Source organism: Xenorhabdus sp. NBAII XenSa04 (assembly GCF_963866145.1).
Taxonomy (GTDB): Bacteria; Pseudomonadota; Gammaproteobacteria; order Enterobacterales; family Enterobacteriaceae; genus Xenorhabdus; species Xenorhabdus indica.
Map to the genome: position 1 here is coordinate 1 of NZ_CAWMEB010000201.1, position 42,374 is coordinate 42,374.

Here is a 42,374-nt window from a genome sequence, read left to right on the forward strand (position 1 = left end):
TTCCAGGTTTCCAGCAACAAGGTACGTTCAGCCTCAGATAACCCATTAAACTTTCCCGCAAATATGTCATCACTCATCTTTCCTGACGACACATTCACTAACCCCGCTTCAAGGGTATTTCCCATGTTGGTAATACTGTCTTTCATCTACTTACTACCTCAACGAATCTATTGGATATTTGAAAATTGTTATTCCCAGAAACCATCAAAAATGTTTTTCTTTTATTCTTAGGAGAAATAACAACGGGCACGCCAAGCATCGAAAGATGCTCAGGCAATATTTTTCTCAGGTGTTGGATGTCATATTCCGGTTAATAACCGAACAACAAAAAATTATGTGACAATCATTTTCCAGACAGCGGAATAAATGGTTAATTTGATGAACGGGAAGAAGATATTCCATTTTTTTCTTTTTTTTCCTTTTTTAGATAAGCGTCTTTGATCTAACGCAATTTTTTATTAATTGACGCTGAATTCCACAACTAAATAAAAATGGATATTGAATATATCTACTGGCATGAACGCTAAGTCCTTGCTGTATTTTTTCCATTTAGTATTAATTTCTAATTGAAATTATTTCAGATAAAATCTGGAGATGATAAATATTAATAGCATCTAACAATCAAGGAATAAGGTAATTCGAATAAAAATATCATTTATCATTATGTTGTAATAAGTTCATGTATACTTTCCCATATAAAAAATAAACTAACTTCACTACATATTATTTTATAATAATCAAATTTCACAACTAATGTAAATGTAAACATTAATTATATTTAATGCCAAAATGAAAATATTTCAAATAAACACTAATAATAGGAAAATATTATGAATGTGAAAATTCATTTAATTAAATACCTATGACAAAAAATATTAAAATAAAAAATAATATAACTAATTATTTGCTGTATATATCTCTTATTTCCATTAATGGCAAAATGAGTGACATGATCTAATTAGCCTTGATGATTGCTCTGGATGGGATGATTGAGAATTTGGCATTATTCCGACATCTCGTTTTGAATATGCTCAAACCAAGTGATTGGGGGCCAGACAAAGAAATAAGCTCAAAAAAGCAGGCTGGAGGGATAATTATCGTGCAAAAATAAGGGGTGGCTTAGGAACGACAAAATAAGATTTTCTTTCTAAGAAATCGAGGATTTATTGTTGAACAATCATGTCCATATCAAGACCCGGATGGTTTGGATTTAGAGAAAATTACTGAAACTCTTCAATAATCTTCCGGCTAATTAAAATGGCCGAAACGACTTGATGTCCGTTCCGACCTTGGCACTGCCTATGCGACAGAATCACCCGCTAGGTTTACATGCTTCCTGCCTAGCGGGTGACAGTGTAACTTGGTAATCACATTAATACAGATAAAATTACGTACAGATAAAAGTACATTTAGCAGCTCATTCTATTCCTCACTAAATCTATCCTTCACTAAATAAAGTGCCCCCCAGTTCTTTTATGCTCTAAAGATCTTCCATAGGAAAATTTAATGAGTTTTCGAGACTTTTTTTGAGTTTTTCCGTTGGCACAAAGCGTAAAGACAAATCTCTTTTTAAACGATGAAAAATACGATCCTCTTGCTCAGTTTCACTCAGCATTCTTGATGTATTAACTAACATTTCAGCCCTTGGAATACGAATTTGTTCGTATCGACGCAAAGCAGAAATTGGGTCTGACTGCTGCCTGAATACATGCCCTAAAACAGCAGCGTCTTCGATAGCCATACCCGCACCTTGACCAAGGCTTGTCAACATAGGATGAGCCGCATCTCCTAAAAGCGTAATTCTGCCTTTTCCCCAGAGGGGTGAGAAAGGCCTATCTTGTGCAGAGACAGAAATGATATTTTCGGCTGGAGTCTGTGAGATAATATCAGAAACAATAGACGGCCATCCTTCATAATATGTCAGGATGTCTTGATTATTACCTTGCCATTTGCGGGCCTGCTCAGTATGCATGTTTGCAGTTCCCCACCAGTATACTTCACCTCCATCTATATCAATCAAACCTATTCGTTTTCCTGCTCCCCAATAATGACCAACGTAACCAGGTGTTATCTGCGGATGTTGATAACGAGTAATAGCCAACCAACAGATATAATCGGCTGAACGAACCGGCTTATTCCCTTGGATATAGTCGCGAACAAAAGAGTAGATCCCATCAGCACCAATGAGCAAATCTCCATGTGCTTCTCTGCCATCAGCAAAACGGACAGAAATACCATCATCGCTCTCGGAAATTTCGGTGGCCTTAGCGCCGACATGGATAATATGTTTATCAAGTTGCTGTAGCAGAGCTTCCTGCAATGCTTTACGTGATATACAAACACTATCGAATCCATTAGAAGACGAGATTTCAGGTATTGGTAATTTGCGTATCAGACGATCTCGGACGTTCCTAATTTCAAAACACTTAATGGGAGCACCAAAGTGCTCCAATTTCAGATTAATACCGATAGAGGATAAAGCAGCAACAGCATTAGACATCACAGACAAACCCGAACCTGCTGTACGTAAAGTTGGAGCCTGTTCATAAACTTCAACAACACAGCCAATTCGCTGTAACACTATAGCAGCCGTTAACCCACCAATTCCTGCTCCAATGACAATCACTTTTAATTGACGATTCATACTTCCTCCGAAACCAATAAGGCTTGTTTTGTGGGTGAGAACGCCCCCATTTTTCGAAGGATTGTTTTTGCAACTTCCTCCACATAAGGCTCTTCCATAATTTCCAAATGATCACCTGACACATCAATAACATTGATACGGCCCGTTGTCTTACTCTCCCAGCCATTTTTAGGATCGCGATACTCACTTCTTACCGTATCATGCATAGAACGTAATACTTCAGGTAATGGACTCGTTGCATGTAATAACGTCATATTGATATCTGCCTTACAAGCGGCATAATCTGTAGCCGCTTTCCAATTGGTCTGATACACATCAAATAATCTTTGTACGACGGCCCGAGAACTGCCTTGTGGAATGACTCCTGTGGCAATTGCATGCTCTGTGATGTATTCGAATCGTTCCTGTAAAGAAGTGATATGCTCCGGTACAATCTGCTCAGGGAGAGTCGCTCCTTCATTAATCCATAATAATTCCCAGAAAAACCATCGCAACAGTGCTTCCTCATTCACTTTTTCCTGAGACTCCACGTTAAGAGCAACCGTATCTAAGACGAAAAGATTTGCGACTTCTTCTCCGTGCTCTTTCAACTGACGCGCCATCTCGAATGCGACAAATCCGCCATAAGACCAGCCACCGATTGAATATGGGCCATGTGGCTGGATTTGACGTATGGCCTCCAGATAATTTGTCGCTTGTTCTTGTATACTGGTCAATGGCTTAGATCCTGCGTCCACGCCGTAAGCCTGCAACGCATAGAAAGGCTGATCTTCGGGAAAATACTTCACTAACCGTAAGTAAGACAATACATTGCCCCCCATTGGGTGGACAAAAAACAATGGACGTTTATGACCCGCAGTACGCATGGGAACAAGAGGACTGAATTTTGGATAACCTCCTTTTTCCCTGACATGCACAGCTAATTGTGCGACAGTTGGGTTACTAATAAAAAGGGACAAAGGAATGCTGACACCGAAATGTTTATCTACCAAAACGACCATTCTCATGGCTGTCAATGACGTACCACCATTATCAAACAAATTTTGATGGATAGATAAACTGGGTATTTTCAATAAATCCGCAGCCAGATCACACAATACTTGTTCATAGTTGTCTCGAGGTGCAATATCTTCTACATCATTATGCCCATGGATGATCCGCATATTACGTAATGCCGTATCATCACGTTTTCCACCGGGAGTCTTAGGCAGTGATTCTAACCACTCTATTTGGGAAGGGAGCATGTGCTTAGGAAGCATGTCAGATAAATGCTGTTGTACCCGCACTGTAAATGCTTCGTTTTTATCTCCAACCAAGAATGCGACCAGAAAACCATCATTTTCACCGTGCTGTTGAACGACAACAGCAACGTCTTTTAGTACTTCATTAGCATCAGGTGTACTCAATACCGCTAATTCTATTTCCGCCAGCTCAACACGATAGCCACGAACTTTAATCTGAGTATCCTTGCGGCCTAAATAAAGAATATTGCCATCCTTAAGCTTCACACCCAGATCACCAGTACGATACAGTGGCTCATCACCGTCTTTGAGCATAATAAAGCGTTCTGCGGTTAGTTCTGGCTGACGGTAATAACCTAGTGCGACCGGTAAACCACGAGCGTAAATTTCACCTTGCTCACCAGATGCGACTTCTTCTAATTGACTGTTAAGGAGTACAACATCTGAATTGGTAATACTTTTACCAATAGGGGGAAGCGCAGGGAAGGACTGTGGAACTCCCTCCATCGTAAATGCAGTGATGACATGCGTTTCCGTTGGACCATATTGGTTCTCAAGAATACCGTTATTTATTTGACCAATAAACAGACGGATATCTTCTGTGACCCGAAGTTGTTCACCGGATGAAATAACCACTTTCAGGTTTTTTGGGTAAGTATCCAATGCGACTGCTGTTTCAGCCAATTGTTGCAGTGCAACGTAAGGCAAGTAAATTCTTTCTGTCTGGTAGTTATTGATAATATGCAGTAACTGCAAAGGATCACGCCGTTCATCTTCACTAATCAGGTGTAATTCGCCGCCAGAAGTCAGTGTAGAGAAGATTTCCTGAAATGAAACATCAAAACTCAACGGTGCATACTGTAAGGTAGAACGAATATTCTTACCCGTATGCGTTTCATTCTGCCAGACAATCAAATTCGACAGGCTACGATGCGGCATTGTCACCCCTTTGGGTTTGCCCGTTGAACCTGAGGTAAACAGTAAATAAGCCGGCTGCTCAGGGACTATTTCTCTATCCGGTATATGTTTATTTATATTACCGTTTGTCAACATGTCTGCCCTTATGGTCGGGACTGTCACCATGTTGAGTAATGTATCGGATTTATCATTAACAATTGCTAATACCGGCTGAGCCTGTTCCACCATTGCTTCAATACGCTGAGTTGGATAACTCAGATCTAATGGTAAGCAGATTCCGCCTGCTCTCATTACACCAATCAGTGATGCAACGAGTGTCGGAGAACGTTCAAGAACAATAGCAACCGGTGTATTTTGAACAACTCCCTTAGAAATCAGTTCAGAAGCAATTTTACCGGATTCTGACCAGAGTTTTTCATAACTCCATTGCACACCATGATAACGAATCGCGATTGCATTAGGTTGCTCCCGTACGTTCTTCGCAATCATGTCCAACGTTGATATGAATTTTGAGGATGGTATTTCCTTTCTTCTTGGTGTGAGTGGCTGGCTTAGGGTTGCCGGCTGATCACCACTATTGACCATTCTGTTCAATATGGTCATATAAGTGTCCATATAAGTGTCAGCCTGCATTTGTGAGAAAACATTGCCGTCAAAATCACATCGTAAATAATGTTGGCCTGTGATGAAATCAGTCATGACATTGAACAGTATTTCAAAGTTAGTTTCTTCCCACGGATCAAACCCGATGAGGGATAAATCAGGGCCACCAAATATTTCCTTTAATATATGGAATCGAATGTAGTTAAACGCAGAACTTATTTTCGCACCTTCACCTGCTACTTGCTGGATAGCATTAAGTGGATATTTACGGTATGGAGCATGACGCTGTTCAGCACTAAATACAGAGTGGATACACTCTTTCCATGTTTTGTTCAATGCAGAGAAACGCACAGGGAGTGTATTAAGAAACAAACCGAGCGTTTGCTCTGAATTCTGTGCATCCGGTCTTCCATGAGTGACTAATCCAGTCGCAATTTCATCCTGAGCAGTCACCTTGGCCACAGTTAAACAATGCGCAGCAAAGAATACTGATTTAATTGAAACATGCTCATGCTGTACTAAGATCTCCAGCTTTTTTTCCATTTCTTTTGGAATAATTGCCTTTTTTGAAAAAATTCGATTTTCTGGCAAACTTTCATACAATCGGTAGCTGGAAAATTGGGTTCGGGGAAGTCGATTAAACATGTTCTTCCAAAACACTTGATGTTCCTGATCTTGTAATGCATGAATTTCATCTTGTATATACAAAGCGGGTGATGGAATTACATCAGTTTCAGAAAAATATGTTCCCTCATTCAAGTAACGAAAAAAGAGTTCACGTATTAAATTGGCCACACTACCACCATCCAAAAGGGCATGATGGAAACTGAACACCATCTCTATAGTGTCTGCGGTTTTGAATAAGTTGATGTGATATAATGGCGCACGATCAAATTGGTAGTCTTGACGACTGTTTTTCTCCATGTGCTCTTTGATAATTTGTTCAGATTCAGCCAATGTCAATAAGCTGAGATCCTGAATCTCTATGGCATTATCAAGATCGATACTGTGATTGATGATTTGCAAAGGTTCGCTGAAATCGGCCAGGTTAAAGTGTGAACGAAGAACAGGATGACGTTGGATAGTCGCTGCTGCACTTTTGCGAAAGATTTCAGGTTCCCACTTTCCTTTCAGGGTATAGCGGAAAACATCTTTATAAGTGGCAAGGCTTTTACTCTGCTGGCTGTGATATATCAGGCCAAGTTGGAGTTGGGTGACAGGGAATGCATCCTCATATTGAGAAAGTGCTGCCCGCTCTTTTTCTTTGATCAGTGCGAAAGGAGATAATTCAACGGTTCTTTGAATTTCACGGTCAGAGTCAATTTGTTGGCTCAGCTCAGCTATCGTCAAATACTGTGATAATTCAGAAAGAGTGACATTTATTCCCGCCTTTTCAGCATCAGAACGCACTTTCAACATTAAGATTGAGTCACCACCTAATGTATAAAAATTATCCTGCACACTGAGTTGTTCAATCTTTAATACCCGTTTCCAAATCTCTGCTAGTTGATATTCTGTTTCTGTCTGAACATCATCATGGTGACTCAAAACTTCTGTTTCCGCCAATGCGCCAAGCGCCCCACGATCGACTTTACCATTTGGTGTAAGAGGAATATAAGGAACCTGGAAAAATTTCAGAGGAACCATGAAATCAGGTAGAAATCCCAGTAAGATTTTACGCAGTTTTTCAGAAGTAAAATTCGGGTTAATTGCTACATCATGATTAGTTATCATATAGTATGCGCAAAGATAAGTATCATCATTATTGTTCTTCTGTGGTAAAACTTCCGCCTGACTAATTCCCTGAATATGCTCAAGCGTGTTTTGTACCTCTCCCAACTCGATACGATTACCTCTGATTTTTACCTGATTATCAATTCTTCCCAAATATTCGATGCTACCGTCAGATAACCACCTTGCTAAATCCCCTGTACGATACCAGCGCTCACCTCCCTCCAAAATAAATTTTTCGTCAGTTAATTCTGGTCTATTGTGATAACCACGGGCCAATCCAACACCACTAATCTGCAACTCACCAGCGATACCGATTGATTGCCGAGTGCCATGCTGAGACATAATTCTCAGTGAAATGTTGTTGATTGGAAAACCAATAGGTACCCGCTTGATCACTTCATTATTTTCAGGAAGAAATTCAAAATACGATACATCGACGGTTGCCTCTGTTGGGCCATAGAGATTGATCAAAGCGGGTGCATTTAACCCAAAAGAGGAAAAAATATTACGGAACTGATTAACCCGTGTAGAAGGTAACGCTTCACCGCTGGTGAATACACGGCGCAGACTGGTTAATCTCTCTACTAACTCAGGTTCGGCTTCCAGAATATCTAAGAAAGGCTGGAGCATAGAAGGGACAAAATGCAATGTCGTCACATGATGTGTACTGATCGCTTTTATGATCTCTAAGGGGTCTTTGTGAGCACCCGGTGGTAATAAGTGAACAGATGCCCCAGAAATCGACCACCAAAATAATTCCCAAACAGATACGTCGAATGAAATCGGTGTTTTTTGTAGTATCACATCTGTGTTATCCAATGGATAACGTTCCTGCATCCATTCAATCCGGTTTACCACTGAATAATGATTAATCATCACGCCTTTCGGCTGACCGGTAGAGCCTGATGTATAAATCATATATGCCAGAGAATCCGCTGTAGATAAGTTGAGCTGCTTTACATTCTCCTGCGCTGAAATGTTACCTCCATCAATAATGATATAAGATGGAGCAATTAAAGACTGATTAATTTTGTCGGAGATGATGACCGTGACACCACTGTCCTTCAACATATAATCAATCCGCTCCTGCGGATAATTGGGATCTACGGGTAAGTAGGCAGCGCCTGCTTTTAATACCGCAAAGATAGCGGTTAACATATCTGTGCTGCGATCCATTAAGATGGCAACGATGTCTCCTTTCCTCACCCCCTCTTTCAGTAAAACCATCACCATATTATCGATCCGGGTCTGAAACTGAGTATAAGTAAGTGCAGGCTGACCACCAGAATTTGCGATAGCGACGGTTTCCCCGTGTAATGAAACCTGCTTATCAAATAACGTTGATAAAGTCTCTTGCTGCGAGAATTCTGTGATTGGCCCTTGCTCAAAAAGCGCCAATTGAGCCATTTCTTCTGCCGAAGAGAGGCTTACTTGTGAAACAGCTTGTGTGGGTGAGGCAATCAATTGTTTGGTAATACGCTCTAAGGAAGCTGTAAATGTTTCGAATGGATAATCATCATCGAAAACATCTGCCGCGCCGGTGATATCAACAGCGACTTCACTATTGCCCCCATAGGTATGTACGTGGATCGCGATAGCATCATTTTCATGGGCTGTTGCCGCCGCATAGATATCTTCGTTTTTATAGGTATCACGAGAAGTCGCTGTTATAGGTGAATGGTTATAAGATACAGTGACATCAAACCCTTGACGCTTTGTCGGTCCCATAGACTTAAGTAAACGCCCAAGAGGAATATGCTCAAACGTTTTTAGTTTTGTGATTTCTGTTTTAATACGAGCTGCCAACTCAATAAGGGTATCCTCTGCATTGACCTCAATAGCCAATGGCAGAGTATTAGCCCATTGACCTGCAATATTAAGTTGATTAATACGGCGGTTAAGCAACGGGATACCTATGGTTAGCTTGGTGTTATTATGTATTCGTGATAATAAAATAGTTACCGCAGACATAATAACTTGGTAGGGATTCACTCCTTGAGAAATAGATTTCTCAACATCAGCCTTAGCCAGTATATATCGATGCTGTATGAAACAAGATAAATGAGTTTTCTTTCTCCGATTAAAAAAAACGGGCTCGTGGCGTTGTGTAAGCAAAGCCAATTCTGTTATTTGTTGTTCTATTTCTGGTTTTGACAGAATTGTTTTTTGTTCAATGATTGCTGAGATATATTTCTCAGAATTGTGAGACAAACCTCTCGGATTAATTTCATTATTCTGATAGTAATCAGCAATTTTTTCTGCTAACTGGTTTATTCCCCAACCATCACAAACAATATGATGGGCACGAAGAAAAATAGCTATACCCCCATTTTTCAGATTTCGTAACAGGGCGATCTCAAGGAGTGATTTATCATCCAGATTAAAAACGCGCTCTGACCATTTTTTAAAGAGGACAGCAACATCTTCACCTTCTGCATCAATGACCTCTGCTTGATTGTCGGTAATATTTTGTATCTGCTGACTTAACACACCCTCTTGTTCAATAATGCGCAATCGGCATGTCACATCATGACTAAGAACTTTATTAACTGAATAAAAAAGTTTTTCAAAGTTAATATTTTCTTTTAATATTCTTGCGATGGATATTGTGAATTGACTACTTTCTGGATTACGTTGAGATTCATAACAAATTTCTTTTTGATACTGAGTAAGAGGTACAACTGGTAATGTGTTCATAGCTACTGACGTTCTAATTTAGAAAGCTATATTTTATTAATTACATTCTCCTCGGCACAATGCCTATTAGTTTATATTGCATTATATTTTCTCTTAAGGGTTTAATAAAACTCGGTTGATAGTGTGTGTATCGTGCAGAAATCGATCCATCAATCGCCTGCTGCTGTAATTCCATTACGGTATGCAATTTTAGTTATTACTTTATTACTCTATCCAGAGCTATAATTAACAGCTCTGGATCTTAATAAGATGTATTCTCTATTCAATAAAAGTACTTTCAATAAAAATACTATTCACTGTTCAACAAGGCCAATTCATCCGCCTATTTTCCAGAGCGCCACTTAACCATCCTGCATCACTATCAGCAGGTAATGTTTCCTCTATATTTTTAAGTGCTTCAATACGCTGAGTATTACCATTCTTCATCCATCTCAGTGTCGCGACTAACCGGAATTATTCGAGATAACTCTCCACGCTGGTTATACGTACGGCAATTATGGTGTCCATCATTTACATCAATCGTGACCTTCTCTATTATCGGCTAATGGAAGACAGCCACTCAAAACGAAACCATATCTGCCGGATTAAATATACTTCTCGCTCCCAGAGCACCTTTAATCAATGGAATAACCATCGGAGAAAAGTAGGAACCCAACGGGATACTCAAGTGGTCAATGCGGGTAAGCATGGTAAAATCGTGGTTGCGTCCGGTGAGATCATCGCTGATGGCTTTGCCAATGCGCACCGTCTGCGCCACTCCATGACCACTCCAACCATGCACCATATACACTGGGACGCTGTCACCACTTTTGCGGGCATCGGTAGCACCATTCAGGGTCAGATCGCTGATCCCGCCCCAGGAGTATTCCAGTTCGGGATTTTCCAGATACGGGAACACGGTCTTGATACGATCTAATAAATAATTGTTCACATCACGCGGAGACCAAGAGTTCCCAGTGCCCTGTCCACCGAAGAGCAGACGGTTGTCGCGCACTGCTCGATAATAATCTATCTGTAACTGTGTATCGTAGACCGGCAGATCTGACGGGAGCAACTTTTTGATATCCATTGATAAAGGTGGAGTTACCGCTATATAGGTGAAAAAAGGCACTGTAGTGGAAGGACCGGAGATAAACTCACTGCTGGAACCATGTACTCCCAGTACCACCGCTTTACTTGCCCTGATAGCTCCCCGCTCAGTTTCTATAACCGTACGGTTGGCATCTTGCCTGATTTTCATCACTTTCGTACCGTCATAAACTCGTCCCCCCAGTCTGGCAAAGCCATAAATCAGGCCTCGCAGCAGCGCCAGAGGCTGAACCTGTCCACCAATGCTGTCGATATTGGCACCATGATAGATACCCGAACTCACATACTCTTCCTGCAATTCATGTGGCCCAACAATCTTTACCGTCGTATCTCCCAACTGACACCGGGCATCGGCATTAGCCACCAATGGTCCCATATGACCTGAATGTATCGCTGCTGTAATATGACCGTATTTGCGATCGCATTCAAAACCGTAACGCTCGCAGAGTTCATCCACAAGATCCATTGCTTCAACTGATGCAAAACGCCATAAACGTTTGGCTTCATTGAGTGAGAACTTCTCCAGTATAGTTTCCGCTCCCCAACGGGCTATACCGGGTGTCATCTGTCCCCCATTACGGCCAGAAGCGCCTGAACCGATGCTATCCTTTTCGACCAGAATCACATCCACCCCCGCTTCTGCAAGATGCAGCGCTGTGGAAGCCCCTAGCAACCCGCCACCAATGACTACAACTTCACAACTCTGATCTTTAGAAAAGCCACCAAAAGCTGGCCAATCAGCCAGAGCAGCCTCATAGTAGTTGGCTGGCATGGCCTTGGCCGCTACATCTCTGTGCCAGTTCCAGATACGCGGATCCAACCCCAACCGGCTGGTTCTATGCTGTGCATCCTGCAACAGCGTCGGCCGGAATCGGTCAATATGAACGGACGGATCGTCGACCGCAGTTAAGATCTGGGCGAGCAGAGATGTTGTGGGAAGTATAGATGAAAGTACTCCCCCCCCTGCGAGCGTCGCGACAGTAGAGATAAAATTTCTTCTATTCATTGTCATTTCAGCACCCCTTTAGTGATCCGGAATCACCCGTTAGCCAGAACCGGGATATTTTCTTGTGAGTGAATTCGGTTCTCTGAACTTTATTTATTACGGTCCGCCTGCCCTTTTAGAGCCGCGAGAGCCAGTAGGATAACAGTACCGACAAACGGGATAAGATGTAACAGTAACCACCGAGCGCTACAGTTAATATCGTGCAGACGGCGGGCATTTACCGCCAGTGCTGGCAAAAATGTGAGCAACAGATAGATAGCGCTGAACCACCCTATATAAATTTCGGGATTGGCAACAGCAAACAGCCTTTCCAGGAAAGAAATGATGAGAACAGCCAAGCTCTGGAACAAAATAAAATACCAAAATTCCTTACGCCGGGCTCGCCCACTGAAACAAGCATAATTCTTTAAGACATTTAAATACCAGTGCATGATTGTCCTCTCCTGTGACCAGCAAGTTCCCCCTGCTACCACGCGCATTTTGGATTTGGGGGAAAACACTGACTCACTCAGCATTACTCTTAATCTGTTAACGAAGCATGACTTAGTTAAACCCTCACTTTCCCTCTTTACAATTCAGATCGAGCAGCACAGATTTCAGAATGTTGAGCGCTTCGTCAAAAACATCATCTTGTATGGTCAGCGGTGGAAGGAAGCGGATCACGTTGCCGTGTACACCGCATGTCAACAAAATCAGACCACGTTCCAGTGCCTTCTGACGCACCGCGTTGGTAAAAGCAGCGTCGGGTTCCTGACTGTCTTCACAGTTAAACTCCACCGCAATCATCAGCCCAAGCCCACGCACGTCAGCTATCTGTGGGACACTCGACCGCAGTTCATGCAGACATTGTTTCAACCGCTCTCCCAGTTGCGTCGCACGTGTTGCCAGTTTCTCTTCTTCGATCACATCCAACACCGCATGGCCAGCCGCAATCGCCACTGGATTACCTCCATAGGTTCCCCCCAGACCGCCCGGTACTATAGCGTCCATGAGCTCTGCCCGTCCCGTTACAGCCGCCAGCGGCAATCCCCCCGCCAGTCCTTTTGCCATCGTGGTCAGATCAGCCGCAACCTCATGATATTCCATGGCAAACAGTTTGCCCGTACGTGCGAATCCAGTCTGGATCTCATCGGCAATGAGTACAATACCGTAACGATCGGCAATTTCGCGTAGGGATTTGAGTAATTCGGAAGGTGCAGAGTAGAAACCGCCCTCTCCCTGTATCGGTTCGATGATGATGGCTGCAATGTGCATGGGATCAATATCGGTTTTGAAGAGATTTTCCAGCGCGTTCAGCGTCTGTTCCACGCTGATACCGTGCTGCTCTACCGGAAACGGAACACGGTAAACATCGCTAACCAGCGGGCCGAACCCCATTTTGTACGGCGCAACTTTGCCGGTTAATGACATACCAAGGAAGGTACGTCCATGAAAAGCACCGCTGAAAGCCACCACACCACTCCGCCCGGTAGCCGCTCGCGCGATCTTCACAGCATTTTCGACTGCCTCAGCCCCAGTAGTAACAAAGACGGTTTTCTTCACAAAATTACCTGGCACCAGACGATTCAGTCGTTCGGCTAGTGCTACATAATTTTCGTAAGGCACAACCTGATGACAGGTATGGGTAAACTGTTCCAACTGCTCTCTGGCTGCGGCAATAACGCGCGGATGACAATGACCAGTATTCACCACGGCGATACCAGCGGCAAAATCAATATAGCGTTGTCCCTGAACATCCCAGATTTCGGCATTTTTCGCGCGTTCAGCATAAACTTGTGTGGTTACGCCAACGCCTTTGGCGATAGCCGCGCTGCGCCTTTTAGCTAACATAGATTCAGTCATAAGAAAAAAATCCTGATTAATCAGAAGAATGGACTTCAGCAGACAGCACCTTGTGTGATTCAGTGTGTGGTGACGGCAAGATCACCAGACGCAATGAAGGCACTTCACCTTCGGCCGATCGGTTAATATCTTGGCTCTTCAATAATGAACCTGAACGCACTCCCGGCACAGTCGAAGTCACAACACGTGCATCATCATTAATAATCAATGCTGGCTTACCGATAGCGCCCAAAATCGGCAGAAGTAACCGATCCAACGTCGACACCAGCATATCCACTGCTGCAACACCGACAAACTCCTCACCAATAAGCACTGGATGAGCTATCGTAATCGTGTAGGCACCATTGCAGACATAATCCACATAAGGGCCGTCAATGATAGGTAGATGGCGACTGGCTGGCTGACGAAACCATTCAAATAATCGGAAATCCAAACGCTTACGCTGTTCCTGATTGTGCTCCAATTGTGCATATTGAATGATATTCCCTTCCTGACGCCACCACTCCAGCGTCCAGTACCCTTTCTCTTCCCCAATCGCTTCTGTTACCGTATAGCTGGCAAATCCCGCCCCATTACACCAAGTGTTGTTATGCAATACTTCGTGGATATGTTTTTGTAATGCCCCGCGCTGCTCCTGCGCCAATCGGATACCTTTCGTATGATATAACGGCAATTCCAATAAAATACGCGCTGTCTTATCCGCTAAAGCTGCGGTGGCCTGCTGCGCTGCGACCAAGATATCGTTCAGGATGTTCTTGGCTCGCTCTATGTGTATGTCGTTGTACATATGCCTCCCTCTTTCCTGGGATGAATGCAGCCGCGTTACTCGCGATCAGATCTCTACAGTAATGACACATCAGTATCCATACGAAATTTGCATTCAAGCAGGTGGTCGGTAATTCGGGTAATCATCTCCTGTGCCAGTCGGTAACAAGCGAGGTCATCCTCCTTATACAGAGCCGCCAAGAGTGTACGCCAGGCGGCAGCAACTTCGTTGTGAATGGCAGCCTCTCGGTACAGAAGCTCCATCAAAGGGGCCCATTCGGCTTGAATCTCCAGTTCCTGATTAGCAAGCCTGGCTGACTGTGCCTGAGATGCCAGAGTTAGCAGACAGCGCATATCTGTCTGTATACGGGCATCAGGTTGTATCGCGGCCGCAAAACTGTCGATTAGTTGCTCAAGTTTTCTCAGTTCACCCGTCGTTGAACGTTGGGCCGCAAGCCTCGCACTGTGGCCAATCACAGCACAGTGAAACTCACTGAAATCCGCCAGTTCACCCGAAGCTATCAGCCGCAACGGGTGATATTTCCGCATTATCTCAACGGAAACCTGGCACACAAAACTACCACCATGACGTCCGCGCCGTGTCTCAATCAACTGCCTGGCACGCAGTGTGTTCAGGGCGTCACGAACGGTGACCGGTGACACACCTAACAACCGCGACAGCTCGTTTTCATTAGGCAGCTGTTCATCGGTTTGTAATATACCGGAGATGATCGCGTTACTTAAACGTTCCACAACCTGTTCGGTCCGGGTCGCCTGATCAAGTGGTGCATAGACGATGGAATATGCTGTCATTCTCTAATTCCTGATCGTAATAACACGGGATTTCAGCATGTCTGCAAACAACGCTAAAAAATACCGTGGGGATGCAACGCTTGGGCATCTTCTGGTACTGGGGTGATCGCATCCCAAAGTTCAGCCACCTGGCCGTTCTCAATACGCCATAGCTCAAAGTAACTGTGACGTGCTCCAGCAATACTTCCCTCCGAATGAGTCAGAACAAACTGCCCGTCAGCGACTGTACGGTGGATTTTTGCATAATGCAGGCCCCTTCCTTCCTCTCTGAGTTGCTTAAGAAACGCAATGACCGCAGCCGTACCATCGGGAATATCGGGGCTGTGCTGGCGAAACTTCTCACCATTGGTGTAGTTACCAAACTCATCATAGTGTCCTTCGATCAGGGTTCGCGTGAAAAAGTTAACCACCAGTTCACGGTTTTTCTCCCTGTCATGGCTATAGCCCGTTTCAGTCGGGCCATCTAACTGAGTTCGGCCACTGGCGTTGGGTGCGGACTGCGGTACTAAGCCATCCCAATGCTCCACAATTAAACCATTGGCAACCCGGTACAGATCAAAACCGACCAACGGCTGATCGTCTAATCCCGTAAAACGCCCGTGGATAGCAACCAGATCACCGTCCTGTAGTACACGATAGGTTTCATGGTGTAGTTCAGGATGTGCCTGGACCAGCTCCCGCAATCCGGCAAGACCATCTTTGACCAACGGCGAATGCTCAATGAAATTTGGCGCAAAATAACGCTCAAGCGCCTCCACATCACGGTTAGTAAACAACTCGTGTTGCGCGTGCGACACCAGGTCGCGTGGAGATCTAGTTTGATTCATTGTGGGTGTCCTGTATCAGTCGTTGGAACTCATCACGTGTTTAATACGCGTATATTCATCGAAACCATAAGCTGACAGATCTTTACCGTATCCAGAGTTTTTAAAGCCACCGTGCGGAGCCTCTGCCGTAAGAGGAATATGGGTGTTAATCCAGACCGTTCCAAAATCAAGTTCACGAGACAAGCGCAACGCACGACCATGGTCGCGGGTCCAAACACTGGAGGCTAGCCCATATTTGACATCGTTAGCTTTCTCTATGGCATCTTGTTCCGTTAAAAACTTCTGCACAGTGATAACAGGACCAAAAATCTCGGTCTGAATCATTTCATCGTGCTGCTCCAAACCAGTAATCACCGTAGGTTCAAAGTAATATCCCGAACGATCAGCCTGACAGCCTCCTGTTTCGATACGGGCATGTGCGGGCAGACGTGCAATGAACCCTTTGACCTGTTCTAACTGACGAATATTATTAAGCGGCCCATACAATGCCTCTTTATCTTCTGGATCACCAAAACGGATGGCCTTAGATGCTGCTACCAGTTTAGTAATGAAGATATCGTAAACAGATTCATGTACCAGCACACGTGAAGCTGCCGTACAATCTTGACCAGCGTTGAAGTACCCCGCAGTAGCAATGATTTCCACCGCTTTGTCTATATTCGCATCGGCAAAAACAACCACTGGTGCTTTACCTCCCAGCTCCAGATGTGCTCTGGTGAGATTAGCCGCCGCCGAAGAGGCAACCTGCAAACCTGCACGTACAGAACCCGTGATGGAAACCATAGCCGCCGTTTTGTGTGAAACTACCAAGGCACCCGCGCTGGCATTACCCAACACCACGTTGAAAGTACCTGTCGGGAAGAGCGGAGCGGACAATTCAGCCAGCAACAGAGTGCTCTCCGGTGTGGTATCGCTCGGTTTAAGTACCACAGCATTACCTGCTGCCAGAGCAGGTGCTATCTTCCACACCGCCATCATCAACGGATAGTTCCACGGGGTAACCTGCCCCACTACGCCCAGCGGTTCACGCCGGATACTGGTGGTCATACCAGAAAGATATTCAGCAGTAGCCTTACCCTCCAAAAAACGAGCTGCACCAGCGAAGAAACGGATATGATCCACCGACGTCGCAACTTCCTCGGAAGCAATCAGGTGCTTGAGCTGCCCTGTATTGCGGCTTTGCACCTCAATCAAACGTTCAGCGTTTTTTTCTACTATATCAGCCAGCGCTAGCAACGCCTGCTGACGTTCCGAAGGTGTGCTGCGTCCCCATATTTTAAATGCTGCTTTAGCCGATGCATAAGCATCATCGACATCTGCTGCACTTGCGTTAGGAGAACGCGCATAAGATTTACCAGTGACCGGACTTACCAAATCAAAATATTCGGAACCTTTAGATTCAATATACTGACCATTAATAAAATGCCTGAGAGTTGGTATCGGCATTGCTACCTCCTGGTGGATTGAAGATAAGATATAACCTATGATTTAATATATTTAATGGTTGTATTATCGTCAAATTTGTAGCAAAAATGTAAAATCAAGATAATTTAGATACATACATGCAACTTTCAGCATTTCCATTAGAAAAAATATGCAAATCTGTGAGTAAGATCGAGAATTTCATATCACCAATAAAAAACAGGCAGATTGTTATAATGCAGGCGATGTTCTCGCCTGCCATGCTTGGTTATAATTTTGATCTCCCAAAATTATTCTTCTATAACTTCTTCATTTAGCCTGTTTCGGAGTATTTTCAAAACACGGTTCATGGTATGGATATCTTCCAATGATATTCCTTCTGCCAGTTGATTCATCCATGGTGCTTCCAGCGCCATGGCATGACTGAAAGCCTTGCGACCGTTTTCCGTCAATACGACCAGATACGGGTTGGTAAGTCTTGCAATACTGATGACTATGACAGGAGGTTCTGGATTTTCGTTAAGTAAGAACAGGAAAGGTCGCCTAATCGACGAAAAGAAAAAACGTATGCCGGTCATTGGTATCAACGGGCTACTGGTCATGATCCCAGCAGCCATATTTCTGAACATAAGGGCCTCTGAAAGGATGTTTGACATCTGGTTCTACACAAGTTCAGGCTCTGGAGCTAGCAATAGGCTTTGTGCAATTAACCCTGATGAGCAGAAATTTCCAGGCAGGCTTACGACTGACAGGACGTTTACGAGTAAAAATTTCCCGTTGAAAACATGGTCAGTCGCGGTTTTTTGTTCATGTTGCATGTGACTTTCTAGACCTCGACTGACAAGTATGTGTACATTGAACCCATGTTGATTAAGATCTAAAAAGTCATACCTAAACCTTGATAATAGCCAGCATCTCTTCAGTTTCCTCATCCATGCCAACCTCAACGAAACCAAAACTGGCATAAAGATTTTTCGCAACGAGATTATTCGGATCATAACTAATTGCTATTGCTTCTAACTGATTTGTGCGCCTGATTTCATCAAGCGCCAACAATAGTGCTTTACGTCCAATACCCTTGTTTTGATGGTTTTTATCCACCATAAACCGCCAAATCGTTATTCTTTGGTCAGCATCGGGGACCCACATGAAAAAACCAACGGGCTTCCCACCCAGACAAATTGCACGCGTTTGGTATGAAGAGTGAAATTTGGATTGAACAAGGGACCACACATTTTCCGCAATATAGCCAAGTTGGTCATCAGTGACTGATAGGCCGCAGATAGCTTCAAAATTGTTCTTGTTTACGTCAGTTAAGGTAATCAACTACACTGCTCCAATATAGGATTATAAGAAGGAACTATCCAAAATTTTTCTGTATTAATTTTAGTCTGTTTTTTTGAGCATTAACCCAAATAAAGGGTTATCAATAACAGGGATAACTGCAATATCGAATTTGTCTGGTTCCGGCAAAAAATCAATATCCATTAATGCAGCAAATTGTGACGTTGCCAAATGGGCTTCTTCGATATCATCGGCGTATATCACCATCCCAAACTCATTTTCATTCAGCGTCACAAATCGACGGTTACGCGTGTTAAACAGTACATAACCAACCACATCAGGATCTCTTTCAATGAGTCCTAATGTATCGAGCTCTTTCTGAAGTTTTTTTAGTTGCTTCTTTTTCATTGTAAATTTCCATTAGTTATCACTAGCCATTCTGTTACGGGTCAAAACTTAGCCGTTTCAGATTATTTTATTATCTGGAAGTTTCCCCGCAATCCGATTAAATTGCCAAATGGTTCTTCTAATTGGCACATTCCTAAACCGTTTTCGATCATCATCGGGCCTCGATATAATTTCGCGCCTATTGTCTGAAAATGCTGAATTGCTGTTTTAAGACAAGGGACTGACCAATACATAACAGTGCCATTTTTTCCTGAATAAACTTTATCATCAGCCTGCACTATCTCCAGAATAAAATCTTTTATTTTTAATAGAGTAAAATCAAATTCTTCCAGATAGATACATTCTATTCCTGGGAATGCGCGTTTATACCATTCAAGGCCTAAGTTAACATCAGGTACAGGAATTAAAAGTGTGGCTGGTTTCATCATAATTACCCTTGTTATAGTAACCTGTCAATTCTATCGTCCCGAAAGAACTTATCAAATTCTTTCTTGACTAAAGATAAAGGACTTTCTCTAATTAATAGTTAAATGAAAAAATCAGTTAACTAGCTACAAAAAGAGGGCAACTATGATTGTTTTTGTGACAGGGGCAACCGCTGGTTTTGGTGAAGCGATTACACGAAAATTCATTAAACATGGCTCTGTGGTCATTGCTACAGGACGCCGTAAAGAGCGCCTGGATAGATTAAAAGAAGAATTAGGTGAAAATGTTTATCCTATTCAGCTAGATGTAAGAAATCGAGATGCAATTGAGCAAGCTATACAGGAATTACCTGATCACTTACGTAATATTGATGTTCTTGTGAATAATGCTGGTCTTGCATTAGGGTTGGAACCAGCACATCAGGCTAACCCTGATGACTGGGAAACTATGATTGATACCAATACTAAAGGATTGGTGAACATGACCCGAAGTTTATTGCCTAAGATGGTAGAGATCAATCACGGTCATATTATTAACATTGGTTCAATAGCAGCAAGTTGGCCATATGCGGGTGGTAACGTATACGGGGCGACAAAAGCATTTGTGAAACAGTTTAGTTTAGGGCTTCGCGCTGATTTGCTAGGGAAAAATATTCGGGTAACGGATATCGAACCAGGGTTGGTTGGAGGAACAGAGTTTTCTCAGGTTCGCTTTAAAGGTGATAATGAAAAAGTGAGCAAAACTTATGAAGGTGCTGATGCCCTGACCGCTGATGATGTTGCAGAAGCTGTATTTTGGGTTGCGAATTTACCTGCCCGTGTCAATATCAATACATTAGAAATGATGCCGGTTTGCCAAACATTTGCAGGAATGAATGTACACAGGAATTAATATTCCATCTTTTGATGAATCATTAGTGTTACAAGTGTTATTTTATACTAGAGATAACGCAGGTTTTTAATACTAATGTATTTTATTTCGGGTATCACTCAATGAATACTTTATGAAAGAGGTTGAAACATGAATATTCATCGTTTTTTAATAGCCAAGATTATTCCTATATTTTCCCTCCTTTTGCCACTATTTTGGCAGACGCCTGTTTTTTCCAATCCTTGTACATCAAGTAATTGCATCACTATTAATGGTGGTGGTGAAAACTCAATGACTAAAGAAGATGCCCGACAGAGCAAGGAGGAATGGAATGATCAACGGTCCCTACGCAATAAGGTTAATAAACGTAGGGAAAAAGATTTTGATAAACATGAAATTGATGTTGACAATCGTGATACTTGTTTGAAAAATTCTAACTTGAATGCTTATTGGGAACCGAACACAAAACGCTGTCTGGATATCAATACAGGTCGCCCTATTGACCCCGAATAAGCCACACCTACATCAATAAGATAAGGAGGTAAAGGTGAAAAAACTCTTGTTAACCGGGGCTATATTTATTGCTGCTTTTGTATCTTCTGTTTCACAAGCTTCGCAAGATCCACAAAACCGAAACTCACAAAATGTGAGTTCGAAAAATCAAAATATAGTGACGTGCGAAAGTCTGAAAGAGCAAATTGCACAAAAAGTCATCAATAATGGTATTAAAGAAACAGATTTCAACCTTGAAGTTGTTGCGAGTGATCAGATGGATTACGGCAGTGGGAAAGTTGTTGGAAGCTGTAATCGTGGTAAACAAAAAATTATTTATACCCGATTCACTCACTCCGCTGACGAGAAAAAGTCCGGTAACTGACACAATTAAAAAAACAAAAAAGGGAGTTAACATACACTCCCTTTTTTGTTTCCATTTTTTCTCAATTATCAAATGCCGATATAACTGGAATATCCAGATAATGAGACAAATCCCGTTCTTCTGGCCTAAAAAGATAGGGAATTTCACCTAGTTGAGGCGCTGGTATGTGACAACGTAACTTATCTAATACTATTGCGTAATGTGCTAATCCAGGATTAATACGATTGGGTATCCAACCAATCAGTGGTAGCCCGTCATTAATAATCGATTGGGTAGTCAGAATGGCATGGTTGACACATCCGGCCTGGATCCCAACGACTAAAATAACAGGCAGTTTTTCCTTCACTACCCAATCAGAATAGAACGCATTATCTTGTGATAATGCACGCCAGCCACCTTTTCCATCAACAATTACGCGGTCTGCTTTATGACTCAATTTGTTAAGACAGTTTGTCATTTGAAGAAAATCAATTTGATTTTCTTCCCTTGCAAGAAGTTCATATCCTACTGCGGTTGTCCCTTCACGATTAAAAACTTGCAGTAATGCGCGGGTAACAACTGTTTTACCGATGTTGGTATCCGTGCCTGTAACAAATAAGCGCGTTAACATAAATTCATTTCCGTGGTAACAGATAAACTGGCTACTCTTTAAAACGTCTGTTTATAAAGTTTATAGCGAGCAGACTTGAAGTGTAGGGGATGTATTTAAGATAGGGATTGCGTTAGCTCAATGTTTTGTCAAATGTGTTCTATCCTTGCATGATTTCAAGCAGCAACTGGCCACTGTATAGTGATTGCTTAATCAATGATGCTGCTGGCAGAGTTCCTGAATTAGTAAATTCAGTAGCAATAATATCAACTTGTTGACTGTATCTCGGAAGTGAAAGCTGAGTGATTTTCTTTTGAATAACAGGATAAAGAATTTGTTGCGCTGCGTTCAAAGGTGAACCAATCAATATTTTGTCAGGATTGAAGATGTTGACCATAATCGCCATGATGTTCCCGATTCTCTTCCCAACATCACGGATAATTTCTATTGCAGAAAGATCACCTTGCTGTGCAGCCTGACAAAGCAACTCAACCGTTAGTGGTGTTTTAGTAAACATTAACGAATCGGGCTGTTTTTCAGCTAACTGCCGGGCTTTTATCAAAATATTTTTGATGCCGATAACAGTTTCCAGACAACCAGTATTGCCGCAATAGCAATGTTCACCATCAGGCTCAACTTGAGTATGTCCTATTTCGACAACACTTTGATTTCCTGCATGAAGTATTTGCCCGGCGATCATAATACCGACACCGACATTATCATCAATGACAACCTGGATAATATTCTGACAATTCTTCCCTGCTCCGTATAAAGATTCTGCAATTGTCCACGCAGTAATACCATGCTGCAAAAAAATAGGCACTCCGATACACCGATATAAGAATGAACCAAGAGGAAGATTCTGGATATTGTAATACGGTGAGCTATGAATAATTCCATTAATCGGATCAACAATCGCATTAGTGGTAATACTGATAGCAGTCAAACGCTCAAGATGAGATTGATACCGAAAGAAAAAATCATCAATCAGGGCAACAAGATTGTCCAGAAAACTTTGATTTTCGGATGAAAGAAATGGTAATTCTTGTTCAGCAACCAGGTTATTGCTTAAATCCCGAAGCCCAAATGCGACACGACCATTATCAATACGTATACACAGAAATTGCCACCCCTGACTATCAACTTTCAATCCGGTTGCTGGGCGACCACGAAACCCAAGATCAGGAAACTCAACTTCTTTCACTAAGTGAGCATCAAGTAGCTCTCGTGTAATTTTCGTGATACTGGCAGGAGCCAACTGTGCTTTTTTAGAGAGTGCAATACGTGAAATAGGTCCATATTGATCAATCAGACGATAGACCAAACCGATATTAATTTGTTTAATCTGGTCAACATGGCTTGGCTGTACGTCCACACTCACTGCTCCTCCCGCTATTTAATTTGCGCCTCTAAATAATTAGTAACGATTATGTCGCGGTTTAAAGCAGAAGATATCCGTTTGAAGCAGAAATGTGATCTTTCACACGAACTTCTCGTGATTTTTTGGGATGAAGCTCAATAAATTAACAGTATAGGGTTTAATAACTAATAATGTGATTCTGTTGGTAATGAATTAACCTTGCTTAAATAACCATCGATTATTTCGATACGTTTGTCTTTTTTCAGAGAAAATAATATACGCTGTATACAACTACGTGAAAGTGTGCACCGCTGTTCTATGTATTTGATAACAGATACATTTTCTCTGAAATCATCTGGCAAAGTGATAAGGCGAGATAATAAGCTACATACGATCTCTTTAGCACCATGACGAAATATACTGATATCCCTGGCATACAAAAAAGCCATTTTATAAGAAATTACTCTCATCCACTCCCTGTAAAGATCATGTTTCTTTATAGCACCTAATGCACTAATACGAGGTAATTGATATATCTTACAGTCAGGGCCGAGTTCAATAGAGTAATAAACTTCTGCGCCTGAATAGAAAGATAACCCCAGAACATACGGTGAAAATACCGTTGCAATGATTAAATCATCATCTAACCTGCGAATATTTACATATCCCTTCTCAAGTAAAAAAAACTTAGCAAATTCACGCTCAACTTTAATCAACGTACCTTGTGTTGGTTGTTCAGATGAGACTGACTCAGAATATGGTAATAATGTATCAACGATTTTGGTAAAAGAATTTACGGGCTTAATTAATTTATTCATATTAAACCACCTCTGCATATAATTTTTACAAATAACACTTTTAAAATTAAAAGATTTTCTTATAAATTTGCTAACTAATTAGTTATTCACGATCACTAATTTAAAAAATTAAAGGAATACTTGTTTCTAGTTTTTAACACAATCTATAAATGTTTATCAATAACCCATTTCAAAGATTAATTTTCTTAATTTACCCTATTGAGCTTTATTTTCTTCTTTTTTTGGGTATTTGTGTTGTTTTTAATTTATGTTTTAAAGTATGTTGTAACTAAATATAAGAGATAAACCGTTAGTCTACGAATCAGAGTAATAGAATATGAATAAATACCTTTCAATAGAATCACTTACATCCTGTTTTAAAAAACAGGAAGAAAAATTGGCTGAGTTGATCGAGTTATTGATGAAATATCCACTTATTGATGCCAGGGTATTTCAATTACCACAAATTGAAAAAGGCGAAGAACATGAACAAATTACTGAGATTGATGTTAATCCATTACAAGGAAATGAAGCAATTAACTTAAGTTTGAGGTTCTATCAGAAGCTATTCATACACCATAACCACCCTAATATCAGCAGCAAGGCGGCAAGCCGATTGCCAGGTGCGCTATGTTTTTCTGTAAGCCACCAGCAATATAAAACCGCAATGAATGTTATAGAGGAAGTTAATCAACTCAAAGCCGAGCTGGAAAACATCGTAACTAAAGAATCAGGCGTCAGCAAAGAACAACGATTTGAATTTGTCCACGATCATTTACGTGGTTTAATTACCTTAAATGCCTATCGCACGATAACTCCCCTCGTAAACCCAGATACCATCAATTTTGGCTGGGCCAATAAGAACATCATTAATAAAGTGACCAAACAACAAGTTCTTGAACGGTTGGAAAAAAGTTATAATGCCGGTAAAACAGTTCCCCCCTACTCCAGCGATCAATGGGCTGCATTGGTTGCACTAGAAATCACAGATATCAAAAAGCTACCTGATGATGTAGTTTTGAAAATTAAACGACCAGTAAAAGTACAACCCATAGCTCGCGTTTGGTATTCAGAAATACAAAAACAGGTTCAATATGCCTGCCCTCTGCCAATCATCGCTTTTTATACTGAAGATAGCGAAATCAAACCCAAAGTAGGTACGTTATCGAACTATAATGCCAATGCAATTAAATACCGCCATAAACCTAAAGCAAAACCACTTGAGCTCGTGATACCGCGTTTACACCTTTATCGGGAAATTTAAGGCGTACAATAATATGGAAATAATATATAGATAGAAAAACCGGAGGATTTACCCTCCGGTTCTACATCAGCCAATACCAAAATTAGCAAGAATTATTTCATACTGCCAACCATATCTTCCGGACGCACCCAAGCATCAAATTCAGCTTCGGTCAGATAACCCAACTGCATTGCTGACTGTTTTAGAGTCAGACCTTCTTTATGTGCTTTCTTAGCGATTTCTGCCGCTTTGTCATAACCGATATGGGTATTCAGCGCAGTTACCAGCATCAGAGATTCATTCAACAATTGAGTAATACGGTCACGATTAGGCTCAATACCGATAGCACAATGTTCATTAAAACTACGCATACCGTCCGCCAGCAAACGAACAGACTGCAAGAAATTATGAATAACCATCGGGCGAAAGACATTCAGCTCAAAATTACCGGACGCGCCACCAATGTTAATAGCTACGTCGTTACCCATGACTTGCGCACATAGCATAGTCATAGCTTCACACTGAGTCGGATTAACCTTACCTGGCATAATAGAGCTGCCCGGCTCATTTTCAGGAATGGAGATTTCACCGATTCCACAACGAGGACCAGAAGCCAGCCAGCGAACATCATTAGCAATCTTCATCAATGATGCAGCCAGACCTTTCAATGCGCCATGGGAATGAACCAGTGCATCACAAGTACCCAGTGCTTCAAATTTATTTGGTGAAGTTACAAAAGGTTGCCCGGATAATTCAGCGATTTTTTTCGCAACACGAACTGCATATTCAGGATGGGTATTCAAGCCCGTTCCAACGGCTGTTCCACCTAACGCTAATTCACATACATGAGGAATGCTATCTTCAATATGCTTCAGATTATGAGCCAACATTGCGGCCCAACCTGAAATTTCTTGACCTAAAGTCAGCGGGGTCGCATCTTGCAGGTGAGTACGACCAATTTTTACGATGTCTTTAAATGCTTCTGCTTTATCTGCCAGTGTTTTTTGCAGTACCTTCAGCTCAGGCAGTAGATGCTCACTCAAGGCGATAACGGCTGCAACGTGCATTGCTGTTGGAAACACGTCATTCGAACTTTGACTCTTGTTAACATCATCATTAGGATGGACCAGACGTTCATTACCTCTTTGACCGCCAAGGATCTCACTACCACGGTTCGCCAGCACTTCATTCATATTCATATTGCTTTGAGTGCCCGACCCCGTCTGCCAGATAGCAAGAGGGAATTCTGTTGAGTGTTTGCCTTCTAACACCTCTTTCGCCGCAGCAATAATTGCCTCACCACGCTCCTTCGGTAAGAGGCCCAGATCCATATTGACACTGGCCGCAGCCTGTTTAGTCAATGCAAGAGCATGGATCAACGCAACCGGCATTTTCTCCTGAGAAATGCGGAAATGTTCCAGTGAACGTTGAGTCTGCGCTCCCCATAATTGGTCAGCAGGTACTTCAATTGGCCCCATTGAGTCTTTTTCAATGCGAGTGGCTGCCATTACTATCTCCTTAGCACACAGAATAATTGAATACGCCGGATCAAACTTTGCAGATAAATTAGTCGGCATTTCTTTATAATGCCATAAATTTATTATCGATAATGCGACCTAATCGTGTTTATTGTATTGTTGTTATATAAATAAGTTTATTTTTTATTATAGGAAATCCAGCCATGCTGAAAATGACCAACCAGATCCAACATTATGATTGGGGAAGTAAAACCGCCCTGACAAATATTTATGGCATCGAAAATCCGGACAATCAGCCAATGGCAGAATTATGGATGGGAGCACATCCGAAATGCAGTTCTCTGGTTACTGATCCTGAAACAGGAGAACCTATTGCCTTAAATCAGCTTATTGCTCAAGATCCGGAAAGGCATCTGGGTAAAAAAGTAGCGGATCAGTTCCAGCGTTTGCCATTTTTGTTTAAAGTGTTATGCGCCGCTCAACCTCTGTCTATTCAGGTACATCCTGATAAGCCTTCGGCAGAAAAAGGGTTTACTAAGGAAAATGCAGCGGGTATTCCTTTAGATTCACCACAACGCAATTACAAAGATGATAACCATAAGCCAGAACTGGTGTATGCGCTAACGCCATTCAGAGCAATGAATGCTTTCCGGCCTTTACCAGAAATTGCTGCGCTTCTTAGTGATGTTTCTGGCGCACATCCCGATATTCAAACATTTATGCAGAACCCCACTGAGCAAAATTTATCATTTCTTTTTTCTCAGTTACTGACCATGCAGGGCAAGCAAAAAAGTTTAGCCATCGCAGTATTAAAATCAGCATTAAATAGCCGCCGGAGAGAGCCCTGGGATACCATCAGAAAGATGACTGTGTTCTATCCTGATGATAATGGCCTATTTACCCCTCTTCTGCTCAATATCGTTGAACTGCAACCAGGACAGGCAATGTTTCTCTATGCTCGCACTCCTCACGCTTACCTTGAAGGCGTTGCATTAGAAGTTATGGCTAATTCAGATAACGTTCTGCGGGCTGGTTTAACCAGTAAACATATGGATGTCCCTGAATTGATGGCTAATCTGGATTTTAACTCTAAATCAGCCGATATGTTGTTAACTATCCCAATTCAGGAAAAAGACACTCTAAATTACCCTGTTCCTGTCAACGATTTTCATTTTTCTATTTATGCTGTTTCAGAACAACCGATCGCGTTAAAGAATGATTCTGCATCAGTCTTATTTTGCTGTGATGGTCAGGTGATTATACATTCTGGTGAACAAGAATTGAGAATAGTCTCAGGTGAATCAGTCTTCTTATCTGCTATAGAGAAAAACGTGACGGTTCATGGCAATGGTAAAATTGCCAAGGTATCAAATAAATAGATTAAATTCATAGAGTTATAATGTTATTCATTGGTTGTTAATCACACTTTTATTGAAAAGCGATTAAAAGTTCTTTAGTTAACCTATACAATTAACAACTATTTTTACTCAAAGACATATCGCATATACCAATGATGATATATGCGCAAAATAAGGATGGAATTTCCACATGAAAAAATCGTTAGTGGCTGTAGGTGTAATTGTTGCTTTAGGTGCAGCGTGGACAGGTGCATCCTGGTACACAGGGAAGAAAATTGAAGCTTACATGGATAAAACAGCCCAGAAGATGAACACAGAACTTACAGATGCATTCCCCAATAGTAAGCTTGAAGTGCAGGTAAGAGATTTCCAACGTGGTATTTTCAGCTCTGATGTCCGTTTTGTCCTGAGCGTAAAAGATGACGCAAAAAATGCGGATGTGAAGGCAAATAATGAAGAAATTATCTTCAAATCTCATATCGATCATGGCCCATTCCCAACTTCCGCCCTGAAAAAATTCAATTTCGTCCCTAAAATGGCTTCTACCCATTCAGAAATTGAACAGAATGATCAGCTAAAAAAACTGTTTGAAATTACTAATGGTAAGTCTCTGTTTAACATTGATGCTAGTGTGAGTTATGGTGGCAACTTATCTTCCAATATTGAGATTGTGCCAGTCGAACATACGGATAAAGACGGAACCAAGATCACTTTTTCCGGAGCCAAAATCAACACAGATATCAGTCGTGATTTAAATGAGATCGCTTTCAATATCAAAAGTGATGAACTGACTGTAGATATACCAGCAGAAAAAAGAGTTATTACTCTCAAGGGTATTAATTTTAACGCTGATGACAACAAAAAAGGTAAATTCGATCTCTATCTGGGCGATCAAAACTATGTTATCGGCGAAATAACCTCGAAAAGTTCCAGTGATAAGGATGATTTCCTTCTCACGAATTTAAAAATCTCTATCAAAACGAGTGAAAACAAGGAAAACGTGAATACTGGCGTTGCTTATGAAATCGGTGGATTCAAAATGGGCAATCTGGATTTCGGTTCAGGTAAACTAGTGTTTAACGCAGATAATTTGGATGGTCAAGCCGTTCATAAATTTTCGCAAACCTACAATGATATTATAGCAAAATCGTTTTATAACAAAGAATTAGAGAAATCATCTCAAGATATGGCCGCTGATCTTTTCAGTCATTTGCCAATATTGCTGAAAAACAATCCACACTTCAGTATCGCTCCATTTAGCTGGAAAAACAGTAAAGGTGAAAGCACATTAGATTTTAAGATTGCACTGCAAAACATACCTGAAGATCTGAATAAAATTGTTCAAATGGGAACAGAAGAACAGCTCCGTACCCTGCTTCAGGAATTGTCACTTAATGTCAAATTGTCTAAGCCCATGCTGATTGAACAAATCTCCAAATCAGGCGAATATTTAGGTGAAGATAAGAACAAAGCTGAAAAAACCGCTAACATGCAGGTTCAATTTATAGCTGCTCAAGGTGCTGCACTTAACATAGTGACTAACACCGATGACGCCATTGACCTTAATCTCCACTACGTCAACGGCAAAGTGAAATTAAATGGTAAGGAATCCAGCTTACATCAATTCCTGCTTGATAATCACCTCATCGACTCCTATGATGATGCTGGTGAATCAAATCAGCATGATAGTGAGGCTGAACTCCCTGCTGCTGCTGAATAATAGTCGTTACAGCAAACAGAATCCGATTAGGGTTCCCTACAAGAAAGTACACGCTGAGGGTTAAAAAGACCGACGCAGTAAAAACATCGTAAAAAATCGATAGATAGTGCTTTCATTGCCAGTCAATGCATTGACTGGCTTTTTTGTATATTTTTCTGATAAGAAGGATAAAAAAATGATTGATACACGGCTTCCGCTCACTGACTTACACCGTCATCTTGACGGTAACATTCGCCCTGGAACCATTCTGGATCTTGGCCGTCAACATAATATCGTACTCCCTGCATATGAACTGGAAACTCTGCGTCCCCATGTCCAGATCATTGAAAATGAGCCAAATCTTATTAGCTTTCTGCAAAAACTTGATTGGGGTGTTGCTGTACTGGCTGATTTGGATGCTTGCCGTCGGGTTGCGGTAGAAAACGTAGAAGATGCAGTCAATGCCGGACTGGATTATGCTGAACTCCGTTTTTCACCTTATTACATGGCAATGAAACACCAGCTTCCGGTTGAAGGTGTCGTAGAAGCTGTCATTGATGGCATCCATTCCGCCAGCAAACAACACGATATCCAGATTCGTCTGATTGGTATTCTGAGCAGAACATTCGGAGTAAGAGCCTGCTCTCAAGAATTAACAGGCTTACTTGCCCATAAACAACATATCACTGCGATGGATTTGGCGGGTGATGAACTTGGTTTCCCCGGACATCTATTTGAACAACATTTTATTCAGGCACGTGATGCGGGTTGGAACATCAGTGTACACGCAGGAGAAGCAGCAGGCGCAGAAAGCATCTGGCACGCGATCCGTGAGTTGGGAGCAACCCGGATCGGCCACGGTGTTAAGGCTATCACCGATCCTGCGCTAATGGATTATCTGGCGGAAAACCGTATTGGTATTGAATCCTGCCTGACATCAAACCTGCAAACCAGTACCGTCAGCGCCTTATCAGCTCACCCGCTGAAAAAATTCCTTGAGCATGGCATTCTGGCTTCAATCAATACCGATGACCCGGCCGTTGAAGGAATTGAAATTCGCAATGAGTATAATGTAGCTGCACCCGCCGCTGGATTGTCTCCAGAACAGATCAGACAGGCACAGAGCAATGGGTTGGAAACAGCATTCCTGAGTGAAACAGAGAAACAAGCACTAAGAGCCAAAGTAGCAAACCGCTAACAACTGTTACTTTTAAAGGCAGAGATTACTCTGCCTTTTTTGAGCGGGCAGCATATCGATTTGCAAGTACCGCACAAACCATCAATTGGATTTGATGGAAAATCATTAACGGCAACAACATAATACCAACCATTGCAGCCGGAAATAAAACATTCGCCATCGGCACGCCATTGGCGAGGCTTTTCTTAGAACCACAAAAAACGATGGTAATTTCATCTTCTTTGCTGAATCCGAATAAGCGTGCACTATATACATTAATGGTTAATACTACTGCCAGCAAAACACAACAGACAATACCAATCATAACCAGTGAATAAGCATCAATTTTATGCCAAATGCCTTCTACAACTGCTTCGCTGAATGCAACGTACACCACCAGCAAAATAGATGAACGATCCGTCATATTGACCAACTTTTTATGCCGTTCTACCCAATTGGCAATCAATGGGCGTGACAAATGACCAATAATAAAAGGTACCATTAATTGCAGGATAATATCTTTTATCGCTTTCCATGTGTCAGGATGAACCGCACTATTACCAGTACTGCTAACACTACTGTCACCAGCACCGCCATGAAGCTGGATTAGAAAACCAACAAGCAATGGAGAAAGAAAGACGCCCAACAGGCTGGACGCTGAAGCACTGCATATCGCGGCGGCGACATTCCCTCTGGCAACAGAAGTAAAAGCAATCGCTGATTGCACAGTGGCTGGTAAAGCACAAAGATACAGAAATCCCATATAGACCGTTGGCGACATCCACTCTGGTACAATGACATATAATCCCATACCTAACATAGGGAATAAAACAAAAGTACTAAGAAAAATAACTAAATGCAGGCGCCAATGCCCTATTCCTGCCACAATCGCATCACGTGAAAGTTTGGCTCCATGCATAAAAAACAACAGTGCAATGGCTGCTGTAGTCAAATGTTGAAACCACGTTTTTACCTCACCTTCACAGGGAAAGAATGACGCAATGATTACTACGGTAATCAGTGTTAACAGAAAAGGATCGATTTTTAACTTTTGCCACCAGCTCATCAATGTTGTTCCTCTTACTTTAAGGTTAATCAATAACCACAGTACGTTGCTCTTTCGCTGATTTTTCACCGGCCTCAATCAACTTCATAATCAAGATAGCTTCATCTGCGGTCACAGGGTTAGGTTTTCCCGTCAGGATAGCATCACGGATAGCGGCATAATAAGCACTATAGTTACCCGGTAAATTAGGAATAGCTTGCGTAATCAAGTCATTATTTTGTGACAACGTCACATATCCATCGCGCGCATCATGTCCCCAACCTTCTTGTGATGGCTTTTCGCCTGCTTTCAAATGCTCTTCCTGCGTATCTAAACCATATTTCACGTAACTGCCCGCCATTCCATGCAGGGTATAAACGGGAGATTCCGCGGCGACAAGCATTGATGCATGTAATATCACTTTTAACTCTGGGTACTTGAGTTGTGCATGAAAATAATCTGGTGTTTCAGCATTTGGGCGCATCATACCCAGGTCTGTTGTAATGGTCTGAGGTTTACCAAAAAGCTGGACAGCTTGATCCAATAAATGAGGGCCCAAGTCATACCAGATCCCACTACCCGCTCCTGCGGCTTCTCTCCAGCGTTGACGAACAGCCGGACGATAGCGATCAAAACGGGATTCATAATACTTTAATTCTCCCAATACATTTTTTTTAATCAGCGATTGAACCGTCAAAAAACCTGCATCCCAACGTCGATTATGGAAAACAGACAACAATAAGTTAGCCTCTTCCGCCTGCTTCTTAAGTGCCTCTGCCTCTTCCACCGTAACCGTAAAAGGTTTATCAACCACAACATGTTTACCAGCAAACAATGCTTTTTGCGCTAATGGGTAGTGGGTATCGTTGGGAGTCGGGATAACAATGAGGTCAATATCCGGATCATTGAATAACGTTTCTGGTGAAGAGACAACATTAATGGTTGGCCAATCTTTTTTAACTTTTTCTATATCACTACTGGAAACAGCAACTAATTCAACACTTGGTGTCTCTGCAATCAATGGTGCATGAAATGTCTTACTGGCATAACCATATCCAACTAAGCCAACTTTCAGAGAATTATTCATAACTGCCTCTCAACATTTGTAAAACTGTTATAACAAGGCATCAGAAAATACCACCAGCTCTTATTCATTAGCAAATAATCTTAATTCCTGTGTTACTATCTTTTGGTATCTGAATACCCATCATGGAGAGAATATTTTTTATGTATCAATCCAATGATTATTACCGTATAAACGGTTGGTTATTGGCTCCTGCCGCTTATTTAATCATGACACTTATTGCCGCCAGCTCGATGTTAGTGTTATATGCTATAACTTTTTTCCAACAAGGCACTGTAATTCACCAGGCAGGAGGTAATTTCACCATTCTGTGGTATATCTCCGTATTAACCACGGCTATTATGTGGTGTTTTACGTTTTGGGTATTAAAGTTGCTTTTTATTCGTTCAAAACGATTCCCGCATATTTTTATTATCTGGTTGACACTTTCTGTTCTTATTGCCATTAAAGCATTTGCTTTTTCTCCTATTCCTGACGAAATAGCTATTCGCTCCCTACTTTGGCCCCTATTAGCTGCTGCTGTTTTTGTTCCTTATATCAAGCGCTCTTATCGGGTTAAAATGACTTTCACACAAGATCGATAACATCGCCTAAAATTGATTGTTATCATTGCCCCCACTTGCCTCACCGCAAGGCGGGGGGAGTTTCTGTCATTTTCACGACTACAAACAGTATATTGTTTTCATCACATCTCTTATTTTCAGGTATAGCAATGACTGAATACCTTCTGTTATTTATTGGCACGGTCTTGGTCAATAACTTCGTTTTGGTGAAGTTTTTAGGCTTATGTCCATTTATGGGAGTATCCAAGAAACTCGAAACAGCCATTGGCATGGGGATGGCAACTACTTTTGTCCTGACCCTCGCTTCTATCAGTTCATGGCTGGTAAATACTTTCATTCTTGTTCCGCTGGATCTAGTTTATTTACGTACCTTAAGTTTTATTCTTGTGATTGCCGTTGTCGTCCAATTCACCGAATTGGCAGTTCGCAAAACCAGCCCTGCACTCTATCGCTTATTAGGCATTTTTCTGCCATTGATAACAACAAACTGTGCTGTGCTCGGTGTGGCTTTACTGAACGTCAACCAGTCACATAATTTTTTACAGTCTGCCATATACGGTTTCGGGGCCGCCGCTGGATTTTCCCTTGTCATGGTGTTATTTGCCGCAATTCGTGAACGTTTAGCGGTTGCCAATATTCCAGCCCCTTTTCGCGGTTCATCGATAGGGCTTATTACTGCCGGGTTAATGTCCCTTGCATTTATGGGCTTTAGTGGTTTGGTGAAATTCTAATGATATCTTTATGGATTGCTATCAGCGTATTAAGCGTACTCGGATTAATCTTTGGGTTAATTCTGGGTTTTGCCGCTCGCCGTTTTAAAGTGGAAGAAGATCCGATTGTTGAAAAAGTCGATAATTTGCTGCCACAGAGCCAATGCGGGCAATGTGGTTATCCGGGTTGCCGTCCTTATGCAGAAGCTGTTGCCAACAATGGAGAGATGATCAACAAATGTGCCCCAGGCGGCGAGCAAGTGATGCTCAAGATGTCAGAATTACTGGGGGTTGACCCACAACCATTGGATGGCGATGAAAGCATACAAAACCCGGTTAGGAAAGTTGCCTTTATTGATGAAGAAAATTGCATAGGTTGTACAAAGTGCATTCAGGCATGTCCTGTTGATGCCATTATCGGCGCAAATCGCGCAATGCACACTGTAGTTGAAGATCTCTGCACGGGCTGTGACTTATGTATCGCACCTTGCCCGACCGACTGCATTACGATGATCCCCGTTGCAACCACAACATCAAACTGGAAATGGGATTTAAACTCCATTCCGGTTAAAAATATTCCAGTTGAGCCAGAACCTATGTTTATATCTTCTGCTAAGCCTGTTGAGGTTAAAGCCAATGTTTAATCTATTCAATTTGCTTAACAAAAACAAAATATGGGATTTTGATGGCGGTATTCATCCACCAGAGATGAAGCTACAATCCAGTCGTACACCATTACGCTGTGCTCCGTTACCAGAAGAATTGATTATTCCTTTACAACAACACATCGGCCCGGAGGGAGAATTACTGGTTAAAGCCGGGGACAAAGTACTTAAAGGCCAACCGCTGACAATAGGGATTGGTAGAACTGTACCCGTTCATGCATCCACTTCTGGTACTGTCACCGCGATTGAACCCTGTGTTACAGCCCATCCTTCTGGTTTGAAAGAGCTCTGTGTCCGCTTGCGTCCAGATGGAGAAGATCAATGGTGTGAACGCATCCAAACCGCGGATTACACCTCCCTTGATGCTGGTATTTTGCTGCAACGCATTCATGAAGCCGGTATTGCTGGTCTTGGTGGTGCAGGATTTCCAACAGCCGCAAAATTAAAAGGTGGTGGAAGTCATATCAATATCTTGATCATCAACGCAGCAGAATGTGAGCCTTATATCACAGCTGATGATCGCTTGATGCAGGAACATGCCAGTGAAATTATCGAAGGCATACGCATTTTGATACATTTACTCAATCCGAAACAGGTTTTGATCGGGATTGAGGATAACAAACCCGAAGCAATTGATGCCCTGAAAAGTGTTCTGAAAAACGATAAATCAATTGTTGTGCGTGTTATTCCAACAAAATACCCATCTGGCGGTGCAAAACAGCTCACCAAGATCCTGACGGGCAAAGAAGTCCCTTCTGGCGGACGTTCTTCCGGAATTGGTATTCTTATGCAAAATGTCGGGACAGTGATGGCCATCAAACGCGCTATTATTGACGGAGAACCCTTAATCGAACGCGTTGTCACTCTGACAGGAGAAGCTATCAACTCACCCGGTAATTTCTGGACTCGTTTAGGTACACCTGTTCAATTTCTGTTACAACAAGCCAAATTTAAACCTCAGCCAGAGCAAATGGTCATTATGGGTGGGCCATTAATGGGCTTTACCTTACCTGATCTGAATGTGCCTATCGTCAAGATCAGCAACTGCATACTTGCTCCTTCTAGCCATGAAATGGAGCCGAAAGCGGTTGAAGAAGCCTGTATCCGTTGTGGGTTATGTGTTGAAGCCTGTCCGGCCAGATTATTACCTCAGCAACTTTACTGGTTCAGCCGTGGTCAAGAACATGAAAAAGCCAAGAACCACAACTTATTTGACTGCATTGAGTGTGGTGCTTGTGCTTATGTATGCCCCAGCAATATTCCTCTTGTTCAGTACTATCGGCAGGAAAAAGCCGAAATACGCACTATTGATGCTGAAGCTCGCCGATCATCTGAAGCCAAGCTCCGGTTTGAAGCTAAACAAGCACGTATGGAACGCGAAAAACTGGCTCGCGAAGAGCGCCATAAAAAAGCTGCGGTTCAAATAGATAATCAGGATAAAAGTGCTGTACAGGCGGCTCTCGCTCGCGTGAAAGAAAAACAGTCCAACGCTGGAGAGACAATCACCGTACAAGCCGGACAATTACCTGATAATGCAGCAGCCATTGCAGCACGCAAAGCCAGAAAAGAGCAATTACGTGCTCGTCAGGCAGAAAAACAGGTATCGAATACTCAAACCACAGCAACAATAACATCCGCTGAAAGTGATGATCCTCGTAAAGCTGCTCTTACCGCAGCTATCGCCAGAGCAAAAGCGAAAAAGGCCACACAACAAAACCAAGAAGTGACAACGTCACAAGAAATTTCACAACAAAATAGTGTGGATGAAAAACAAGATCCTCGCAAAGCCGCGGTCGCAGCCGCCATTGCCCGGGCAAAAGCGAAGAAAGCCGCCCAGGAAAAACAAGAAACTCTAACAGAATAGTGACATTTATCGATGAAATTTAGGCCAGTCAAAACTGACAATAACCTGTTAAAAGTCGCCAGTTCGCCTTTTACACACAGTAAGAAAAATACCAGCCAGATTATGTTATGGGTGGCTTTAGCTGCTATACCGGGTATCGCAGTGCAAACCTGTTTCTTTGGCTATGGAACTCTGATCCAAATCCTGTTGGCAATCATTACCGCATTGATGGCTGAATCTGTAGCTATTGCACTAAAGAAACAACGGGTCATTCCCTACCTTAAAGATAATTCGGCATTAGTGACCGGATTACTACTCGGTATTAGTCTGCCACCATTGGCACCGTGGTGGCTTATCATACTCGGTACTTTCTTTTCCATCATTATTGCTAAACATCTTTATGGCGGACTTGGACAAAATCCATTTAATCCAGCTATGGTAGGTTATGTTGTCTTACTTATCTCATTTCCTGTACAAATGACAAGCTGGATGCCACCAGCCTCCTTACAAGCCGTGACTTTGACTCCATGGGATTGCCTGATGGTGATCTTTACAGGACATACACCTGATGGTTCGACTCTGGTACAACTTCAACAAGGAATTGATGGGCTAAGCCAGGCTACGCCACTGGATAGCTTCAAAACCGGCAGACTGACCCACGACGTTAATGAAGTGTTACAGCAACCGATACTGCAAGGTACTCTGGCCGGAATTGGCTGGCAGTGGGTCAATGTAGCTTACTTGATTGGTGGATTAATCATGCTGAATCGCAAAGTGATTGGCTGGCAAATCCCGACCGCATTTATCCTTGTCCTGGGAAGTTGTGCTTTGCTCAGTTGGCTTATCGATCCGAGCCGTTATTCACCTCCTTTATTGCAAATCTTTTCCGGCGCAACCATGTTAGGTGCATTTTTTATTGCGACAGATCCTGTCAGCGCATCAACGACACCGAAAGGTCGTCTGATTTACGGAGCCATAATTGGTTTGCTGATTTGGATTATTCGTGTCTATGGTGGCTATCCGGATGCCGTGGCTTTCGCTGTTTTATTGGCAAATATCTGCGTACCACTTATCGATAACTACACACAACCTCGTGCTTACGGCCATAAATAAGGGCGTTATCATGTTAGAAACTATGCGACGTCATGGTATTACCTTAGCAATTTTTGCTGCTTGTACCACTGGGTTAACGGCAATTGTTTATTCATTGACAAAAGACCGGATTGCAGAACAAGCAGCGTTACAGCATAAGGTATTATTAGATCAGGTTGTTCCTCCTGCGCTGTATGATAACAACATGCTAAATGAATGTTATCTGGTAACAGCAGATGCTTTAGGTAATCAACAACCCCATCGTCTCTATCTGGCACGTAAAAATGGAACTCCGGTTGCTGCTGCAATAGAAAGCACTGCACCTGATGGCTATTCAGGGGCTATCCAACTACTGGTCGGGGCAGATTTTTCTGGCAAGGTACTCGGTGTGCGTGTTACCGAACATCATGAAACTCCGGGGTTAGGGGATAAAATTGATACCCGCATATCCGATTGGATCTCTGCTTTTTCTGGCAAGAAAATCACTTCCAATAATGATCCTCATTGGGCAGTTAAAAAAGATGGCGGGGAATTTGACCAGTTCACGGGAGCAACCATCACTCCTCGTGCTGTTGTCAATGCAGTGAAACGGACAGCTCTCTATATGGAAACCATGCCGGCACAACTTTCTTCATTATCCACATGTGGAACAAAATAAATGAGTGAAACCAAAAATCTATTTCTTCAGGGGTTATGGAAAAACAACTCCGCATTAGTACAGCTCTTGGGGCTTTGTCCCCTTTTAGCAGTCTCTTCTACTGCCACTAATGCACTGGGACTGGGATTGGCAACAACACTGGTTCTGTTGAGCACCAACATCGCCGTATCCGCTTTACGCCGTTGGGTTCCTCACGAAATCCGTATTCCTATTTATGTGATGATTATTGCATCTGTTGTCAGTGCCGTTCAGATGTTAATCAATGCCTTTGCATTCGGATTATATGAATCATTGGGGATTTTTATCCCGCTAATTGTGACTAACTGTATTGTTATCGGACGTGCGGAAGCCTACGCGTCAAAAAACGCCATCTATCACTCAGCGCTTGATGGGATTGCAATGGGTCTTGGTGCAACATTTACCCTATTTGTGCTTGGCGCCATGCGTGAAATTTTGGGTAATGGCACACTTTTCGACGGTGCTGATCTATTATTAGGGAGTTGGGCCAAATCATTACGTATTGAAATTGTGCATATGGATTCCCCATTCCTGCTAGCCATTTTACCACCAGGTGCATTTATTGGATTAGGTTTGATGCTGGCCGGGAAATATATCATTGATGAGCGAATTAAAAGCCGTACAGATACTAAAACACGTCGCTATGACAACATAGCAAAAGGCTGCGGCAGCCATATCACAAGAGGATAAAGGCGTAATCAGGTATGAATAAACAAAAACGGGTCGAAATTTTAACCCGCTTACGGGATAACAACCCTAATCCAACGACTGAATTGGTTTTCAATTCACCATTTGAACTGCTGATTTCGGTATTGCTGTCAGCACAAGCAACAGACGTCAGCGTCAATAAGGCAACGGCAAGACTTTATCCGGTTGCCAATACGCCACAAGCCATCCTTAATTTGGGCGTCGATGGCTTAAAAGAGTATATAAAGACTATCGGGTTATATAACACTAAAGCCGAGAACGTGATTAAAACCTGCCGGCTCTTGTTGGAAAAGCATCAAGGCGAAGTACCGGAAGATCGCGTAGCGCTTGAAGCATTACCGGGCGTCGGTCGTAAAACAGCCAATGTTGTTTTGAACACTGCCTTTGGCTGGCCGACGATAGCTGTCGATACCCATATTTTCCGTGTCAGCAATCGGACTCAATTTGCTCCGGGAAAAAATGTTGATGAAGTCGAAAAGAAGCTATTGCAAGTTGTACCTGATGAATTCAAAGTAGATTGCCACCATTGGTTAATTTTACACGGTCGTTATACCTGTATTGCCCGTAAACCACGCTGTGGATCTTGTATTATTGAAGATCTGTGCGAATATGTGGATAAAACAGAGTAATACATCTCTCCTATCAACTCCCGCCTGATCTGGCGGGAGTTAGCCCTAATTTACAGAGAAACAACAATTTCCCTGATCCGCTGTTGGGGATTATCCACCATGATTTGCAGTACAGTGAGCAAATAGTCAATGTGCCGTTCTATGGTCGATTGGTCAAACAGAGCGGTGGCATAACTTACCGCTCCGGCAACTATGCCATTCTCTTCAAAAAACTCTATTTCGAGATCATAGTTGGTAATATTTAAATCATGAGCAATTGATGACGCTGTCAGCCCCGGCAATGTCCAGTCAGAATCTTCATAATCCTGCCAGGCAAATACGACCTGACACAACGGTATATGGTCTAGCTGGCGTGACGGTTGTACAATTTCCATCATCTGTTCAAACGGCAAATCCTGATGCGCCTGTGCCGCTAGCGTGGTTTGCCGCACTTGTGCCAGCAACTCCGCTACCGTCAACTCACCCGAAACTCTTGTGCGTAACGCCAGTGTATTCACGAAGAATCCAATTAATGGCTCCACTTCCTGACGACTACGGCCAGAACTGTGGGTTCCAACAATAATATCCTCCTGACCGGACAAACGCGATAAGACCACCGTCCAGGCGGACAATAATGTCATAAATAACGTGACATTGTGCTGTACACTCAGACGCTTCAAGGCGGTTATTAATTCCACATTCAAATTGATGGGTAAAACCTGACCGGCAAACGACTGCTCCGATGGGCGTGGCCGATCTGTCGGTAAATTCAGCAGAGTCGGTGCATCAGCCAACGCCGTGCGCCAATAGTCAACTTGCTTCTGCATATATTCGGAAGAAAACCACTGCCGCTGCCAGACTGCATAATCAGGGTACTGGATCGCCAGCACGGGTAAAGGATTCGGTTGCCCGGCCAGAAAAGCCGTATAGAGCGAGTTCAGTTCATCTATTAGTACCTTCACTGACCAACCATCGGAAATAATATGGTGCTGTGTCAGCAAAAACTGATAGTCGTCATCCGCCAACTGGATAAGCCTCGTCCGAACAAGCGGCCCCTGGCTGAAATCGAATGGCGCATACACCTCCTCAGTACGCAGTCGTTTTAACTCTGTTTCGGCATCCTGGCACCCACGCAGGTCATGATGAACCAACGGCAGCCCACGATCTGCCGCCAGCAGGCGAACCTGAGGCTGACCGTCAACAGAAACAAAGACCGAGCGCAGGGCTTCATGACGAGCAAATAACACATCCAGTGCCTGCTGCCAGGCTGCAATATCCAGTTGTCCACGCAAATGTAACACGAGCGGCATATTATAGTGTTCACTGGCACCTTTAAATTGCGTCAGAAGCCACATGCGCTCTTGAACGAATGACAGTGGCAATCCCCCCTCACGGGAGACAGGCAGGATAGGAGGCAATGTGCTTTGTTGATCAGACCGAATCTGGAATTTTTCAGCCAGTGCCGCCAAAGAAGGGGAGCTAAACAATTCACTCAGTGGCAATTCCATCCCTAAAGCCGCTATTCGGTTCATTACTTGCATCGCCAGCAATGAATGGCCTCCCAGTGTAAAGAAATTATCATGCCGACTGATTTGCTCGACGCCTAAGATTTCCCGCCAGATCGCCGCCAATGCGATTTCCATTTTCCCCTGTGGGGCTTCATAGATCTGCCGAACAAAGGCCTCTCCATCCGGGGCCGGTAGTGCCCGGCGATCCAGTTTGCCATTCGGGGTCTGCGGGAAGCTGTCCAGACGCACAAAGGCCGCCGGTACCATATAATCCGGCAAAACAGCGATCAGATGGGTACGCAAGTCGTTAACCAGTGTTTCATCGGCTTCCGCTCCCCCCGTTTCCGCCACGATATAGGCCACCAGCCGTTTACCCTGCCCGTCATCCCGTGCCAGCACAACCGCTTCCTGCACCACCGGGTATTCCAGCAAGCGGATTTCAATTTCTCCCGGTTCAATACGGAAACCGCGAATTTTCACCTGCTGGTCGTTACGGCCCAGGAACTCCAGACTACCGTTCGGCAGGTAACGGGCCATATCCCCGGTCCGGTACATCCGGGCACCCGATACGGGGCTAAAGGGGTCAGGAATAAAGCGTTCTTCACTTAAAATTGGCGGGTTCAGATACCCCCGTGCGACCCCTACCCCACCGATATAGATTTCCCCCACACCGCCTAACGGCACCGGTTGCCCGTGGCTGTCCAG

37 protein-coding genes are annotated in these 42,374 nt (G+C 42.8%); 16 read left to right on the forward strand and 21 right to left on the reverse strand.

Annotation, left to right across the window (positions count from 1 at the left end; translation table 11 throughout):
- Positions 1-1,480 precede the first annotated feature (1,480 nt).
- The 11 genes from AAC147_RS08140 to AAC147_RS08190 form a co-directional block, all read right to left on the reverse strand.
- Positions 1,481-2,644, reverse strand: a complete 1,164-nt coding sequence (locus AAC147_RS08140) for an FAD-dependent monooxygenase (RefSeq protein WP_047680054.1) — start codon at positions 2,642-2,644, stop codon at positions 1,481-1,483.
- Positions 2,641-9,837, reverse strand: coding sequence for an amino acid adenylation domain-containing protein (locus AAC147_RS08145; protein ID WP_052189430.1), 7,197 nt, complete (start codon positions 9,835-9,837; stop codon positions 2,641-2,643). Before AAC147_RS08145 ends, AAC147_RS08140 begins: the two co-directional genes overlap by 4 nt.
- 300 nt (positions 9,838-10,137) lie before the next feature.
- The gene (locus AAC147_RS08150) at positions 10,138-10,263 is read right to left on the reverse strand and encodes a hypothetical protein (RefSeq protein ID WP_255347632.1); all 126 of its coding nucleotides are present in this window, start codon (positions 10,261-10,263) and stop codon (positions 10,138-10,140) included.
- A gap of 133 nt (positions 10,264-10,396) precedes the next feature.
- A complete protein-coding gene (locus tag AAC147_RS08155) occupies positions 10,397-11,938 on the reverse strand; it encodes an NAD(P)/FAD-dependent oxidoreductase (RefSeq protein WP_047680056.1) in 1,542 nt (513 codons plus the stop codon).
- Positions 11,939-12,021: 83 nt separating this feature from the next.
- Positions 12,022-12,363, reverse strand: a complete 342-nt coding sequence (locus AAC147_RS08160) for a DUF805 domain-containing protein (protein ID WP_047680058.1) — start codon at positions 12,361-12,363, stop codon at positions 12,022-12,024.
- Between the two features lie 124 nt (positions 12,364-12,487).
- Positions 12,488-13,774: a 4-aminobutyrate--2-oxoglutarate transaminase gene (locus AAC147_RS08165; protein WP_047680059.1), complete on the reverse strand. Its 1,287-nt coding sequence runs from the start codon at positions 13,772-13,774 to the stop codon at positions 12,488-12,490.
- Between the two features lie 16 nt (positions 13,775-13,790).
- Entirely contained in the window at positions 13,791-14,561 is a 771-nt protein-coding gene (locus tag AAC147_RS08170; protein WP_047680061.1) for a cache domain-containing protein, read from the reverse strand.
- A gap of 53 nt (positions 14,562-14,614) precedes the next feature.
- Positions 14,615-15,352: a FadR/GntR family transcriptional regulator gene (locus tag AAC147_RS08175; RefSeq protein WP_047680063.1), complete on the reverse strand. Its 738-nt coding sequence runs from the start codon at positions 15,350-15,352 to the stop codon at positions 14,615-14,617.
- Positions 15,353-15,405: 53 nt separating this feature from the next.
- Positions 15,406-16,179 (reverse strand): nuclear transport factor 2 family protein, encoded by a 774-nt coding sequence (locus AAC147_RS08180; protein WP_047680065.1) that lies wholly within the window; start codon positions 16,177-16,179, stop codon positions 15,406-15,408.
- Positions 16,180-16,194: 15 nt separating this feature from the next.
- Complete coding sequence (locus AAC147_RS08185) at positions 16,195-17,625, reverse strand: gamma-aminobutyraldehyde dehydrogenase (RefSeq protein ID WP_047680067.1); 1,431 nt, start codon at positions 17,623-17,625, stop codon at positions 16,195-16,197.
- Positions 17,626-17,891: 266 nt separating this feature from the next.
- Positions 17,892-18,230 (reverse strand): hypothetical protein, encoded by a 339-nt coding sequence (locus AAC147_RS08190; RefSeq protein WP_052189433.1) that lies wholly within the window; start codon positions 18,228-18,230, stop codon positions 17,892-17,894.
- A gap of 20 nt (positions 18,231-18,250) precedes the next feature.
- Here AAC147_RS08190 and AAC147_RS08195 point away from each other — a divergent pair, with 20 nt between their 5' ends.
- A complete protein-coding gene (locus AAC147_RS08195) occupies positions 18,251-18,382 on the forward strand; it encodes a hypothetical protein (RefSeq protein WP_255347633.1) in 132 nt (43 codons plus the stop codon).
- Between the two features lie 110 nt (positions 18,383-18,492).
- On the opposite strand, the gene AAC147_RS08200 is transcribed toward AAC147_RS08195, so the two are convergent.
- The 3 genes from AAC147_RS08200 to AAC147_RS08210 form a co-directional block, all read right to left on the reverse strand.
- On the reverse strand, positions 18,493-18,927 hold the full coding sequence (locus AAC147_RS08200; protein WP_047680069.1) for a GNAT family N-acetyltransferase: 435 nt from the start codon (positions 18,925-18,927) through the stop codon (positions 18,493-18,495).
- Between the two features lie 60 nt (positions 18,928-18,987).
- The gene (locus AAC147_RS08205; protein ID WP_047680071.1) at positions 18,988-19,293 is read right to left on the reverse strand and encodes a hypothetical protein; all 306 of its coding nucleotides are present in this window, start codon (positions 19,291-19,293) and stop codon (positions 18,988-18,990) included.
- A gap of 62 nt (positions 19,294-19,355) precedes the next feature.
- A complete protein-coding gene (locus AAC147_RS08210) occupies positions 19,356-19,721 on the reverse strand; it encodes a glyoxalase/bleomycin resistance/dioxygenase family protein (RefSeq protein WP_231571357.1) in 366 nt (121 codons plus the stop codon).
- Positions 19,722-19,863: 142 nt separating this feature from the next.
- Between AAC147_RS08210 and ydfG the strand changes: the two genes are divergently transcribed.
- The 3 genes from ydfG (at position 19,864) to AAC147_RS08225 (ending at position 21,466) form a co-directional block, all read left to right on the forward strand.
- The gene (gene ydfG, locus AAC147_RS08215) at positions 19,864-20,610 is read left to right on the forward strand and encodes a bifunctional NADP-dependent 3-hydroxy acid dehydrogenase/3-hydroxypropionate dehydrogenase YdfG (RefSeq protein ID WP_047680075.1); all 747 of its coding nucleotides are present in this window, start codon (positions 19,864-19,866) and stop codon (positions 20,608-20,610) included.
- A gap of 129 nt (positions 20,611-20,739) precedes the next feature.
- The gene (locus AAC147_RS08220) at positions 20,740-21,102 is read left to right on the forward strand and encodes a DUF1283 family protein (protein WP_047680077.1); all 363 of its coding nucleotides are present in this window, start codon (positions 20,740-20,742) and stop codon (positions 21,100-21,102) included.
- Between the two features lie 34 nt (positions 21,103-21,136).
- Complete coding sequence (locus AAC147_RS08225; RefSeq protein WP_047680079.1) at positions 21,137-21,466, forward strand: DUF1161 domain-containing protein; 330 nt, start codon at positions 21,137-21,139, stop codon at positions 21,464-21,466.
- 61 nt (positions 21,467-21,527) lie between these two features.
- On the opposite strand, the gene bioD is transcribed toward AAC147_RS08225, so the two are convergent.
- The 3 genes from bioD to AAC147_RS08240 all read right to left on the reverse strand — a co-directional run bounded on the left by bioD (position 21,528) and on the right by AAC147_RS08240 (position 24,233).
- Complete coding sequence (gene bioD, locus AAC147_RS08230) at positions 21,528-22,076, reverse strand: ATP-dependent dethiobiotin synthetase BioD (RefSeq protein WP_047680081.1); 549 nt, start codon at positions 22,074-22,076, stop codon at positions 21,528-21,530.
- A gap of 139 nt (positions 22,077-22,215) precedes the next feature.
- Positions 22,216-23,436 (reverse strand): sugar metabolism global transcriptional regulator Mlc, encoded by a 1,221-nt coding sequence (gene mlc / locus AAC147_RS08235; protein ID WP_156115333.1) that lies wholly within the window; start codon positions 23,434-23,436, stop codon positions 22,216-22,218.
- 164 nt (positions 23,437-23,600) lie between these two features.
- A complete protein-coding gene (locus tag AAC147_RS08240; protein WP_047680085.1) occupies positions 23,601-24,233 on the reverse strand; it encodes a helix-turn-helix domain-containing protein in 633 nt (210 codons plus the stop codon).
- Positions 24,234-24,549: 316 nt separating this feature from the next.
- Between AAC147_RS08240 and tus the strand changes: the two genes are divergently transcribed.
- Positions 24,550-25,476, forward strand: coding sequence for a DNA replication terminus site-binding protein (gene tus / locus AAC147_RS08245; RefSeq protein ID WP_047680087.1), 927 nt, complete (start codon positions 24,550-24,552; stop codon positions 25,474-25,476).
- A gap of 92 nt (positions 25,477-25,568) precedes the next feature.
- Here the strand turns inward: tus and fumC are convergent, their stop codons facing one another.
- Positions 25,569-26,963, reverse strand: a complete 1,395-nt coding sequence (gene fumC, locus AAC147_RS08250) for a class II fumarate hydratase (RefSeq protein ID WP_047680089.1) — start codon at positions 26,961-26,963, stop codon at positions 25,569-25,571.
- 173 nt (positions 26,964-27,136) lie between these two features.
- Between fumC and manA the strand changes: the two genes are divergently transcribed.
- The 3 genes from manA (at position 27,137) to add (ending at position 31,188) form a co-directional block, all read left to right on the forward strand.
- Entirely contained in the window at positions 27,137-28,312 is a 1,176-nt protein-coding gene (gene manA / locus AAC147_RS08255; RefSeq protein ID WP_047680091.1) for a mannose-6-phosphate isomerase, read from the forward strand.
- A gap of 169 nt (positions 28,313-28,481) precedes the next feature.
- Positions 28,482-30,011 (forward strand): YdgA family protein, encoded by a 1,530-nt coding sequence (locus tag AAC147_RS08260; protein ID WP_047680093.1) that lies wholly within the window; start codon positions 28,482-28,484, stop codon positions 30,009-30,011.
- 175 nt (positions 30,012-30,186) lie between these two features.
- Positions 30,187-31,188, forward strand: coding sequence for an adenosine deaminase (gene add, locus AAC147_RS08265; RefSeq protein WP_047680095.1), 1,002 nt, complete (start codon positions 30,187-30,189; stop codon positions 31,186-31,188).
- Positions 31,189-31,213: 25 nt separating this feature from the next.
- On the opposite strand, the gene AAC147_RS08270 is transcribed toward add, so the two are convergent.
- Both AAC147_RS08270 and AAC147_RS08275 read right to left on the reverse strand, forming a co-directional pair.
- Positions 31,214-32,233 (reverse strand): bile acid:sodium symporter family protein, encoded by a 1,020-nt coding sequence (locus AAC147_RS08270; protein WP_047680097.1) that lies wholly within the window; start codon positions 32,231-32,233, stop codon positions 31,214-31,216.
- A gap of 25 nt (positions 32,234-32,258) precedes the next feature.
- Positions 32,259-33,299: an oxidoreductase gene (locus AAC147_RS08275; protein WP_047680099.1), complete on the reverse strand. Its 1,041-nt coding sequence runs from the start codon at positions 33,297-33,299 to the stop codon at positions 32,259-32,261.
- A gap of 140 nt (positions 33,300-33,439) precedes the next feature.
- Here AAC147_RS08275 and AAC147_RS08280 point away from each other — a divergent pair, with 140 nt between their 5' ends.
- The 8 genes from AAC147_RS08280 to nth all read left to right on the forward strand — a co-directional run bounded on the left by AAC147_RS08280 (position 33,440) and on the right by nth (position 40,182).
- The gene (locus AAC147_RS08280; RefSeq protein WP_047680101.1) at positions 33,440-33,880 is read left to right on the forward strand and encodes a DUF2569 domain-containing protein; all 441 of its coding nucleotides are present in this window, start codon (positions 33,440-33,442) and stop codon (positions 33,878-33,880) included.
- A 128-nt stretch (positions 33,881-34,008) separates the two neighbouring features.
- Positions 34,009-34,590, forward strand: a complete 582-nt coding sequence (rsxA, locus tag AAC147_RS08285) for an electron transport complex subunit RsxA (protein WP_047680103.1) — start codon at positions 34,009-34,011, stop codon at positions 34,588-34,590.
- Positions 34,590-35,213: an electron transport complex subunit RsxB gene (rsxB, locus tag AAC147_RS08290; protein WP_047680105.1), complete on the forward strand. Its 624-nt coding sequence runs from the start codon at positions 34,590-34,592 to the stop codon at positions 35,211-35,213. The genes rsxA and rsxB overlap by 1 nt, the downstream gene beginning before the upstream one ends.
- Entirely contained in the window at positions 35,206-37,098 is a 1,893-nt protein-coding gene (gene rsxC, locus AAC147_RS08295) for an electron transport complex subunit RsxC (protein ID WP_047680107.1), read from the forward strand. The genes rsxB and rsxC overlap by 8 nt, the downstream gene beginning before the upstream one ends.
- A 12-nt stretch (positions 37,099-37,110) precedes the next feature.
- Entirely contained in the window at positions 37,111-38,190 is a 1,080-nt protein-coding gene (gene rsxD, locus AAC147_RS08300) for an electron transport complex subunit RsxD (RefSeq protein ID WP_047680109.1), read from the forward strand.
- A gap of 10 nt (positions 38,191-38,200) precedes the next feature.
- Positions 38,201-38,827: an electron transport complex subunit RsxG gene (gene rsxG, locus AAC147_RS08305; protein WP_047680110.1), complete on the forward strand. Its 627-nt coding sequence runs from the start codon at positions 38,201-38,203 to the stop codon at positions 38,825-38,827.
- The gene (locus AAC147_RS08310; protein WP_047680112.1) at positions 38,828-39,535 is read left to right on the forward strand and encodes an electron transport complex subunit E; all 708 of its coding nucleotides are present in this window, start codon (positions 38,828-38,830) and stop codon (positions 39,533-39,535) included. It abuts the gene before it with no gap.
- 14 nt (positions 39,536-39,549) lie between these two features.
- Complete coding sequence (nth, locus tag AAC147_RS08315) at positions 39,550-40,182, forward strand: endonuclease III (protein WP_047680114.1); 633 nt, start codon at positions 39,550-39,552, stop codon at positions 40,180-40,182.
- Positions 40,183-40,232: 50 nt separating this feature from the next.
- Here the strand turns inward: nth and AAC147_RS08320 are convergent.
- Positions 40,233-42,374, reverse strand: a 2,142-nt coding sequence (locus AAC147_RS08320; RefSeq protein WP_156115334.1) for a condensation domain-containing protein, incomplete at its 5' end; no start/stop codon positions are given.

Excerpts from the sequence above, each read along its gene's own strand:
- AAC147_RS08220 (WP_047680077.1), top strand. The coding sequence starts at position 20,740 with ATGAATATTCATCGTTTTTTAATAGCCAAGATTATTCCTATATTTTCC.
- rsxC (WP_047680107.1), top strand. The coding sequence starts at position 35,206 with ATGTTTAATCTATTCAATTTGCTTAACAAAAACAAAATATGGGATTTT.
- rsxD (WP_047680109.1), top strand. The coding sequence starts at position 37,111 with ATGAAATTTAGGCCAGTCAAAACTGACAATAACCTGTTAAAAGTCGCC.
- AAC147_RS08145 (WP_052189430.1), bottom strand. The coding sequence starts at position 9,837 with ATGAACACATTACCAGTTGTACCTCTTACTCAGTATCAAAAAGAAATT.
- AAC147_RS08175 (WP_047680063.1), bottom strand. The coding sequence starts at position 15,352 with ATGACAGCATATTCCATCGTCTATGCACCACTTGATCAGGCGACCCGG.
- add (WP_047680095.1), top strand. The coding sequence starts at position 30,187 with ATGATTGATACACGGCTTCCGCTCACTGACTTACACCGTCATCTTGAC.
- AAC147_RS08165 (WP_047680059.1), bottom strand. The coding sequence starts at position 13,774 with ATGACTGAATCTATGTTAGCTAAAAGGCGCAGCGCGGCTATCGCCAAA.
- bioD (WP_047680081.1), bottom strand. The coding sequence starts at position 22,076 with ATGTTAACGCGCTTATTTGTTACAGGCACGGATACCAACATCGGTAAA.
- AAC147_RS08160 (WP_047680058.1), bottom strand. The coding sequence starts at position 12,363 with ATGCACTGGTATTTAAATGTCTTAAAGAATTATGCTTGTTTCAGTGGG.
- AAC147_RS08190 (WP_052189433.1), bottom strand. The coding sequence starts at position 18,230 with ATGTTCAGAAATATGGCTGCTGGGATCATGACCAGTAGCCCGTTGATA.
- AAC147_RS08210 (WP_231571357.1), bottom strand. The coding sequence starts at position 19,721 with ATGATGAAACCAGCCACACTTTTAATTCCTGTACCTGATGTTAACTTA.
- rsxA (WP_047680103.1), top strand. The coding sequence starts at position 34,009 with ATGACTGAATACCTTCTGTTATTTATTGGCACGGTCTTGGTCAATAAC.
- AAC147_RS08155 (WP_047680056.1), bottom strand. The coding sequence starts at position 11,938 with ATGACAATGAATAGAAGAAATTTTATCTCTACTGTCGCGACGCTCGCA.
- AAC147_RS08140 (WP_047680054.1), bottom strand. The coding sequence starts at position 2,644 with ATGAATCGTCAATTAAAAGTGATTGTCATTGGAGCAGGAATTGGTGGG.
- ydfG (WP_047680075.1), top strand. The coding sequence starts at position 19,864 with ATGATTGTTTTTGTGACAGGGGCAACCGCTGGTTTTGGTGAAGCGATT.
- AAC147_RS08240 (WP_047680085.1), bottom strand. The coding sequence starts at position 24,233 with ATGAATAAATTAATTAAGCCCGTAAATTCTTTTACCAAAATCGTTGAT.
- AAC147_RS08170 (WP_047680061.1), bottom strand. The coding sequence starts at position 14,561 with ATGTACAACGACATACACATAGAGCGAGCCAAGAACATCCTGAACGAT.
- AAC147_RS08270 (WP_047680097.1), bottom strand. The coding sequence starts at position 32,233 with ATGAGCTGGTGGCAAAAGTTAAAAATCGATCCTTTTCTGTTAACACTG.
- tus (WP_047680087.1), top strand. The coding sequence starts at position 24,550 with ATGAATAAATACCTTTCAATAGAATCACTTACATCCTGTTTTAAAAAA.
- rsxG (WP_047680110.1), top strand. The coding sequence starts at position 38,201 with ATGTTAGAAACTATGCGACGTCATGGTATTACCTTAGCAATTTTTGCT.
- fumC (WP_047680089.1), bottom strand. The coding sequence starts at position 26,963 with ATGGCAGCCACTCGCATTGAAAAAGACTCAATGGGGCCAATTGAAGTA.
- AAC147_RS08150 (WP_255347632.1), bottom strand. The coding sequence starts at position 10,263 with ATGAAGAATGGTAATACTCAGCGTATTGAAGCACTTAAAAATATAGAG.
- AAC147_RS08275 (WP_047680099.1), bottom strand. The coding sequence starts at position 33,299 with ATGAATAATTCTCTGAAAGTTGGCTTAGTTGGATATGGTTATGCCAGT.
- AAC147_RS08180 (WP_047680065.1), bottom strand. The coding sequence starts at position 16,179 with ATGAATCAAACTAGATCTCCACGCGACCTGGTGTCGCACGCGCAACAC.
- AAC147_RS08280 (WP_047680101.1), top strand. The coding sequence starts at position 33,440 with ATGTATCAATCCAATGATTATTACCGTATAAACGGTTGGTTATTGGCT.
- nth (WP_047680114.1), top strand. The coding sequence starts at position 39,550 with ATGAATAAACAAAAACGGGTCGAAATTTTAACCCGCTTACGGGATAAC.
- AAC147_RS08205 (WP_047680071.1), bottom strand. The coding sequence starts at position 19,293 with ATGAAAAAGAAGCAACTAAAAAAACTTCAGAAAGAGCTCGATACATTA.
- manA (WP_047680091.1), top strand. The coding sequence starts at position 27,137 with ATGCTGAAAATGACCAACCAGATCCAACATTATGATTGGGGAAGTAAA.
- AAC147_RS08310 (WP_047680112.1), top strand. The coding sequence starts at position 38,828 with ATGAGTGAAACCAAAAATCTATTTCTTCAGGGGTTATGGAAAAACAAC.
- AAC147_RS08185 (WP_047680067.1), bottom strand. The coding sequence starts at position 17,625 with ATGCCGATACCAACTCTCAGGCATTTTATTAATGGTCAGTATATTGAA.
- rsxB (WP_047680105.1), top strand. The coding sequence starts at position 34,590 with ATGATATCTTTATGGATTGCTATCAGCGTATTAAGCGTACTCGGATTA.
- AAC147_RS08260 (WP_047680093.1), top strand. The coding sequence starts at position 28,482 with ATGAAAAAATCGTTAGTGGCTGTAGGTGTAATTGTTGCTTTAGGTGCA.